Raw genomic sequence first — 55,482 nt, 5'->3', positions numbered from 1 at the left:
GGCCCGGGTGGGCGAGTATATCCGGGCCCATTATGCCGAAAATATCAGTCTGGATGATCTGGCGGCACTGGTTGGCTATTCCCGGTCCTATCTGGTGCGGGCGTTTAAAAGGAGTTTTGGCATGACGCCTTATGCCTATCTGATCAATTGCCGGGTGCAGCGCGCACGCCATGCGCTTAGGCGCGGGGAGAAAATCGTTGATGTCGCACTTGAAACCGGCTTTGCCGATCAGGCGCATTTCCAGCGCATTTTCAAGCGTCTGATGGCGGCAACGCCACGGCAATATGCCCGGGCCCAGGTGGCGTGATTTGGGGCTATGGATGCACGTCGTCGCGGGCATGACGAGGAAGGCTTAGCTATGTCGTCATTCCCGCGCAGGCGGGAATCCCTCGCCGCAAGTTAGGCAGCCGCATTCATCCGAAAACAAGATAAGCGGCACTGGCGATCAGCAACACCGCTATCGCCCGGTTGAACGCGCGGATGCGCGATGGTTCACCCAGAAAGCGCGACAGGAACGCGCCCGCATAGGCCCAGCACGCGACCGAGGCAAAGCAGATGACAAAGTAGATGGCGGTGAATTCCCAGATCAGGGTTGGCGCGCCGGAGGCGGCATAGGCGCCCATCCCGGCGATGGATGCGAGCCAGGCCTTGGGATTGAGCCATTGCATGACAGCCCCGGTGATGGCCTTTGGCCCGGTTTGGGCATCGCCTTTGCCAAGCTCACCATTCGACTTTGCCAGTTTCCAGGCCATGAACAGCAAGAACGCCACCCCGGCCCACTGAATGACAGTGGTCAGTTGCGGGAAGGCTTCCAGCATTTCATGCAGACCAAGCCCGATCAAAAGCAACATCAGGCAAAAACCGGCCGTTGCGCCAAAGACAAGGCGAAGGGATGGGCGAAAGCCATATTGCACGCCCGAACTCAGCACCAGAATATTGACCGGTCCCGGCGTGATCGAGGCCGCAAGCGCAAAGGCGGCCATGGAAAGATAGAGGCTGATTGTGGCGGTGAAGCCGGACATCTTGGTGTTCCTCGCAGGGTAGTGTTTTTTGTTGTTGATCAACATGCGCTGTCTCGCGGCACGTTTATTGAACAAAATTGACCTGCGCGAAGGTGATTGCGGCTTTGGGCATAAAAAACGCAACCGGATGTGGAGCCGGTTGCGTTGCGTGCTGTCGATATCCGTGTTCCGGTTGCTGCGCCGGAACCGGTTTCAGATCAGTTTGTCGTCAGATCCATCAGAAGCGATGCACAGCGCTGAGCGATCTCGTTGTTGGGTTCGTCACTGCCCGGCATGGTTGCCCAGCCTTTTGCAATCACGAAATCGTCGCGCTTGTAAGAGCTTTCAGCCTTGAGGGCCGTAAGTTCCGCCGTCTGATTGTTGGGCGAAAGCATTTTGAACTGGGCGACACATACCGGTGCCATTGCCGAGATCGTTGCTTCCTTGCCACTTGCATCGGCCATTTCCTGCGCAGTGCCACCAGATACCACCGAGCCTGTGCTAAAACCGACAATGGTGATCAGTGCGGCGCCGATAATGCCGCCCCAAATTCCGGGCTTTGTCCATGCAGGGATTTCGATAGCCATAAATAAAATTCCTTTTAATCAGGCCGTGAAAAGTATTTTTCGCGGCTCTGTTAGATCAAAGGAAAACATTGATGATGTAATATTACAATTGATTTATTTTTAAATATTTAAATCAAAGGTGAATTTTCTGAAGGGGAGCGGTTTTATTTTTCGATATTTTGAAGAATTATTTCGTGCTTCAACCGGAAAACATGTTCGATAAACCAGTTGCCCCACCGGCAATCATGGCATAGCGCGCCGCCTTGCCAATGGTCACCAGAATGATGAAGGGCAGAAGGCGCACCCGCATGACCCCGGCAAACAGCGTGAGCGGATCACCAATAATCGGAAGCCATGAAAGCAGTAATGACCACAGCCCGTATTTGCTAAACCAGCGCGATGCACGATCCAGTGCCTCGGCGGAGACGGGGAACCAGCGCTTGTGCTTCAAATGCTCGGCATAAAGGCCAAGCCACCAGTTGATGAGCGATCCAAAAACATTGCCCACAGTGGCGACCAGCACCAACAACCATATGGCATGATCGCCAGACGCAATGAGCGCGGCCAACGCCGCCTCGGACGTGCCGGGCAGGATGGTTGCGGATGTCAGGGCCGATAAGAACAGGCCTGCGAGCAGGGTGGATGTTGTGATCATGCGGTTTCGATAGACCGGAATGAGCGGGCCGTCCAGCATGTTTCAATCACAAACCGCGTCCCCCGCCGTCAGAAAAGGGCAGGCTCACAACGGATGCTTCATCATGGCAGATAGCACAAAAATCAAAAGTTCGATTGAGACCGTGGGAAAACTGATCAAGACAGTAATTGCCGACCTTCAGGCGCATCCTGATTACTCCGGATCGAGCCAGTTAAAGGCAATGGCCAGTCAGTTACGCACATTTTCCCAGCACGTCTTGAACAATGAGACCAACGGGACAGCGCAAACCTATCAGGAATTGCGGGCCGAAGCATCGCAGCGGATTGTTCCTGAAGTTCATAAACTGATGGATGCCAATATTGAGATGGCAGGCCTTGGACAGCTCAATACTGCCAGAAAAGTTCAGCCATCCGTCCTGCAATCACAGAACAAGACGCTGCAAACTTTACTCAATGCTCTTGAAATGATGATTGCCCTGATTGGTGTGCCGCCATCTGCCTCTCAATCCACTGGCACTGGTGCCCAGCCGTCTGGCACAGAGGCAGCGGGGAAACCCGAACCAGCAATTCCTTCTATGGATGTTATGGCGCCAGCGCCTCCTGATCAGAGATTTACGGGCACAGTGTCTTTCGATGGTGTCAAGCCGTTCAAGGAAATCGAACAAAGTGTTTCCTCATCGCTCATGAGTCATCAGTAAGGGCAATCGGAAGGGGTAGAAAATGTGGAATATAGATCTGACGAACTTGCTGACTGCGACGATTACCAATGTGAATCGCGCCAACGTCATCAAATTCAACAACAGCTGGGTCCATGCAGGAACCAACAATAATGTACATGACTTTGTGATGGTCTATCGCGCCATGGTGTATCATCCATTTGCCAATCCAGCACCAGTATTGCCCGGGCAAGCTGGAACGCCGTGGGCCGCCGGATGGCGGGGGGCAACAGGAAACGCCACAGTCGAAGCAACCGTACCGAACGTTCGTACCAATCGATACTTCGACGGTGTTGGTGTGGCGCATATTCAAATTGATACCACTCAAAACGTCCCGCAAAACGCAATCGCTGTGGTTAATGATACCATTCTTGAAGATACTGACGGGTTTGAAGATCCTCGTATTTTCAGTGCTTATGGGCAGTATTACCTGCATTCGCATCGCTATCAGCCCGACCCCACACGCGCAGCGCCAGCACCGGCAGATCCGGTTTATGATGATCAAGGAAACGTTGTTCAGGCTGTGGCAGGTAACACGTTATGTGTAAAGGTGAACGAGTTAACCATTGATTTGGTCAATCATCAGCATGCTCTGGGTCCTGGGCGTTTTTATGGTTTGAATGTTTCGACCCAGATGGAGAAAAATTATGGCTTCTTCGAAAAGAATAACTATCTGTGTGCGGTTTATGGATTGACCCAGCGAGGAAATCCACTGACCGTTTTTCAAACACAACAAAATGGAAATAGCGGAAACGCGTTGTTTGCGACAGCCGTCAACGGAGATCTACGCTGCAACAGTACGCAGCCAAATTCGGGTGGCATGGTTTTGGATGTCGAAAATTACATAAATGATATGCACCCGGGTGCAATGCCCCTTGTGATGTTTTCCAGCAGCGGACCCTTGATTCCCAATCCGGCAAACAACAACACAAGGATCGGGGTCGGGCATGTCAAGATTCTTCATCCGATTTTGTATAAGTACGCCTCTTTCCTGGCGGATCTGATCTTGCATATTGCAAGCCCTGGGCAAGCAAATATTCCCAATCCACCCGCGAACCGTTCCGCTGCAATTACCGCCTATAGAAATAACAATGGATTTGCTGATTCGGTGGATCAGTATTTCGCCGCCCATCTTGGATGTGGTGATAATTTGTTTGCGCAAAGTTACAACAATCCTGCGACGCAAGCGGATCGCACGGCAGTACTAAATGCTCTGCAGCGGCGGTTGCTGCGAAGCTCGCTTGCTGATGTGGTGCTTACAGCTTGGAACGACGCGAATGGCATTGTAATGCCGTGGGGGAATAACCGTTTTGCCTGGGCAACTGGTATTTTGGCCAATCCTGCTGGAAATGCTCTCATTCTCCATCCGATGGCTTTCTATTTCAGCTTCTTTTACGAACTGGATATGAATAACGATAGCTTGGTTCGGCTTTCGAATGCTTGGCTGGTTCATGATCAGGCAAATCCTGCATATTTGCAATTTGCTGAAAATGTTGCTCCACTTGGAGGTGACCTGATTATGGGGTTTGGTGAAAATGACAACCGGGTAAAGTTTTGGCGGTTGTCCGGGAATGAGTATAATCAAAAGATGATTCATGTGCCCCAGAACTTTAATCGTGCTGACTTCCAGTTTCTCCGTCAAGGTATTCAACAGACTGTTTTATAAAAAACAGCCCAGTTTGGCCGTTGGCGAATGGAAACGAAAAAGGCCCGGTGCGGGGGACACCGGGCCTGGAATTGCTGGTCAGCAGTTTGGGGGGAGCTGACCAGCAGGGGGGAGACGAAAATTAGGCGATGGTCGTGGTCACATCGACATTGCCGCGAATTGCGTTGGAATAGGGGCAAATGGTGTGCGCTGTTTCGACAAGCTTCTCTGCATCGGCCTTGTCGAGACCCGGCAGCGATACGGTGAGTTCGACGGCGATACCAAAGCCGCCTGCTTCCCGCGGACCGATACCGACTTCAGCCGAAACCCCGACGGCATTTGGCACCTTGATCTTGGTCTGGCCGCTGGCAGCCTTCATGGCGCCGATAAAGCAGGCCGAGTAGCCCATGGCAAAAAGCTGTTCCGGGTTATGACCGTCACCGCCAGCACCGCCGAGTTCCTTTGGCGTGGACAGCTTGACATCAAGCGATCCATCGTCAGTCGAGGCGCGGCCATCGCGGCCACCGGTTGCAGAAGCGAGTGCGGTGTATTTGACATCAACAGACATGGTTTTCATCCTTTGTTTGAACATTGGTTCGGTTGGTGATTACCCGGCTGTTAGGTTCATATGTCGCCGGGGGCGGGCAGGTGCAACCGCACCTACCCGAAAGAGTGTTAAAGTTTGGGGACAATTCCCTTGTATTCGTCGTGTTATTCGCCGTGCAGGGCGGTGCGGAGATACTGACCGGCCTGGGCAATTGCGCCTTTGGCAGCCGGGGTATCGGCAAGGGCATTGAGCATGACAAAGTCATGGATCGTGCCGTTGTAACGCGTGACGGTGACATCAACGCCAGCCTGGCTCAGTTTGCGGGCATATGCTTCGCCTTCATCCCGCAGCACGTCGTTTTCCGCAGTAATCACAAGTGCCGGGGCCTGACCGGCAAGCTGATCGGCACTTGCATGGATAGGTGTGATTTTCGGGTCAGTACGATCAACGCCTTCGGGCAGGTACTGGTTCCAGAACCATTCCATCGCAGGCTCGGTCAACCACGGACCATTCGCAAATTCGGTATAGGATCCGTTGTCAAAATCAGCATCCGTCACCGGATAGAACAGAACCTGTGCGGTGATTTCCGGGCCACCGCGTTCCTGCGCCAGAAGCGAAACCACAGCGGTCATGTTGCCTCCGACACTGTCGCCGGCAATCGCCAGACGGGTCGGATCGATATTGAGCTGTTCACCATGTTCAGCAACATATTTGGTAACAGCGTAATCCTGCTCAATCGCGATCGGATAGCGCGCCTCGGGGGAGCGTTCGTAATCCACAAACACCAGGGCGGCATTGGCACGAGCGGCGAGTTCACGGACCAGGCGATCATGGGTGCCGGTATCGCCCATCACCCAGCCTGCGCCATGGAAATAAACGATCACAGGAAGGCGATCAGTATTGCCCGCCGGGCGGATGATGCGGACCTTGGTGGCACCCGTCGGGCCAACACCAAACACCGTGTCGGTGATATCAACGGCCGGTTTGGCAACATCACCGGACTGCGCACCCGCCAGAACGTTACGGGCCTCAGCCGGGGTCAGGGTGTAGATCGCCGGGCCGCCGGACGCAGAAAGGACATCAATGAATTCCTGGGTAGTGTTTTCAAGAACCGGCTCTGCGAAGGACGCGGTGCTGGTCAGAGAGGTCGACAGTGCCAGTGCGCCAGAGAAGACAGCAGCAACAACTTTTGAATTGAATGGGCTCATGGGTCTGATCCTTTAACTGGGCCGTCCGAGATTTTTGATGGGCGGCGGTGTGTTTCGATGAATTATGTATCGCACACAATTAAATCGCGTGCGATATAAAAATAAGAAACCCAGCCATGCAATAAAATCGCTTGTTATTTAATCGTGTGCGATTTAATTTACTTGGCTTTGAAAATTTCAGGCCCAGGATTTTTTGAGAAGACGGACGTCGCCGGTGGGTATGCAAATCGCAGAATTCTGCGCAATACGATGCCTTGGTGCCCCACAATAAAGGACCAGACCAATGGACAACTCATCCAAAGATGATTTGCTTCAGCTCGAGAAGTTTCTGTGCTTTTCGATCTATTCAGCCGGTCATGCCTTTAACCGGGTCTATAAGCCGCTGCTGGATAATCTGGGGCTGACCTATCCGCAATATCTGGTGATGGTGACCCTGTGGCAGGAAGATAACCAGTCCGTGCGGAGCATTGGCTCAAAGCTCTATCTGGAATCAAGTACGCTAACACCGTTGCTCAAACGCCTTGAAGCCAACGGACTGGTTAGCCGCAAGCGCGATCCGGAGGACGAGCGATCCGTGCGCGTCAGCCTGACGGACGCCGGTAAGGACCTGCGGAACAAGGCAGAAGAAGTTCCGCCCTGCATTCTTGAGGCCACAGGACTTGATATCGAGACCGCCAAACGCCTGAATCGCGATTTGCGGACCATGCGCGATCAGATGGAGGCTGGCGGTCAGAAGGTTTGATCGCGGTTAGTTCGCCTGCTGTTTCCGATCCCGGTGATAGGTCAGGGCCCAGCCAAGGGCGGTCTTGATCGCCGGTTCAGGCAGGGGGCGATCCAGCGGCAGGATAATCGCGCGACTGCCCTCGGTCGTCAGATCAGCCGAAAGCAGGCTGCGCGTCCGATCAATCAGGTCGGTCTTGCAATCAAAATAGATCATGACCTGATCAGGTGTTTTGGCTTTCCAGTCGGCACGAATGGTGATGCCCGATCCGGATTTGGGCCGCCATGCCGGTTCGCCCCACTTCAGGCTTTCGGTGATCGGGCCAACGCCGTCAATTTCGCCCGCAAGTTCAAAGACCCAGCCCCGGATCGACATCAATGCCCGCCGGGCTGCTGCCGGGCAGGCATTGAATTTTGCCGCAACATCCGGGCTTGCGAAATCGCCAGACCCCATCACATGCCCGCAGCGCTTAGATTGCCAAGGGATTGGATCAGCAACCATAAACCACAAATAACAAGTGTTGCATGCTGCATCACCATAGCCGGTACGATGAACCGTGTGGACTGGCCAAGGGTGCCAATCGCATGCAAAAGACGGCTTGCGATCAAAATGGCGGCCACAATCCAGATAATACCGGACGTTGCAAGGATCGCCTCGATGGCAAGAACCAGCAGAATGCACAGCGGGGCATTTTCAACAAAATTGCCATGTGCGCGAATGCGCCGGCGCAAGGTGGTGTCATCGCCATCGCCGATCAGTACTTTGAGTTTTGCGCGCCTCAGAGAGACATTCAAGCTCAGCACAGTCAGCATGAGGACGAATATAGCAGTCATGAAGATGGTTACAGGCAAGGGCAACATCGCAATATTCCCGGCTTGTGAAGGGGATAGTGAAAGTGTTTTCGAATTCAATCACTGAACGCAGTTTGGATCAAACAAAAGGACGACACCAATCATGGTGCCGTCCGATTTGTCATGTGCCGAAAGGTAAGATTACGCCCTAGATATTACGCAGTCGATCAAGGAAGTTTTTGACCTGTGCGTCAAGATTGCGGGCTTCTTCGGCCAGTTGGGTCGCCCCGGCTTGCACGTTCGAGGCCGCTTCGCCGGTTTCCCGGGATGTGTTGCGCACAATCCCGATAGAAGATGACACCTCGTTGGTGCCGGCCGCCGCCTGTTGAACGTTACTTGAAATTTCGGCGGTGGCAGCCCCTTGTTCCTCGACCGCAGATGCGATGGCGGTGGCGATTTCATTGATGTTGGCAATGGTTTCGGTCACTCGTCCAATCGCCCCGACCGTATTTTGCGTCTCGGACTGGATGGAGCCAATCTGTTGGGCAATGTCTTCGGTCGCCTTGGCGGTCTGGTTGGCCAGGTTTTTGACTTCCTGTGCCACAACGGCAAAGCCTTTGCCTGCCTCTCCCGCACGGGCCGCCTCGATGGTGGCATTGAGGGCCAGAAGGTTGGTCTGGGCGGCAATGTCATTGATCAGGTTAACCACTTCGCCGATGCGATCGGCCGCTTCGGCCAGGCCGGTGACCATGGCGTTGGCACGTGAAGCTTCTTCGACAGCGGTGTTGGAGATGTCAGATGACTTCGCCACCTGGGAGCTGATTTCCTGAATGGAGGCAGACAGTTCCTCGGTCGCAGACGCCACAGTCTGGACGTTGGCACTTGCCTCGTCCGCGGCGGCGGCAACAACAACGGCCTGTTCGGAACTTTCATCAGCAGCACGCCGCATTTGCCGGGACACTTGTTCCATGTTTCCGGCCTTGTCAGACACATTGACAACGATCGAGCCGACCGATTTTTCGAATTCGTCTGCCATCTGCAAGCGCGTGCGATTGCGTTCATCGCTGGCACGCTGTTCGGCTTGAAGCTTTTCACGTTCGGCCATCTGCATGCGTGCGGAGGCCTCCTTGAAGGCTTCGAGGGCCTTGGCGATTGCGCCGATTTCGTCATCACGTTTGAGATAGGGCACCGTAATGTCAAACTCACCCTTCTGAAGGTGATCAATCACACTGGTCACCCGCGTCATCGGTCGCGCGACCAGGGTTCTGGTCGACAAAAGAACCACGGCAATGACGACCAAAAGCAGGATGACGCCCCCAATCAGGGTGATATTGCGCAGATTGTCTGCCGGGGCATAGACTGTTGCCAGCGGCACATTGACCACAACACCCCACTTGTTGGGGTATCCGGCAATCTCGACCGGGACAATCATGTGCATGGTCGTGTCATCATCAACCCGCGCCGGTTCGCCCGATTGCATGGTTTCGAGGATGGCTGCCTGGATCGGGTTGTTGTTATCAAGTGTGGTGCCGCGAATGTCCGGGTCTTCATGGGCAACCCAGGTGCCTTGGGCGGAGACGAGATTAACCGTGCCGGTCCCAAACGGTGTCAGTTCGGCAAAGCGTTCTGACAGGGCATTGAGTTCAAGATCAACGCCCAGCACACCCAGGAATTCGCCGTTCGGGTTCTGCACCGGATAGACAAAGGAGGTCAGAACAACATCACGGCCCTGAATGTCATAGGTGATCGCATCCGTGACATAGGGTTGGTTGGTGTCACGCGGGGCGGTGTAATATTCATTGATCTCCGGATTATCGAGGCCGGTCAGGTGATAGGGCGTAATGCCGTCGCCAAAATTATAATAATATGTGACGTATTTGCCGCTGCCATCGCCGAATGGCTCGCCCTCGTTTACGTAATCGGCATCCTTGCCATCAAGGGCATCGGGCTCGAACCCGGACCAGGCACCGGCAAGTGTCGGATTGTCGATCAGGGTACGACTGAGAATTTCGTTATATGCCGCGCGATCAACACCGCCTTTTTCGCGGATCGCCCGAAAGGCCCCGGCCAGGTTTTTGGCAACCAGCATCCCGCCATTCAGAACGCTACCAGCCTGCTCTGCGTGATGGTTTGCAACGCCACGTGCCTCGCCGACGGTCAGTTCTTCGGTGGTTTGGCTTGTTTGAACGGTTTGAAGAGATATGCCTGCAATCAGGCAGAGCGCAATGGTTGCTGCACTGACAAGGGTCAGCTTCGCGCCAAGGGACAGGGACGAAAACTTCATACAATCATCCTTCCGACCTATTCTTTCGTTTGAAAGATCGCAATTGAATAATACGACAGCCAAGTCAATGGCTTGCGCATGTATAAAGGCACGAAATGTCTGTCGCTTATTCTAAGGTATAATGTGCGAAAAGGGAAGATGTCTGGGTATGTAACTTTTGTTATTAAATTTGTTTGGTTTTTCCAATGGTTGCCGTAAAAACGTCTTCGGCAGGGACAGGTTTGCCAAGCAGGAAGCCCTGAAGTTTGATGCCCGGTACGTCGCGCAGGAAGTCATACTGCGCCCTGGTTTCAACGCCTTCTGCCGTGACTGACAGACCAAGGGCCTCTGCCATTGCCAGAATGGCATTGATCAGGGCAACATCATTGCTGTTGCCCGGCAGTCCGTTGACGAAAGCACGGTCGATCTTGATGCGGCTGATCGGCAGGCTTTTGATCGATCGCAGGCATGAATAGCCGGTGCCAAAATCGTCAATCGCCAGCGAAATCCCGACAGCGCGCAAATCATGCAGGGTCTGGATCATGCTGATTTCGTCCTGGATCATGCTTTCGGTGACTTCGATTTCAAGATCCTCGGCCGGGAGGCCGGAAATCGCCAGTTGATCGGCAATGCTGTCAGCAAAACCGGGCTGTTGCATCTGGCGGACCGATACATTGACGGCCATGCGGAGTTTCTGGCCATATTGATCTTGCCAGCGGCGGGCCTGAGTGCAGGCTTCGCGAATCACCCAACTGCCAATTTCAAGAATGAGGCCGCTTTTCTCGGCCGTCGGGATGATTTCATGGGGGCCAACAAGCCCGTGGGTCGGATGATTCCAGCGCAGCAACGCCTCGACACCAGCCATTTCGCCGGTTTTGCCATCAAACTGCGGCTGGTAGTACAGAACCAGTTCCCCGTTCTCAAGCCCACGGCGCAATTCAAGTGAGCGGGTCATATAATGCGCGGCATTGGCCGTCATTTCCGCTTCATAAAGCGCAAAGGTCCTGCGCCCGCGATCCTTGGCGGCATACATTGCTGTATCGGCAAGGCGGATCAGATCGTGAGACGAATGGCCATGCACCGGATAGAGCGAAATGCCCACACTCGCACCGATATTCATTTCATGACCGCGAATATAAAACGGGCGTTGCAGTTCCTGAATGATCTTTTGCGCCAGATTGGTTGCCGCGGTTTCATTGGGGATGTTTTCCCGAATGATCAGGAATTCGTCGCCGCCCAGTCGGGATATGGTGTCAGTGCGCTCGGTAATACCCTTGATCCGGGTTGCGGCAATCAGAATGACCTGATCGCCGGCGGCATGGCCAAGTGTATCGTTGATCGTCTTGAAATCATCAATATCAAGAAACATGCAGGCGACCATCATGCCGCTGGGTTCGCAACGTTCGATCGCGCGATTCAGGCGGTCTGTCGCAAGAAGCCGGTTGGGCAGGCTGGTCAATCCGTCATATTGGGCAAGGTAATGCAATTCCTGTTCGGCCTGCCGGATTGCAGTCCGGTCAGAGACAATCATCACATAGTGGGTCAGTTCGTGCTCTTCGTTTTCGACGGCAATGTTCTGTAGGGACAGCGATATCGGGCCACGATTGGCGTTGTGGGTGTCAAGGTCGCGATGCCATTGGCGGCGGGCACCCAGCCCGGAAAACAATTCCTGAAAGAATTCGGCGGGATGTTCATTGGCAGAAAGGAAATAGGGCGGCTTTTGCAGCGTGTTTTCCTCGGTCTCGCCCGTGATCCGGTAATAGGCGTTGTTGGCATTGGTAACATTGAGGTCTGGGTCAAGAATAAGAATGCCATCCTGGGTGGTTTCAAACACCGTCATGGCTTCGCGGAGCTTGTCCTGCGTCAGACGTTGATCGGTGACGTCCTGCATCATGCCGATGATGCGTTGTGACCCTTTGCGGTCATCGCCAAAGGATTTGCCGCGCGCGCGCAGCCAGCGATAGTTCTGATCCTTGTCCAGGCTTCGGAAAACAACGTCATAGAACTCGCCGTGGGAAACCGCATAGGCAAATGCCTTGCGCACCATATCGCGATCTTCTGATGCAACCCGTTCAAGAAAGGCATCCCAGCTTTCAGTGACGGTTTCTACGTTCTGATCAAGGTCGGGATTGCCAAGCCCGGTACAGTGCATCTGCCGGGTCAGGACATCAATTTCCCAACAGCTCATCTGCGCTGCGTTCATCGCAAGCGACAACCGGTGCTGACTTTCCGACAGGGCAAGTTCGGCTGCGCGGCGTTCTAGTGCCATCTGGATCGTTGCGTGCAATTCGCGGTCGGAAAACGGTTTGATCAGATAGCCGTAGGGACGGGTAATCTTTGCGCGTGCCAAGGTCGCATCTTCGGAGTGGGCCGAAAGATAGATGACCGGGATCATCAGGTGGGAGGGAATGCCGGCCGCTGTTTCAATGCCATCAATGTCGCCTTCGATACGAATATCCATCAGGATGATGTCAGGCGGATCGTCATGGATGGCGGCAAGTGCATCGCTGCCGCGCGTATGCGCGCTGGTGCGTTCATAGCCAAGCTTTTCAAGCTGCTTGCGCAAATGAAGGGCGATAACACGTTCGTCCTCGACAATCATGATATGGACCGAATGGGGCATCCCGATCACGTTCCTATTCTGAATGTGATGATGAAGGTTGTTTCACCAGCCGTAACAACTTCAAGCGTTCCACCAATCTGATCGGTCAGCAATTCAATCAGTTGCAAGCCAAGACCTTCGCTTTTGCCCGGGGTAAAGCCATCAGGCATGCCGCATCCGTTATCGGAGACGCGCAGGGTCACGACACCCTCATCATTCTTTTGGGTCGATACCCTGATCTGGCCTTGTGCGCGGTCGGGGAAGCCGTGTTTAAGCGCATTGGTGATCAGCTCGTTGGCAATCAGTCCGCATGGAACTGCCTGATCAATGGCCAACTCGACATGGGCCAGATCGCTTTTGACCTGTACCCGACTGATATCGACATTGAATGTCGCCAGAAGCGACGAAATCAGGCTTTCGCAGAAATCGGCGAAATTAACCTTGGCGATGTCTTCGCTTTGATACAGTGACTGGTGAATTTGCGCCATGGACCGGACGCGATTGCAGCTGTCAATCAGGGCTTCGCGCGCCTGTATGTCGATGACCGAGGATGTCTGCATATCGAGCAGGCTGTGAATGATCTGCAGATTGTTTTTCACCCGGTGATGGACTTCGGAAAGCAGCGTTTCCTTCTCACGCAGGGATCGTGCGATCTGTTCTTCGCGATGTTTGCGTTCGGAAATGTCGGAAATGGCCGCAAGAATTTGATGCTTTTCGCCATCAGAGATCGGGTTCAGGCCAATTTCAACGGGGAACTCGCTGCCATCCTTGCGCAAGGCATAAAGATCGCGGCCAGCCCCCATCGGGCGGGGATTGGGCTGCTCCGAATAGGAGCGCCGCAAACGCGGGTGTCCGGTACGGAAACGTTCGGGGACCAGCATTTCAATCGGCTGGCCCAGCAATTCGTCGCGCGCATAGCCGAAAATGATTTCGGTCTGGGCGTTCACCATTTCCATCGTGCCATCCGCACTGATGAGGATCATGGCATTTGGCGCGTATTCAACAACGCGTTCAAATCTTTGATCCGGGCTTTTCGCCGGAAAGGCGTTCTCGGTGGTATGTCCACCGGTTTCTCCAAACGACATCAACACACTCCGGGTTTCGTGCCTGTTTCGTCGATCAGGTTTGCCTTCGCTTGTGAGTGATCAATCGTATTGAATTCAACTAATAATATATCGCATCGCAAATAGCTGGATTTGCGATAAAAGATGATCAAAGTTTAAGCGCGCGTCCCCATATTCGGATATCTGCACGGGATTGGCTAAATTCAACTACACTTAGGGGTAGCCATTGAGGGATAGCCATATCGAGGGCGACTGAAACAGCCACCTGTTGCTACATATGGGAAATCCCGCGCTTGAATTCCGCGATTATTTGGCAGCCATGCGCAACAGGTGCTTGATCTTGGCCCGAAGTGGGGTATAGCTTCGCGCAAACATGCGATCAGCGTGATACGGATATTCCCCGAGAATTCAACGATCCAACTGACAAACAAGGTTTCAAAAATGACAGCCGATCTTCGAGATGCCGCACTTAACAGCAACGTCTGGGCCTTTCAGGAAGCCAGCAAGCTGGTCAAGCGGTATAAACAGAAGGCGCCTGAAAAGGGGTATGTCCTTTTTGAAACCGGTTATGGTCCGTCGGGGCTGCCGCATATCGGCACTTTTGGCGAAGTCGCGCGTACGACCTATGTCCGTCGCGCCTTTGAAACCATGTGCGATATCCCGACCAAACTTTTCTGCTTTTCAGATGACATGGATGGGCTTCGCAAGGTGCCAGACAACATCCCGAACAAGGATATGGTTGCCCAGCATCTTGGCAAGGCACTGACCAGCGTTCCCGATCCGTTTGGCACGCATGAAAGCTTTGCCCATCACAACAATGCCAAGCTGCGTGAATTCCTTGACGGGTTCGGGTTCGAGTATGAATTCAAATCTTCGACCGAATGTTACCGCTCTGGCATGTTTGACGCAGCACTGCTGCGTTTGCTGGAGCGTTATGACGCGATCCAGAAAATCATGCTGCCGACCCTTGGTGAAGAACGCCGTGCGACTTACAGTCCGTTCATGCCGGTTGAGCCGGGCACCAACAAGGTGCTGATGGCGAAAGTCACCGAGCTTAAGCCTGAGAGCGGCAGCATCGTTTACGAACATCCGGAAACCGGCGATCTGGTCGAAACGCTGGTCACCGGCGGCAATTGCAAACTGCAATGGAAGCCCGATTGGGCGATGCGCTGGTATGCGCTGGGCGTTGATTATGAAATGGCCGGTAAAGACCTTATTCCGTCGGTCGAGCTTGGCAACAAGATCGTCAAGGCGCTTGGTGGCACCCCGCCGGAAGGCTTTAACTACGAGCTGTTCCTGGATGAGAACGCCCAGAAGATTTCCAAATCCAAGGGCAATGGTCTTTCGATGGAAGACTGGCTGAAATATGCACCGGAAGACAGCCTGTCGCTGTTCATGTTCCAGAAGCCGAAAACCGCAAAGCGTCTGTATTTTGATGTCATCCCGAAAACCGTGGATGAATATCTGACCTTTGCCGAAAAGCTTAAAACCGAAACCGATCCGGAAAAGATCCTGCAGAACCCGGCCTGGCACATTCATGCCGGAACCGCACCGGATCGCGACATTCCGTTGTCGTTCGGCATTCTTCTGAACCTTGTTTCGGTCTGCAATACCGATGATCGCGACCTGTTGTGGAAGTTCATTTCGCGTTACGCCACCGGGGCAACCCCGGAAACTTCGCCGTATCTTGATAAGCTGGTCGGTTATGCGATCAACTATTACAACGACTTCGTCAAACCGACGAAATCATACCGCGCCCCGACCGAGGCAGAGCAGGCAGCGCTTAGAGACCTGCGCGACGCTTTGTCAAAAATTGCACCGGGCACCGACGCGTCTGACATCCAGACCGAAGTTTTCACCGTGGGCAAAAACCACAATTACGAAAACCTGCGCGATTGGTTCAAGGCACTTTATGAAGTGCTGCTGGGGCAGGAACAGGGCCCGCGCATGGGCTCTTTCATCGCCCTTTACGGCCTTGATGAAAGCGTTGCCCTGATCGACCGTGCGCTGGCCGGTGAAGATCTGTCTGCCTAAGACGGCGCGATCAGATACATGTAAAAACGGCTCGCCTTTGGCGGGCCGTTTTGCTTTTTGGGTCATATCATTCAATAATTTGCCGATCAGACCGGTTATGGCGGTGCTTTGCGTCACCAGCAAGGAATTGAATGATATGGGATTTTGGCAAAAATCAATGATCGCGGTTGCATGCTCCAAACCGCTTCGCACCCTTGGCGAGGCGATTGGACGCAAGACCGGACTGGCCGCGCAGTTTGTCAGTGCGAACGACGGCACTGGCCATGTTTCGCGGGCAAATGCGCTGGCGGCACAAGGTATCCGGATTTCAAGCTTTTATCTTGGTGAATATGTCGAAGATATCACCCAGGTCCGTGAAACGGTCGATCAGCTTGGCTTTGTGATGCCAAGCCTCGATATGTCTGGACTGGATGTGCATGTGTCGATTGATCCGTCGCAGCTGGGCTATATGCAGGGCGAGGCGGTCCTGACCAAACATGTCGACGAGATCGCAAACAAGATCCGCGATATTGCAGCACAGGCAAACTCATCCCAAACCATCCGGCTTATGATCGATATGGAAGATTTCGACATGATTGATGACACGCTGGCGCTGCACCATCGGTTGGCGACGGCTGGTGTGCCGGTTGCCCAAACCCTTCAGGCCCGTTTGCATCGGACGGAATCTGATCTGAACGACATGATTGCACGCGGGGCGATGGTGCGTCTGGTCAAGGGGGCAATGGCCCCACCGGCAAGCGTATCGTTTACCGAGCGTGACCAGATTGATGCCAATTATCTGAAACTGGCCGGGCTGATGTTGTCAGATGCCGCCAAGCAAAGCGGGTTTTTCCCGGTCTTTGGCAGTCACCATCGCGAATTGGTGCTCAAGATCGCGACGCTTGCTGATGACAATGGCTGGGCGCGCGATCAGTTCGAGTTTGAGATGCTTTATGGCGTTAATCAGCCGTTGCAACGTGAACTGGTTGCGGCGGGGTATCGCCTGCGGCTGTATGCGCCGTTTGGCAAGGACTGGTGGGCCTATGCCTGGCGCCGGGTGGGGGAAAACCCGCGCAACCTGTCGCTTTTGATGAAGTCGGGACTTCATCGATAACAAAAACGAATGAGGCCAGCATGAATGTGCTGGCCTCAAAGTTTTAAATCAGCTTGGCGGCAGGTAACGCCGCAGCGGATGATCTTCAAACGGCGCCAGAAGCACATGGCGCGCACGTTGCCAACCCACCCCGAATGCCATCACCAGCCCGCCAACAATGAAGCAGACCAGAACAATGGTCATGGACGGATCAATTGCCGCGCCCTCGAACCCGGATTGCAACAGATAACCGACATAGATCAGGCCACTGATGATCGGCGACCGACGATCCAGGATCAGCGACAGCACCATGGCAATGATAATTACCGGGATCATCGCAAGGGCGGCGGCCTCGAACGTTGCGGCAATCGAATGGATGGTCAGCGGTGCGCCAAACACATAAAGCCAGAACGCACATTCCGCCCAACCATTGATCCGCTTGGGATCGCGGCTGTCGATAAAGATCGCAAGGGCCAGCAACAAGATGCCCGTGGCCGTGATCAGATAGGGGATATAAGGTTCTGCCGCCGGGCCGAAGGTCGCCATCAAGGCAGACCAGAAAACGCCAACGAGGCCAGCAGCAATCAGCGCAAACGATACCGGCAGGCGATAACGCAGGAAGAAGCCCAGCTGGAAGGCAAAGCCGATGATGGCGACAAACACCAGCACATTCATCGACCGCTGCCCGAAATCAATCACCGTATCAAGATCGGACAACTGCCCGGCAGGCCCGGCAAGCGACATGTAAATCGCCACTGCATAGATCATCAGCGTTGCGCCAAGGGCGGCCATAATCGCGATCGAGGGCAGGGACGCCTTGAGCTTGCCTGCGATATATTCCGCCAGCGCGACATAGGCGATCATGGCAAGCGGTGGCGCGATCCAGAATGCCGGGCCATTGGCAAGCAGGCCCCACAGAACGAACCAGCCGATGGTCAGTGCGCATATGCCAAGCGCGATGAAGATGTCATTCATGCCGCGAAACAGCGTGAATTTTTCTGTTTCAGGCGACTCTTGTGCTTGTTCGGAAAGGTAGCCTTCGAGCCTTGCAAAGGCCTCTTCGCTGAGCACGCCGGCCGATACCGCATTTCGGATATCGGCAAGGGTGAATTGATTATTTTTCACTGTGGCTCCGGAGTGTGTTGTTGCTCTTGTGCGGTTTTGGCGTGTGTCCGATGGATCAGTGATACACGCGATGTGCGATGCTTTCAAATTTCTCGGTATGCCTAAAGGCGGACTAAGGCATCGAAAGGGCACCTAAACTGCGCAGTTAACAGGAACATAATATTTGACAGATAAGTTAGTGAACTGACTTATCTGTTGAGGTATCCATGGCCACCAAGCTGAGTTCCGAGCAAAAGCGACAAAAGCTTGCCCGTGCGGCGATGAATGTGATCTGGCGCGATGGCTATCACGCCGCCACCATTCAGGCAGTTGCGACCGAGGCCGGATTACCTGCAGGTGGTGTGTTTTACCGCTTTCCCAAGAAACATGATCTCGCCCTGGCGGCACTGGAAACCATGGAAGGGGAGTTTGTCCCGCTTCTGGAAAGTATCTCGACGTCGCGTTCGGTCGCGGATCGGTTGGCGAAGTTCTTTGATTATCTTGATGCCATGACCCCGCGCCGGGTCAGTCATGGCTGCCCGTTGGCAAGACTGATGCTTGATATGCCCAATGATGCGGACTTTGCCTCGTCGCGCAGAACCGGCCAGGCGGTGTTTGAGGCCCTGATCAACTGGGTTGCCGATCAGCTTGAAGAAGGCGGGGTAGATCACAGAACGGCCACAAGGACCGGGCGTCAGATCATCCTGCGCTGGCAAGGTGCGATTATTCTGGCCCATAGCATGGGAGATCGGGCCATTCTTGATGATGAGATCAATGAACTGCGCGCACTGGCCAAAGATCTGCTTGGCTAAACCCCGGTTGTTTTTCCCCTAAAAGTTGATTGCCATTATTTACGCATTTTCTGATGATGCATTAGGGGTTTGGCGCATTCACCCGATGCGTGTCGCAGTTGGTCCGGCAAACATTTCAAACTAAAGGACACGGGCAATGACGAAGATGAAACTTGTGCTGGTGGCAATGATGGCAACGGTCCTGACGGCCTGTGCCACAGGTCCGCGCATCTATACCGATGCTGATCCGGCGGCCGATTTTGGACAGTATCAGACATTCGCCTTTGTCGAAGGGGCCGGCAAGAATGCCGAGGCGCAATATCAGACCCTGTCGGGCCAGCGGATAGAGGATGCGATCAACACCGCTATGGTGTCGCGCGGCTATCAGCTTGATATCCATAACCCTGACCTTTTGATCAATTTCCATCTCAAGACCGAGGAAAAGACACGCTCCTCACCGCCGGTCTATATGGGCGGCTATTATGGCTATCGCAGTGGCATGTATGTTGGTTGGCCGGGCTATGTCGAACCGGGCTATGTCGATAGCTACACCGAAGGCACGCTGAGCATTGATCTGGTTGACCGCCAGACCCGTCAGATGGTCTGGGAAGGCACAGCTGTTTCGCGGGTGACCAGTTCGCTTCGCGAAGCCCCGAATGAAACGGTGCGGGCTGCGGTGGCGTCGATCTTTGCGCAATATCCGTATGTGGCGGGCAATAGTGCGCCCCGAGCCCTGACGCAGTAAGAAGGCGTTCTGACGGAACAAAAAACGGCCCGGATATCCGGGCCGTTTGTCTGTCGATCATGTGCACAGTGCAAAGTGAAGTGTAAAGTGCGATCAGTCTTCGCTGGCGGCGACAAAGGCCGTGTAAAGGTCCTGCGCACGCCGCGTGATCGGGCCGGGCTGCAGATTGCGGTCATCCAGTTTGACGCACGGGGCGACCTTGTAATAGTTGCCGGTGCCAAAGATCTCGTCAGCGGTTTCGAGTTCTTCGTATTTGCAGGTCTTCTCCACCACATCAACGCCGTCCTCACGCAGAAGCTTGATCACGCGCTGACGGGTCAGGCCATTGAGGAACGTGCCATTGATCGCCGGGGTAAAGACCGTGCCGTCCTTGGCAAAGAACAGGTTGGCATAGGAAAACTCGGCAACATTGCCGATCGGATCAAGCATCACGCCGGTGTCAAAGCCCGAACTGGTGGCCTCGGTCACCGCGCGGCCGACATTGGGATACAGGCAGGATGCCTTGGCCTCGGTCGGCGCGCTTTCCGGAGACGGGCGGCGGAAGCTTGATTTGCGGGCACTAAAGCCGGTCTGAATGGCTTCTGGCATTTCACTGATCGAAATGCACAGCACAAACTGCGCGCTTTCCGGCGTGGGCGCGATGAAGCCTTCGCCGCCAAACACCAGCGGTTTGATGTAAAGCGCCAGTTTGGGATCGAACTTTTGAACGCCTTCCTTGACCAGTGCGACGATTTCCTCGGTGGTGATCGTCGGTTTCAGGCCCATCAGCTCGGCCGAGCGGATCACACGCGCACAATGCGGATAAAGGTCCGGCATTTTGCCATTCATGCGGCGTGCACCATCAAACACGGTCGAGGCCATCCAGAAACCATGGGTTTGCGGCCCCATGATGTTGGGGTTCCCTTCGTGCCATTGGCCCTGATACCAGGTCCAGTTTGTAACGGTGCTATCGGTGGCGGCGTGACCCATTTTTGTACTCCTGTGGGGCGGTTCATTAGCGCTGCCTAGCATAGGATTTTTGCAATCAAATGGTCAAAGAAAACATCACCGAATTAGTGCCTTTGAAATGTCATGAAACCTTGCAAGCAGTTATGGGATAGGTTTTTCTATAGATAGGTGATTTTGAGACGCTTTCCGCTTTGAAAGGAAAAGAAGATGGGTGATGACGTCAAACTTGATCTCGACGCGCGGTTCGAACATGCCCGTGACGTCATCCGCTCTGCCGGAAAGCGGGCGATGGAATATTTCGACGGCAGTGCTGGCGATCTTGAGGTCGAGGCCAAGGAAAACCCGCTCGATATGGTCAGTATTGCCGACAAGAATGTCGAGGCGATCATTCGTGATCAGATCGCCGACACCTTTCCCGAGGACGGCTTCCTTGGCGAGGAAATGGGCATCGAGAAGGGCGACAATGATTGCCTGTGGGTGATTGACCCGATTGATGGCACGGCGTGCTTTGTCAATCAGATGCCAAGCTGGTGCATTTCCATCGCCCTTGTCGTCAAGGGAAAGATCGAGATCGCCCTGATCTATCAGCCGTGTGGCAAGGAGTTGTTCAGTGCCCGTCGCGGTCAAGGTGCGCTTGCCAATGGCGAGCCGATCAAGGCCAGTGAGGCCAAAACCGTCGGTGACGGCGTGATGGGGCTTGGCATGTCCCATCGCACGACAGGTGACGCGATCATGCCCTTTATCAAGGATTTGTTGGATCGCAAGGGCATCTTTATGCGGAACGGATCGGGCGCACTTTCGATGGCCTATGCCGCAGCCGGGCGGATGATCGGCTATTACGAACCGCATATCAATCCGTGGGATTGTCTGGCCGGGATCCTTCTGATGCAGGAAGCCGGCGGTTGGGCCAATGATTATCTGGGCGCCCCCGATGCGCTTGAAAAAGGCGCGCCGATCCTGACAGCGGGCCCCAATGTCGCCGAAGAACTTAAATCCATGACCGGTATCAGCCGTTAGGCTGGCTGCGCATCAGGTTGCGGGCGTGTCGTTTCGCGCCAGGCGGGCGTCAAATTTGCGGTGAATGAGGCGGGCCAGTTCAGCGTCAATCATCGCGATATCAAGCGGCTTGGTGCAATAGGCATCAAAGCCGGTCTCGTGAAAGTTTTCGAGATTGTCGTTTGATATGTCCGCGGTCAGGGCAAGCACCGGAATGGTCGCCTTGACCGGATCGTCAAAGGCGCGGATACGCCGGGTGGCCTCGATGCCATCAAGAACCGGCATGTGAAGATCCATCAGAACCGCATCGAAATCGGCACCGGCAAGAATATCAAGCGCAATCTGCCCGTCAGCAGCCGTGCTAATCGTATGCCCCTGTGCTTCCAGCAGTTTCTGGGCAAGGATGCGGTTGATTTCGATGTCCTCAATCAAAAGCAGGTTCCATGTGCCCGGATCGGCCGCCTCGGCCTTTTCAGACCGGGCGTCGTCCGTGTTTGCGGTTTGTCCTTCCTGCTGGGCAACGTCGGTTTTGCTGCTGCGTGGCAGGGTCAGGTCAAACCAGAAATGACTGCCTTTGCCTTCCTGGCTTTCGACTTGCACCCGGCCGCCCATCGCCTGAACCATGCGCTGACAAATTGTCAGGCCAAGTCCCGTGCCACCGTAACGGCGGGTCGTGGTGGTATCGGCCTGTGTGAAGGCATCAAAGATGGCTTCGAGCTTGTTTTGTGCAATGCCGATCCCTTCATCGCGCACCGAAATGCGGAAGGAAACAGCATCTTCGGTGATATCGCGTGCCTGCACCAGAACAAGAACCTTGCCGCGTTTGGTAAACTTGATGGCATTGGAAACAAGGTTGGTCAGCACCTGTTTGAGCCGCACCGGATCGCCAATGACATGGCGCGGCAGTTCCGGATCAATATCAAGTTGAAGCGTGCTTTCCTGCGCGCGTGCCGGGACCAGCATCATCGAAACAACTTCTTCGCAGATGTGATGAAGGTCAAACGGGTTTTCTTCCAGCACAAGCTTGCCGGCCTCGATCTTGGAGATATCAAGAATGTCCCCAATCAGCGACAGGACATGGCGACCGGCCCCGCGAATGGTCGACAGGTAGCTGCGCAGCGTTTCGGTATTGGCATCTTTGTCCAGACTGTCACTGGCAAGCTGGGCATAGCCCAAAATGGATGTCATCGGGGAGCGGAATTCGTGGCTCATATGGGCGATGAATTCCGATTTGGCCCGATCAGCCTGCTGGGCCCGGTTCATGGCGTTTTCGGCAGATGCGCGGGCATCTTCAAGTTCGCGGGTTCGGGTTTTGACCAGATTGACGATGTGTTTTTCGGTGCGGTTCAGCGACCGCAGATAGATCAAAAGCAGAATGCTGACCGTGCTGCCAAACACAAAGATCGCCCATGGCTGCCAATAAAGCAGCGTGCCAAAGCCGCGTTCCGAGGGATGCAGCACAATCGTCCAGTCGCGATAGCCAAACGTGAAATTCGAAACATTCGGGTTGAACGGTTTTTCAAATTCCTCTCGAATGTGCTCGATCGCATAGTTGTCTAACCGATTGGAATAGATAAGTTTTCTGTCCGACTTCGATTTCAGGTCCGCAAGATGGATTTCAAAATCCAGCGGAATGCGTGCTATCCGTGCCGCCCGGCTGATCATGTCGGTCAGGCGCAACACCCCGATGGCGACACCAAGTGGTGGTCCGGTGCGGTCCCGACGGTTTTCAACCGCCAGAAACGCAAGCGAGGTCACGACCGCCGAATTCGCCTGAACAAGTTCGAGCGGCTCGGTCAGGGTGACATTGCCGGTCTGAAGGGCGGTTTCAAGCGCACGTCGGCGCGAAGGTTCGCTCATCATGTCAAAGCCGATGACTTTTTCATTCCCTGACCGCGGGAAGACAAAGAAGACCGGATAATAGGTGTCCTGTTCGCTTGACGTTTGCAGTTCGCCATCGACAAGGGCGCGGATGGCGAAATTGGTCACCCCGCGCAGCTCGGCGTTTTCTTCAATCAGGCCGCGCGCCCGGCGTTCAACATGCGGTGCCCATTCAAGGGCGGCAACACCGGGCCGACGGTTGACCCATGGGGCAATCATCGCATCAAAGGTATTGGCCGAAACGCTGCCATGCACATCAAAAAGGGTCCGGACCGCAACCAGCGCATCGGTGGCCCCGCCAAGTTCTTCGCGAAGGGATGCTTCAAACGCCAGGCGATACTGGTCGGTCGATGATCGGTCGGCGGCAACAAGCTGGGTATAGGTGTACCAGGATGCCAGCCCCGAGACACCAAACCCGATCACGCCAATGATGATCGACAGCGTCCGGCGCAACCGATGGACATCTTCGGATTGCCGCCCGTCAAGGGTTCGCGTCGTGATCGCGGCAATCCGTTCCATGCCCGCAGCCAGAAACAGGGTGCCGACCGAAATGGCAATGACATAGCCATAAAGGTTGCGAAGGCCTGTATTCAGTCCGACGCCGACAAAGGTTTTATTGCCAAGGGCGGCAAAGACGATGATGTCGGCAACGATGACAGCATTGATCAGAACCGCGCCCAGCAGCCCATAGCGCACCGCCCCCCAGATCACCAGCGGTACGGAGACAAAGATAAACAGATATTCGGGCTTTGAGATCAGCGGCGTTGTCTGAACGGCCGACGCCAGAACGATGGCCGCGATGACGATGAAGGCAAGCTCGCCATAGTGTTGAAGTGATCGGGATACCGGCTGCCGGTTCATCAGGCGCAAGGTCAGTGGTCCGACCACAATCGCACCGACCAGATCGCCCAGGAACCAGCCCTGCCAGATTTTGCCGAACTGATCAAAGTTGCCAATAACAATCATGCTGAGTGTGGTGCTGCCCAAAAGGGCTGCGATGGCAGGGCCACATACCGCGCCCAGCGCAAGGAAAACCAGCATGCTGCGGAATTGCGCCAGCGGATAATTCCCGGCAAGGCGCGTGATCAAAAGGGCGGGCAACACGGCGGCAAGCGTATTGCCCGCCGCAATCATCAGGGCCGCTGGCACCGACGGCGACGTCGCCAGATTAACCAAAAGGGCACCGATGAATACTGCCGGGAAATACCGCCAGCCCCAAAACACCATTGCGGCAATTGCGATGCCAGATGGCGGCCAGACAAGGGTAACACTTGTGCCAAAGAACGGAAGTTGCAGTCCGGCATAGCCCGTTGCGAAATAGGCAAGGATAACCACCAGAGAACGCACAATGTGATGGCGTTGCAGCGTCAAACGATTGTTCCCCTTCCCCTCTGGCATCAGCTCGTTCTTGTGCTAAGACCAAATGTAATGTGTCGCAGGGCGGATTTGAATAGATCAATCATCGAATGTGCGCGAAAGGCCAAAGGCTTATTCGAATGCTTATTGGCTGCACCAAAGAATACGGGCGACCCAGTCGATTTCCTCTGCCGGAATAAAACGGTCTTCGAAATCGGGATTAAGGGATTTCAACTCCACACCAAGCGCGCCGCGCCGGACCAGTTCCTTGGCCATGACTTCGCCCTCATGGGTTTTGACAACCACGCGGTCTTTGGGGCGGATGTTTGACGCCGGGCTTACGATGATCAGATCGCCATCGCGAAATACCGGCGCCATGGAAACGCCTGATATCCGCAACCCATAAGCGGTTGGGTCGTGCAGGGCGGGAAAGGTGATGTCTTCCCAAGATCCACCAACAGGATATCCGGCATCATCAAAAAAACCACGATTTCCGGCTTGCGCAAAGCCAATCACCGGAATGCGCCCGGCGCCGTTGCCATCCACCAGTTCGGAAAATTCCCGGAAACTGACATCGGTGACGGAAAGCACCTTGGAAATGCTCTCGGTCGACGGCCAGCGCGCCTTGCCCTGCGCGGTCGTGCGTTTGGACCGGTTGAATGTGGTCGGGTCAAGTTGTGCCAGACGCGCCAGTCCCGATGGCGTCAAGCCATGGTCCTCGGCGATCTGGTCAAGGGCGGCCCAAATCTGCTGATGTCTGATCATGGCGCATCCTAGCAGCAGGGATGTCCATTGCGAAAGAAGGAATTAATTCCTGAATTCTACAGGCATCAGTGTCCCAGTAACCGGTTACACGCCGTTTCCTGTCGAAAAGCATCGGTAAACGCACCACGGAAGTCGTGATGTGGAAAGTTAGCCGTAACTCACTAATCGCAAAAAACACTAGTCTGACGATGCTCTTCGACAATGTAATCCGTGCCAACTTTTCTTGCGGTCAATGTGTGAATGCAGGAATCGGCGTAGGGAACGTAGGTCGTAGTATTGGGGCCCGATATCGGTATTATGCCGCTTTCGACGATGTTCCACTGATAGGCTCTGCGGCCATCGTCAAGATCGATGATGTTTATTGGCGGGCCATAATCCAATATCGGTTCGGTAATTGATTGGCCAATATAGCCTTTCATGATTTGTCCTGTGCAACTCACAACGAACAAAACCGCGAGTAAGGCGAAATATCTCATGAATCCCCCAAAACCGTGCTTTTCAGAGCGAGTCCAGCAGTAAAAGTGTCTCACAATACCTGCTCTAAATCGAGCTTTGGTTGTGTAAGATGCTGCAAATGCATCAAAAATAAATATAGGAAATTAATCCTTTACAATGAGAACAAAAAAGGGATTATAGCTTGCATATCAACACCGGAATTGCATCTGGAAATAAGTCGGGCCTTTCGGGGACCGACTGAAAAGACGGCGAGAACCGTCGATATGCGCGGGCGGAACACCGCCCTTGGGGACATCACAAACCATTCATCGCACCGGCGTGCATCACAAATGCGCGGGCGGGAGAACTGTATCCTTTTCAAGGGTTTGGCGCGGTAAATGGCGGTTTGCAGGTCCGGTGGGGTGAACAGGCATTATCCAGCAGGAGGGCGACGTGACCGAACAAAGACTTTTTCCCAAACCACTCTCTGCGCGCGACATCACACCCTTTTCCAGTGCCCGGCAGGCATGGTTCTGGTTCGTGCGCTGCCAAACCGCCCGGATCGAAGGTGCGCGTGTGGTCGCTGATGCGGGCGAGGTCGTCCGCCCGTGTGATCCCGACGATGTCTATAACGCGGTGATGCGCCTTAAAAAGGGTGGTGTTCTGAATGACCGGCATTTGCAGGTTCTGGAATATTTTGGCCTCGTCGAACGCGAACCCGATCCGCGTGATCCGCGTGAAAAGGGCAAGGGCGATTTGTGGCAACAGGCCCTTGAGGCGCTTGAAAACGTGTTGGTCACACGCGGCATCGTCAAACGCGGCCGTGATGAAAGCTTTCACCATGAAGACGGCGTTGTTGAACTGGGTGGGGATTTGTCGCCATGCGGGATGTAACCAACGTGCTCAAACAATCCAAAGCCGCTGAAACAGCAGAGGACTCCGCCGGTCCATGGATGGATCACTGGGCCGATCAATCTGCTTCGGGGCGCGAGGTTTCGGTGCTGGTGGTCTTTGCCGATGCACCGGAAAAACGGTTGCTGCGTATTCTGAAACCGGGCTTTCGCCATTGTTTCGTGCTGGTATCTGGGGTGCGGGCCGGGGAATGGATTTGCCTTGATCCGCAAAGCCATCGGGTGCGGTGTGAAAGCTGGTGCTACTCACCGATCTTTGATCCGGCGGCCTATTATCGTGGCCTTGGCTATCACTGTATCTGGGCGTCTTATCCGGCCGCCATCACCCGTAAGGTACGGTTTGGCCCGATGAGCTGTGTCGAACTGGTCAAAAGGTTGCTGGGCATTTCAAGCCTTTGGGTCATCACCCCTTGGCAGCTTTATCGCCATCTGCAAAACGGGATGGAAACGAGTCAAATCGAGGATGTGTTTTTTTCTGAAAAATGTTCTTGATTTGTTCTTTTTAATGTGACATAAGAGACAAATCAACGCCACAGATGCGCCCGCAGGGTTCCGACCCTTGCGGGCGTTTTCGCGTTTGGGGGATCGGGAGGAAAAGCGATGGGCAGTTTGTTTTCAACACCGAAACCGGTGCGTGTTGCGCCATCGGTTGCACCACAAAGTGTAACGCAAACAGACGACGACACCAGCGCCGAAGACGCCGGACGTGCAGCCCGGACAGAGGCATTGGAACGCCGTCGTTATGGTCGTGCCAGCCTGATCGGAACAAGTTATCGCGGGCTTTTAAGTGACCGCATCGCCAAGGCCGGTGGTGGCAAAAACCTGTTGGGGGAATAGGCATGGCGAAATCGCAAAAGCATCGGCAGCAGCCCGAGCTTGAAGACAAGGCGCACGCCGAGGCCAGTGTCAGGGCCAATGTCGGGGCCAATGTCGCACAGGTGCGCGCCCGCTTTCAAAAGGCGATGGAACGTAGGCGCAATTGGCTGACCCATTGGCAGGATTGTTATGAATTTGCCCTGCCACAGCGCAATGCCGCCGCCAGTAATCAGACAAGTGGGGGCAAACGCCTTGATCGGGTGTTTGACGCCACGGCATCGGATGCGGTCGAACAGCTTGCCGCCAGCCTGATGGCCGAAATCACCCCGCCCGGTGGCGGTTGGTTTGAGCTGGAACCGGGCGGCAATGTTGCCAATGCAGATCGGCAGGCCCTGACAGAGCAGCTTGGTCGGGCTGTCAGGATTTTGCAGGGACATTTTGATCGTTCCAACTTTGCAGTGGAAATGCATCAGGCGTTTCTGGATTTGGTCACGGCTGGAACCGCGTGTTTGCGGTTGGAAAAGGCGGATTTGCAAAGCCCGTCTGCCTTGCGTTTTACCGCGGTACCCTTGCGCGATCTGGCATTCGAAGAACGATCTGATGGCAAGATGGATGCGGTGTTTCGCAAGCTGGCGCTGACCCGAGATGAAATCACCGCGACCTGGCCCGGTGCCAAGACGATGGCAGACGATGATCCGGGTGAAAAGAACGCGCCGAAACGCATCAGTGTGATTGAGGCCGTCTTGCCCGCAACCGATCGCAAAACCGGCTATGAGCTTTGCGTTTTCCGCGAAGAGGGTGATGGCCATTCAGGCGATCTGATTTATCGCGACCGGTTTGATGTGTCGCCCTATATCGCCTTTCGCTGGATGAAGGCGCCGGGCGAGATTTATGGCCGGTCGCCGGTGATGAAGGCTCTGCCCGATATCAAAACCGCCAACAAGGTGGTGGAACTGGTGCTTAAAAACGCCTCCATCGCGGTGACGGGGATTTGGCAGGCCGATGATGATGGCGTTTTGAACCCGGCCACCATCCGGCTGGTGCCGGGCAGCATCATCCCCAAGGCGGTCGGATCGTCGGGGCTTACACCGCTTGACGCGCCCGGCCGGTTTGATGTGTCGGATCTTGTGCTGTCTGATTTACGTGATCGTATCCGGCGCTGCCTTTTGGCCGACCGACTGGGGCAAACCGATCAACCTGGCATGACCGCGACCGAGGTGCTGGAACGCGCGTCCGAAAACGCCCGGCTTCTGGGCGCAACCTATGGCCGGTTGCAGGCGGAATTGCTCTATCCGCTGATCCGGCGTGCGCTTTATATCCTGACCCAAACCGGGGAGCTTCCCGATATCCCGCTGGATGGCGATGTTGTCGTGCTGCGTCACGCCGCCCCCTTGGCGCAATTGCCCAAACGGGTGCAGGCGGGACAGGCGCTGGATTGGCTGTCGCGGATTGCGGGTCTTGGGCCGGAAGCCTTGGCGGAGGTCGATCTACCGGTCATGGTCCGCTGGCTTGCCGATCAGTTTGGTGTGCCTGACCATCTGCTACGCCCCAGCCTGCCGCCCGAAATTGCGGAGGTTGTTTGATGACCGGGAATGGATGGGACTGGTTTGAGGCGGAAAACGAAAGCCTTTCAGAAAGCGGCTCTGATCACTGGCAGACCTGTTTTGCCCGTGACGCCGGGGCAAAGGTTCTGGCCGATCTCGAACGTCATTTCCTGCATACCGCGCTTGGCCCGGATGCAAGTGACAAGGCGATCTGGATGCGAGAAGGAAAACGCGCGTTGGTGTTACAGATCAGGCGACTGGCGGATTGTTCCGCTGGGGATCACGAGCACCACGCGCCAAACGCTATTTGAACCCAATTTACGGAGTTTCGCATGACAACCGAACCCGACCTTCTCGCGCCGGAAGCCGAGATTCCTGAAGTCCCGGAAGCAGCAGAAACACCCGAACTACCCGATATCGAAAGCGAAGTTCCAGAAACGGAACTTGATCCCGCAGATGTCGCCGATCTGGTGCCCGAAACACCGGATGCCTACGCTATCTCGCTTGCCGATGGTATCGGCGAGATTGATGCGGATCTGAACCAGCGCCTGCATGCGGCAGGGTTCAGCAATGCCCAGGCACAGTTGGTCTATGATCTGGCGGGCGAGGTGCTTTCACCCCTTCTGGGCGATCTTGATCAGGCGGCACAACGCGCGACCGACCGTGCGGCTCTGGTGGCCGAGTTTGGCGGCACGGAAAGCTGGAAGAAACTGGCACCGAAAATCGAAAGCTGGGGCAAGGCCAATCTGCCAGAGACCGCCTTTGAAACCTTGTGTCAAACGGCGGATGGCGTGCGTGCCATGCACCGGATGATGGCGCAAAATAACGAGGCAGCGCTGGGCAAAGTCGAGGGCGGGGGTGGGGCTGAGAACCTTCGATCTGACATCCGGCGCAAGATGAATGATCCGCGTTATTGGCGGGATCGTGAGCCAACACTTGTGGCCGAGGTACAGGCGGATTTCGCCCGACTTTCCAGTGGGTAGTCCGGCCTAGAACAGCTTGTCGGCACGGTCGATGACCGCGTTGACATAGTCCGGGATCGGGGTCAGCGGCAAAAGGAAATAGCCCGCAACCCCCAGCCCGATCAGGCTGAACACAAGCAAAACCGACTTCTTCACGGCAGATACTCTTTTTCTTTGTTTTCTTGTTTGTCTTGGACTGGACCGCGCAGAAAAGCCCGTCGGGTGCAACAGGTCGGGGCAAATCAAGCGCGTGTCCTACGGAACCTCGATGGATGAGGTTCCCTGTAACAGCGCTCTTAAAACACCAAACCTTGGCCGGAAAATGACCGGTTTTGGGGCAATTGTGGCACAGGCCCTTTTTGGCAGCGCAATTGAACTCCGGCGGCTGCCTGCAATCACGACAAAATCATATCTGAAACAAGGGGATAAAAGGCGATGACAACCACGATTGATCAAAGCTTCATCGACCATTTTCAGGCCGATGTGCATCAGGCCTATCAACGCATGGGATCAAAACTGCGCAATACGGTGCGGGTGAAAAACGCGATCAAGGGCGCGACGACGGTTTTCCAGAAAGTCGGCAAGGGCACGGCGACCACCAAGGCGCGGCACGGCAAGGTGCCGGTGATGAATGTCGATCACGAGGCGGTCCGTTGTGACCTGCGTGATTACTATGCCGGGGATTGGGTCGATGCGCTTGATGAGCTTAAAATCAACCATGACGAAAAGATGGTTCTGGCCAATGCCGGGGCCTATGCGCTTGGCCGCAAGACCGACGAGCTGATCATCAATGCGCTGGTCGGGGCCGATGATGTGGTGCCCGATAATACCGAGGGGATGACCCTTGATAAGGTAATGATGGCGTTCGAAGGCCTTGGCGACCGGGACGTGCCCGATGACGGGCAGCGTTATGCGATCGTCGGCTGGAAACAGTGGTCGGAGTTGCTTCTGATCGATGAGTTTTCGCGATCGGATTATATCGGCGATGACGATTTGCCGTGGAAGGGCACACAGGCCAAACGCTGGCTCGGCACCCTTTGGATGCCCCATTCCGGCCTACCGGTGGCAAGCGGCATCCGGTCCTGCTTCTGGTATCACCGCACCGCCATTGGTCATGCCATCGGATCAGACGTCCAGTCCGACATCACCTGGCATGGCGATCACGCCGCGCACTTCGTCAACAACTCCATGAGCCAGGGCGCGACGCTCATTGATGGCGATGGCGTGGTGTGCTTGCAGGCACAGGAATAACCCCCTGATCCGACTTTTTCCGAACCAAGGAGACCCAAAATGGCAGAAGGTTTCAAAGCCAGAAACCTCAGTGTTCTGGCCTATGCCAACGGCTTTACGCTGTGGCACTACATCACCCCCGACGTCGCGGCTGACGTCGATACCGCCGATTACTTCCTTGAGGCCCGTGACATGCTGCGCGTCGGCGATTTCATCATCGCCAACACCAACCGCGACGCGACCATGTCCGGCGGCCTTTTCGTCGTTGCAAGCTCCGGTGCAAATGGCGTTGATGTCCGCGATATGACAGCGGTTGGTACGTCAAACACCGACTGATCCGGGGCGATCCGACCCAACCCAATCCAACCCTTTTCATCCTCCCTCAACCTCGCCCGGGTGACAGATGTTGCCGGGGTTTCTTTTGACCAGAACAAGGATTGCCCATGTGTAACTGTAACAAGATTACGATCTGCACCGAATTTGATGCCGCCCAGATTGCGGGTCTTCAGGTGCCGATTGCTTCCATCCATGCCTTTGCCACCCAGACCGTGCCGGACGGCTATCTGATCTGTGATGGGTCTGCGGTCTCTCGTGAGGAATATGCCGATCTGTTTGCCGCACTCGGCATCGTTTGGGGCGAAGGTGACGGCAGTACGACCTTCAATATCCCAGATCTGCGCGGTGAGTTCCTGCGCGGCTTTGATGCCGGGCGTGGTGTGGACGACGAGCGAGTGTTTGCATCGGCGCAGCTTGATCAGATGCAACAGATCACAGGTGGTATTGGTGTTGTAAGCCGCTTCAACTCGCCCGAGGGTGTATTTAGCTACTCGCACCAGCCCGGCACCACCGACGCAACTTCCGGCATCAACGACCAGAACAGGCTGTTGTTTGACAGCGCCAATTCCCCGAATGCCCGTGTCGGCACCGAAACCCGCCCGCGCAACGTGGCGGTTACCTACGCGATCAAGGCAGCGCAACCTGCTGCGGCCTGATGCCAGCCCCTGAACCAAATCATACCTTTTCTCTCGCCCCGGCAACAACCGTTGCCGGGGTTTCTTTTACCCAACCAAGGAGACTGCCCATGCAGGGTTCAACCCCAGTGGAATGTGAAGTTCTAAACGTGATTCAGGGTGCAGGCATCTGGCCTGATTGCGACGACAAGACCCAGTTACTGCAGGCGATTCAAAAGATTGCGACGGCTTCTCTACCAATCCGTCAGTATTTCACCGAAGACGGATCATTTGTCGTGCCTGAAGGTGTCACGAAACTCCGCGTAACTGTTGCCGGTGCCGGTGGCGGTGGGGGTCTAAATGGCTACAGAATCGGTGAACAATCCGAAGACGGACAGGCGTCCAGCGTTACCTATAACCAGGAAGTAGTTATTGCTGAGGGTGGAAAAGGCGGCTGGTCAGCAAAAACAACGGCTATTTCTGCGCCACATGGTGGTGCAACCAACGGTGATGTGAACCTTGTCGGGCAAGGCTCACCGGGGGGTAACGGTACGACGTCCCAAGATGGCCTAACCGGTGGTGCAGGCGGAAATGGCGGATTGGCGATAAAGGAATTCGCCGTGCTGCCGGGGGAGACGTTGCAGGTTGTTGTCGGTGCGGGCGGCACCACAACTGCAGACCCCGCGCCGGATTACTCGGGTAACTATGGCGTTGATGGTTATGTGATCATTGAGTGGGTTTGATTGAATTATCCCCGGCAGGGCTTGCTTGCCGGGGTTCTTTTTTGGCTAATGTTGGAGAAACTTTATGCAGTGTCTTAGTCCGGTCGAAAGTGAAGTTCTCAATGTTGTTCTGGCGGCAGATATTGCACCTGACCGCATGGACGACACCCAGCTGCTTCAGGCCATCGAAACGCTGATTGCAGGTGGTGGCTCTGGCGGTGGTGGCGTTATCGCTGGCAGTGAAATCGGTTCTGTTTTGGCGTTTGCGATGCCAACCCCGCCGAATGGTTGGTTGGTGTGTGATGGTTCAGCCATTTCACGCACCGAATATGCCGATCTGTTTGCCACCATTGGCACGCTTTGGGGGCACGGTGATCAGGTTTCGACCTTCAATCTGCCGGACCTGCGCGGTGAGTTCGTGCGCGGCTTCGATGAAGGTCGTGGTGTTGACGCTGGTCGGACATTTGGTTCCCTCCAAGGGGATGAAGTTAAACAGCACAGTCATTCCAACAATGGGCAAACCGGTCCAATCAACTCTCATGGTTCGACATACCCTTATCGGGTTGCTATCGCGGGATCGGGTACATTCGCTGGAGGCAATACTGGAGATTTTGGCGGTGACGAAACCCGCCCACGCAACGTCGCGATGACTTACGCGATCAAGGCGTTTTACCCGTCGGCGTCTTAACTCTGGCAGCTGACTTTTATTGGCGGAGCCCGGTTTTCCGGGCTCCGTTTTTGTTTGGGGGAACACGATGGCGTTAAGTGATGTGGCGTTGTGTGCACGCGCATTGGTGATGATCGGGGCGGCGCCGATTTCGTCTTTTGAGGAAGACGTCGCCGAGGCCGAGATTGCCCGGATGCTGTATCCCACCGTGCGGGACGGAATGCTGGCGGGCTATCCGTGGCGGTTTGCCGGGCGAGGGGCCTGGTTGTCGCGCTTGGCCGAGGATGATGCGGCAACGTCGCCCAAGGATGGCAGTGCACTGTTTGCCTTGCCGCGCGATTTTATCCGCTTGCTGTCGCTTGAACATGACGGCGGCAAGATTGCGCAGTTCGAGTTGCGTGATCAGGCGGTTCTGGTGGCGGGGGACAGTGCGTATCTAAGCTATGTCGCGCGTTTGCCCGAGGGCAGCTTTCCGGCCTGGTTTGATCTGGCGCTGATGGCGCGGCTGGCGGCCGAATTTTGCCTGCCACTGACCGAAAGCAGCACACGTGCGGAATACCTGTTCAAGCGGGCCGAGGACCAGTTGCGCGAAGCAAGGCTTGCCGATGCGCAGCAATCGACCCCGCATGCAATTGATGATTTTTCCCTGATTTCTGCAAGGAACTGAGTCCATGGCCCGCCGCGTTCTGGAGAAAAATACCTTTTCGACGGGTGAGCTGGCCCCGGAATTGTGGGGGCGATCCGATCTGAGTGCCTATGCCAATGGTGCGGCGCGGCTGCGCAATGTGTTTATCGAGCCATCGGGCGGGGTGCGTCGGCGTCCCGGCATTCGATTGATTGATGAATTGCCGGAACCCGCGCGTCTGATCCAGTTCGAGTTCAATACCGAGCAGACCTATCTGCTGGGCTTTGGCGAGAAACGGGCGCTTGTGTTTGAAGACGGGGTCGAGACAATCTGGTTTGAAACGACGTTTGGGGTCGAACACCATGATCTTTTGAACTGGACGCAAAGTGCCGATACGCTGTTGGTCGTGCATCCCGATGCCAAACCGGTGCGGATCACGCGCACGGGCGACGGGACCTGGCAAACCAGCCTGTGGGCCTGGCGCGAAACCAATTTGAGAACCAGTCAGCCTTACTACAAGTTCGGTGATCCGGCTGCGACCCTGACCCCGTCGGGTACCAGCGGGACGGTCACGGTGACCGCCAGTATGGATGTGTTCGTGCCGGGTCATGTCGGGACGCTTTGGCGGATTCAGGGGATTGAGGGCGAAATCAAAAGCGTTGCCAATGGCCGGTCTGCCACCATCGCCCTGAAACAGGCCCTGCCCAATGCCAATGCGACGGTTGATTTTGTCGAGCAGGCCTTTTCCGATGTGCGCGGCTGGCCGCGCAGCGTGACCTTTCACCAGGACCGGATGATCATTGGCGGATCGCGGGATTTGCCCAACCGGTTGTGGATGTCGAAATCCGGTGATCTGTTTAATTTCGAGCTGGGCGAAGGGCTTGATGACGAGGCGATTGAATTTGCGCTTCTGGCCGATCAGGTCAATGCGATTACCGGCATTTTCGCCGGGCGTCATTTACAGGTCTTTACCAGCGGATCGGAATGGATGGTGACGGGTGATCCGCTGACACCGGCCAATGTGCAGGTCACGCGCCAGACCCGGATCGGCAGCCAGAGTGATCGCACCGTGCCACTGGTCAATGTCGATGGTGCCACGCTTTTTGCCGGGCGGAGCGGGCGCGAAATTCGCGAATTCCTGTTTGCCGATGCCGAGCAGGCTTATGGATCGGCCGACCTTGCCTTGCTGTCACGCCATCTGATCCATCATCCGATTGATCAGGCCTTTGATCCGGATCGACGGCTTTTGCATGTGGTGATGCGCGATGGTTCGCTTGCAACCCTGACACTGTATCGCAGTGAAGCCATCACTGCCTGGTCGGCGCAATCGGTTGCGGGCTGTGCCTTCAGGTCAATTTCGGTATCCGGCGGGGATGTCTATGTCGTGCTGGAACGCGACGGGCGCTATTTCCTGGGTGTGTTTGACCCGGCATGCGGTTTCGATCTGTATCGCCGCCAAGCGGTGGCCGAGGGCGAAGCACCGCGCCGACATTGGGGCAATCTTGATGCACTGGATGGCCTTGATGTCAGCGTTTGGCACGATGGCGTTCTTGCCGATGACATCCGGGTTGCCGGGGGCACGATCACCTTACCTGAGAGTATTGGGGCGGTGCCGGAAATCGAGGTCGGCTTGCCCTTTACCCACGAAATTTATGCCCTGCCGCCGGCCGCATCGGATGGCAGCCGCCCGCATGGCGGTAATGCCGTGCGGCTAGTCTCGGTGACCTTGCGTTTGCAGGAAACCGGGCAGCTTCGCGTCGATACCGGCCGGGGATTGCGCGATGTGGCGCTTCCGGTTTCCGCCGATGACAAAGATGCGCTCTATAGCGGGGATATTACGCTCCGCGCGCTTGGCTGGCGGCGGGGCAGCGGCGGGACAGTTAAAAGCGGATTATGGCGCATCGCCGGGGACTTGCCCCGGCCTTTTTTATTGCTCGGTGCGGCCAGTGAAATGGGGGTGAATGACTGATGGGTGGATTTACATCAATCGTGCCGATGGCGGCATCGGTGTTGCAAACCGGACAACGGATTAGCGCTGATCAGGCCAATACGCAAAGCAGGATCAATCAAGGCGAGGCCGCCCGCAAGGCCGATCTGGCTGAAATCGAAGCCCGCGAACGCGAAGACGCCGCCCAACGAGCGGAAGATCTACGTCGGCGTCAGGCCACCATCCGGGCCCGGCAGGGGGCATCGGGGCTTATGGCGGGTGGATCGGGATCAGCCAGTGCGGTGCTGGCGGGCTATGAAAAAGCCGCCCGGCAGGACGGTGATCTTGCCGCCGATGCAACGGCGCGCAGGCGTACGCGGATCAATCAACAGGCCGCCTGGCGGGAAAAGTCGCTGTTGCGATCTTCGCAGGATGACACGGTCGCAAGGCTGAATGCCTGGTTTTCCAAGCGTGACGGCTGGGGCTGAGTTTCTGGGGTGATCTTTTATAGGGGGGAGTACGCGATGGGGGCTGTTTTTGCCAATCAGGTTCGTGCCAGCATTGCCTTTGTTGGCGATGGCGCGCGTGACACATTTCCGTTTGATTTTGATGTGTTTGATGCCGGGGATATCCGGGTCGCCATCAATGGCACGGAAACCGACACCGGGTTTCACATTGCGTTAACGCCGAGCGATCAGGGCGGGGGTGGTTTGGTGCGATTTGAAACCCCGCCTGTCAATGCCACCACGATCACCATCGCCCGGCATTTGCATTTGCGCCGGCTCAGCAGCTTTGATGCCATGTCGATCCCGCGCGGTGATGCGCTGGAGCGTGATCTTGATTTCATGACTGCCGCCCTTGGCGATGTCGATCGGGCGTTAACCGGCACGTTGCGCTTTGGCGCGGGGCAAGGGGACGGGGTATCGGCGGCGCTGCCGGTTATTGAACCCGGTCGGGCGCTCATTTGGAACGACGCGGGGGATGGGCTTGCCAATGGCCCGAGTGCGGACGCAATCGCGGTGGCCAGCATCAAGGCACATCAGGCGCAGGATGCCGCCAACCGGGCCGAGGCCGCGGAAAGCCGGTCCGAAATCGCAGCCGCGTCGTTTGAACGATCCCACGCCTCGGCGATGCTTAACCTTGATTTTCGCAGTGGCGATCTGCTGGCGTGGGAGGATGAGCGCCGCATGCCGGTGATTGACGCGCCGGTCAACCGGATCATGGATATCCGCGAAACCGGATCGCTGGTCAGGCTTTCCAGTGGGGCGCAATTGACCTTGCCGGTGGCATCGCTTGCGCGCAATGGCGTTCGGTTTCGGGTGTTTAACGGCGATGGCACGATGGTCGATATTACGACCGCATCCGGCGACGTCATTCGCCCGACCAATGGCGGGGCGGAGGTAACCGTTTATCCGTTGCCGACACGCGGCGACATGGTCGATCTGGTCTGTGATGGCACGCGCTGGTTTGCTGCCCCGATCCATGAAAGCGGCCCGGTGGTGAAGCTTCTGCGAGTGGCCAGCCAATCCATTCCGGCGGGCGGGGCGTTTCTGGTTGAATGGGATCAGGTGATTGAAGACAGCCACGGGCTTTATGACAGTGCTGTGCATGGCATCACCGGCCTGCCGCCGGGCTTTTATCATGTTGATATCGGGGTGCGTTTCCCGATTACCGACCAGTCGGTCTTTACCACTTTGTCGCTCGAACGCTTTGACGGCACCGATTGGTCGAGCCACTTGCAGGCCAATGATATCACCGCCATGGGCAGCGGGGCGGCGCACAGTTTGCGCCTCAATGGCATTGCCCGGATTAATCCCTCGCCCGGCTCCGGATTGCGCCTGCGCCTGTCGCATAGTGATGCGCAAACACGCGACATTGGCGCAAGCGGCCTTTTGACCTGGTGTCACATTCATCGCATTGGCGGCTGACGCAACGCCGCCATCCATCACATGCCAAATGAACGGAGATGCATCCAATGGGATTGCGTTATCAGCCGCTTGCGGCCTGCATGAACGTGTCGCGCGCCAGTACCAAGCTTGTTCGTGGCCCAAATGGCCTGCTTGAAACCCGCGCGATTGATGAACCGGCCTATGATCATGATCGGCTAGGCCGTCGCCTGGGCCTTCTGATCGAGGGGGCGGCGACCAACCTGCTGCGCTACTCACCTGCCTTTGACAATGCGCTTTGGGAAAAGAACAGCGGTGTGGTGGTAGGTGCCAGCACAATCGCCGCCCCGGATGGCAGCCAAACCGCGATGCAGCTTGATCTGCCGGGCAGTGCGGCGGGTGCGGATGGCCTGTATCAGAATGTCGGCGGGCTTGTGGCCAGTGAAACCTATAGCTTTGCCGTCTGGATGCGTGCGGTTTCGGGCACGGCTGACATCACGCTTGGCGGGATTGACGGGCCGTCCGCGCATGGCTTTACGCTTGATGAAAACTGGCAGCGGGTGTGGATCGCCGAACCGGCATCCGGTGCGACCCGCTATCCGAAAATCAGCACTGCCATAACTGCGCTTCCGGCCTCCATCCTGATCTGGAATGCCCAGCTTGAAGCGGGGCCTGCGCCGACCAGTGATATCATCAGCAACGGCATTCCGGCCGCACGAACGTGCGATGATGTGCGGCTTGATCCGGGCGACTGGTTCGCGCAAGGCCGGGGCACATTGGCGTTTGATATCCATACCGCGTCCGATTGGGATGGCATCTGGCGGATCGTGCAGCTTTATTCCAGCAGCCTTAATGATGATCACCTTGATCTTGGCTATGACAGCGATGCCAATCAGCTCCGCATTTCGCTGCGCTCGGCTGGTGTGCCGGTCGTCACCCAGTCGCTTTATGGCACACTTTCTAAGGATAGCCGTCATCGCATTGCGCTGGCGTGGGATGATGATGTGATTTCGGTGGGGCTGGATGGTGTGGTGCTGTCCTCGCCGGACGGCTTTGCCATGCCGCGCAATTTTTCCAATATCGTGCTGGGTTCCTTTGGCGGAACCGACAAGGCACTGAACGGCCATGTCCGCAATCTCGCCTATTGGCCGGAAAAGCTTTCCAATGCGCGGTTGTCAGAGCTTTCAACTGTCTGAGGATGGGCGATGCGTGAGACGGAAAACACCGATCCAATCGCCACCTTGCGAGCGGAACTGCTGCGCGATTTGCCCGATCACATCAAACGGGTGCGTAATGCCTATCGTCGGGCGGCACAGCAGGCAGCGCTTCTGCGCGAAGCCAAGGATTTCAATGCGCATCAGGCGGCGTGCAAAACCGCCCTTGGGCATCTTGATGGTTTGATCAAACTGCTGCGTTGGGCGTCTGAGGGGCAGGGTGCCGGGGAAGACGACGGCGCGGACAATGCAATGAACACCAGCGATTTGATCGCCAAAGCGAAGGAGGCGCTTGAAGGTGCCAGCTGAGGGATTGGCGTAAAGCATTGTGATCTTTGTGTGATGGTATCACATCCGTGATTGTCGAGACGTCCTTGAAAGCTGCCGGCATAGGTCGCGCAGCGATAAATGCCTAACTTTAGAAAGGACAGACCATGAAAAATGCGATGATTGTTTTTGCCAGCCTGATGTTTATGGCAAGCCCTGCATTTGCCAATGGTGGTGACGAGGAATCGACAAGTTCGAGCTCGGAAGACAGCCTGATTGAACAGGTGCAGGGCGCGACCCAAAGGCAGAAATGCTGGTCTGCTAAAAATTGCACAGGCAAGGTTCTGAGTAACCGTGATGCCCATAACTGCAAGGACAAATCCAAGGGCAAGTCCTGGGAAAGCAAATTTGGGGTTTGTACAAACCTCTGACCCGCAATTCTCATCGTGATGTGAAGGGCATTCGGCGGCATGCGTCGCCGAATGCCTTTTTGTATTCAAGATAAAGAAATCTGATCATTTCGAGGATCGAGCAAATGGCAAGCTTCGCCGAATTCGTTTGGATCTGGGATCAGATTTTGGGGCTCAGCCTGCCGGCCCATCACCGCAAGATGGCCGATTGGCTTGAGGACTGCTGGCAGTCGGGCAAGCGGGAAATGCTTTTGATGGCGTTTCGCAATTCCGGCAAGTCGACACTGGTCGGGTTGTTTTGTGCCTGGCTACTTTATCGCGATGCCGACTTGCGCATTCTGGTTCTGGCCGCCGATCTTGATCTGGCGAAAAAGATGGTGCGCAACGTCAAGCGCGTGATTGAACGCCATCCGCTGATGGGGGCCCTGTTGCCCGAAAAGCTGATCGATTGGGGCAGTGAGCGGTTTACCGTGGCGCGAACGGCTGTGTTGCGTGATCCGTCGATGCAGGCCGTCGGCATTGGCGGCAACATTACCGGATCGCGTGCTGATCTGGTGATTTGCGATGATGTCGAGGTGCCGAAAAACAGCGACACCGCCCATAAACGTGCCGAGCTGCGCGAAAAGCTTGGCGAGATTGCCTATGTGCTGGGGCCAAGCGGTGCGCAGCTTTATGTCGGCACCCCGCACAGCTATTACTCGATCTATGCCGATGAAGCGCGAACTGAAATCGGGGAAGTCGCCCCGTTCCTTGCCGGTTTTTCACGCTTTGAGCTTCCCATCGTCAATAAGGACGGGACATCAAACTGGCCGGAACGGTTTGACGCAGCCGCGATTGATGCCATGCGGGCCCGCACGCCAGAGCGCAAGTTTCAAAGCCAGATGATGCTTGAAATGATGGCCCCGGTGGCAGGCATCCTCGATCCGGCGTCACTTCGGTTTTACGACGACGTGGCCGAGATCACCCATGGCAATGGCCGCATGAGCCTTCGGATTGGCGGGCGCACCATGGTGGCGAGTGCCTGTCATTTTGATCCGAGTTTCGGGTCGCTTCGGGGCGACGGGGCGGTGGTGGCCTGTGTTTATATCTGCGATCAGGGGGAATATTGGCTGCAGGATATCGCGTGGTTGCGGGCGTCTAATCCGAGTGCACCGGCGGCAAACGGCGATATGCCCTGGCGCGATGAGGCCAGCCAGCTTTGTGCGCAGGTCGCAGAATTTATGGCGCGCCATCACTTGCCGTCGGTCCGGGTCGAGACCAATGGCATTGGCCGGTTCCTGCCCAATATCCTTCGGCGTGAACTGAAATCAATCGGATGGGCGGCAAGCGTCGTAGAACATCATGAGGTTACCAACAAGGCCACCCGGATCGAGGATGCGTTTGGCGCGGTGATGGGGGCAGGATTGCTGCATGTCCATCGCGCTGTTTGCCAGACACCGTTTCTGCGCCAGATGCGCGATTGGCATCCCGATAACAGCAATGCCAACAAAAGTGCCGATGACGGGCTTGATGCGGTGGCGGGCTGTATTTTGCATGATCCGGTGCGTTTGCCACGGGTCGATATGCCGGTCAAACGCGCTGACTGGCGGGCACAAAGCGGGATTTTCCGGGCCGATAGCCATTTCAACCCGTGAGAACGGGTCTTCAATCCGTGAGGGAATAAAAAACTTTCTCACAATGCCAAATGGTTAGCGCAGGTCTGTATCACATTTGTGAAATATTCATGGAAAATTCAGCTTTGGTCCCTACGTTTATTATATGAAAGAATAGTAAGGAATTTTTTATCCTATACTAAAGTGAGTTTTCGAAGCCAGAAAAAGACGGGTCCCGGCCCATGAAGCCGGCACAAGGAAGCGGCCAAAGATCATTTGTTGATTGATTTTGCAGTACAGGAAAACAAGACGTCCATGTGGGCGCACCTGACTGCCAGGAGGCCTGACCATGTTGAAAACACTGAGCTTGATTGCTGTGGTGGCAGGTGCCGTTGCAGTAACACATACCCCAGCCTCGGCATCCCCCGTCTGCGGGGATCGATCCAAGGTGATCGACAGCCTGAGCGCAAAATATTCCGAAGAACCGGTCGCGGTCGGCGTGACGTCCAATGGTGGCGTGATCGAGGTGCTCAAAGCGCCCGATGGCCAGACCTGGACCATCCTGTTTACCTATCCGTCCGGCCCAAGCTGCCTTGTCGCCTCTGGCGAGGCCTGGCAGGACCTGGAAGAAAAGCTCAAGGGACCAGCCGCCTAGAGGGCATGATTTGACTGCCTCCTGTGCTGTGGTCTTTGGCCGGGCATGAAACGCGCAAACCCCATCTGCGCGCCGCCTGTTGCCAGCAACTGTTTTATGCCGACCATCTAAGCCAAGGGAGATACCCTGGCCGTGATGACGTCCTTGAACTCACCCGCAAGCCTTCTGGTTTGCGGGTTTTTCTTTGCGGTATAATCCTGAGTGTAATCTTCTATCATACTGAAAAATATTGGAAAATTATGCTTTACCTTAACTTAAGTTCAGGTTTTAGGGTGCCCGGCTCTGGTCGCCGGATCTCGGGCGACATGATGTAAGCAAAGGCATGTTATGCAGAAAGTGATTTCAGGAATTCTCGAAAGCCGGTGGTTCTGGTTTTTAGCAAGGTTGTGTCTGGTGGTGATGTTTCTTGCCTCCGGCCTGGCGAAGCTGATCGATTTTGACGGAGGCATGGCAGAAATGCAGGCCGCCAGGCTTGCGCCAGCAGCACTTTTCAACGTCCTTGTAATCATCACGCTTTTGGCGGGTGCTGTTCTGATCCTGATCGACCGGGCTGTCTGGCTGGCCGCCGGGATTCTGGGCGGTTTCCTGTTCTTGACCATCCTGATTGTCCATACATTCTGGAACAAGACCGGGGCAGAGGCACAGATTTCCATGTTCTTTGCCCTTGAACATATTGTGGTGATTGGCGGCCTGATGGCTGCGGCGATCACCAGTCATCTTCGACGCAAGATTGCAGGGCTTTCAGCTTGATCCGTCATTGACGGCATATCCCGATTTTATGGACCCGCAGACCTTCCGGTTTGGGGGTTTTTCTTTGACCTGATGACGAGGCCCCGATGAACGATCTGAACCAGCCTGTGGATGTGATCTGGTGGATCACGGCTGTTGAAATTCCTGCTGTCGCCAGCTTGTTCTGGCTGCAATGGCGGATGCGATCCGAACTGCTTGGCCGTATGGAACAGATGCGCACGCGCGAGGAGACAGACACGTCTGATCTGCGCGATGCACTGGCGGCGTTCAAGCTTGATGTCGCACGCAACTATGTCTCCATCCCCTATCTCAAGGATGTCGAAAAGCGCCTGACCGGCCATTTGCTCCGGATTGAGGCCAAGCTCGACATGCCTGCACCCCCGAGCAAAAAGGACCTGATTCATGACTGATACATTGATCCGACCCGATACATTGCCGATCACTGATCCGGGGACGTTGCCCGAGGTCGAAGTCCTTGCCCGAACGCTATATGGCGAGGCGCGCGGCGAAGAGCTTGCCGGGATTGAGGCGGTGGCATCCGTGATTCTCAATCGCGTGGCGTTTGCGCAATCTCGCGGGCGGTATTGGTGGGGCAATGACATCAAATCGGTGTGCCTGAAACCGGCACAGTTTTCCTGCTGGAACAAGGCGGACCCAAATCGCAAGAAGCTTCTGGCGCTTAGCCCGCGCGACCCGGCCTACCGTCTGTGCAAACGCATCGCCAAACGCGCGGTGGCGGGGGAGCTTCCCGATCAGACCGAGGGTGCCACCCACTATCACACCCATGCGGTGGATCCGTTCTGGGCACGCGGCCATGTGCCGGTAGCCGAAATTGGCAATCATCTGTTCTACAAAAACATCGGCTAGTCCGATGGCCGCTATTGCCGCCAAGACGGACTGCAAAGAACCATTGGCTGCGCTTCCGGTGCTCACGTACTCAAACGTACGCTGCGCGCCGGTTCTCGCCAATGCTCCTTTTCGTCACGCCTTACCGACAATCCCGACCATCGGCGGGATGCCCCGAATTTGATGGAGGTGCAAAATGATCCCAGCATTGCTTGCCCAGATCGGCCTGCCGCTTTTGATGAAGGCGGTGGGGGCGGGGCTTGATCATATCGACAACCCGATTGCCAAAACGGCGGCCGAGGGCCTTAAACAGGTGGAAAAAGCCGTCACCAAGGGCGACGTCACCCCGGAGCAAATCACTGCGGCCAACCGCCACACCGAACGTATGGCCGAAATCGAACTGGCGCGCGATACCGAAACGCTTAAATCGGTCAATCGCACCATCCGTGCGGAGGTTGCCAGCGAAGATGCGTTTGTTAGGCGCTGGCGCCCGAGCTTCGGCTACGCCGTCGCACTCACCTGGATCATGACCATGGGCGCGATTGCAGCGGCCATCATCCTGACCCCGCTTCAGGCCCCGGCGATCATCGCAGCGCTGGTCAATACCAGCCCGATCTGGGGCATTGCGTTGGGTGTTCTGGGCGTGAGTGTGGTTAAGCGGAGTGCGGATAAGAAATTACCGTGATTTCGAATGTTTCGTTTGTTTCGAATATTGCGAATAGAAGGGCGGGTGTGTATAAGTAAGAAAGCTACAAGAAAATTTGTAGAAATTTGTAGAAAAATTGCAGGCTGGCGCCGGAAAGTGAAATGGAGATTGCACTATGTCCGCAATTCGCAAAGACGATTTTGGCGGTAGATTGCCCACGCAAATTGAAAGCGCTACTGCCGATCAGCTCCGCCAGATTATTGCGTCGCAGACCAAGGATGGTGAGGATACCAAGCTGACCGTCATGCCCGGTGATGGGAAACCGGAAACGATTACTCTAAGCCCGGCTTTGACGGAAAGCCTGATGGCGTTGCTGCGTCTGGTATCCAGCCGTCAGGGATTTCAGATGATCCCGCTTTCGGCAGATTTGACGACGCAACAGGCGGCAGATTTGCTCAATGTCTCCCGGCCCTATCTGATCAAGCTGCTTGAAGCCGGCGACATCCCGTATGCCACAGTCGGACGGCATCGTCGGATCAAGGCCGAGGATTTGTTTGCCTATAAAACAGCCCGGGATGCAGAGCGTCGCGAAGCCTTGTCAGAACTGGCAAAAATGGACGCAGAGCTTCTTTTGAAAGGGTACTAGGCGCAGATGACCTGTCGGAGCAAAGAAGGGGACTTCCTCTTTTCTCATGCGATCATCTTAACGCCACTCCAAGCCCTCGCAATCATCGCAGTGCTCGTCAATACTAGCCCGATCTGCGGCATTGCATTGGGGGTGAAGGAGTGTCGTTACGCGGAGTGCGGATAATGGACTTCGTGTTGACCCGGAATCGGGTTGTATTAGGCGGCATCTGCTGGTTGTTTTTTTAGTATACGTTAACACTAAAGGTTTCTAATGTTCTTCCTCATATGAGCGATAGATGGTGGAAGCTAATGATACCTGAGCACAAATTTGGCGGGAAGCACACTGAGCTCAAGCTCAAAATTGTGAAGAGTTATCTGGATTCTTACCTGATCACTATGCGCAAGTCGCAGTTCAAGAACATCTATATCGATGCGTTTGCTGGAACCGGGAGTAGAACTCAGCTTCAGGGGGATGTGCCTCTTTTTGCTGGAGAGCAACCACAATCAATTGATGTTCCAGGTTCAGTCAGGCTTGTGCTCGATATCGAAGATGGTTTTGACGAGCACATATTTATAGATAAGAACCCGAAGCATGTTCAGGCATTGAACGAACTCGTAAAAGACTATCCGAAGAAGGTAGCTAAATGTATCGAGGGAGATGCAAACGCGATAGTTACATCTATTTGTCGGAAAACTAATTGGAAAAAGTCAGGAGGGCCTTGGGGAACTCGCGCTGTTCTATTTCTTGACCCGTATGGTATGGAAGTTGAGTGGGAAACCTTGCAAGCAATTGCAGCAACTCAAGCAATAGATCTTTGGTTCTTGTTCCCAATTTCTGGGCTGTATCGACAAGCTGCTAAAAATTGGTCCAGTGTTGATGACTCAAAGATAAGTGCTTTGAATAAATGTTTGGGAACCGATGAGTGGCGGAGTGTTTTCTATCAACCGAAAACTCAGTTTGGCTTGTTTGATCAAACCGAGGAGTTGGTCAGGGAAAAGGATGTTCAGGCACTGGAAGAGTACGTGAAAGAACGCCTAAAGACCGTTTTTACAGCTTGGGTTTCTGATCCAATCCAGCTCTATGGGCCGACAGGTGCTCAGTTGTATTCTCTCTTTTTCACACTATCTAACCCAAGCCCAAAGGCTCATGCCGTTGCAAGCGGTATCGTTAAACACCTAAAAAAGACGATGAGATAGCGTTTTCTGGCATCTGATCCCATGTTTGGCCCCGATAAACGCGACCGTTGGCTTTCTTTGATCTCTTCTTGTTATCGGACCCCCATGTGCCCCATTGTTTGAAGAAGAATGCCGTATCATAAATCGCGCATTGATCATGAATTTCATCAATCCATGCTTCTTTGATTGGGCGCGCATTCGGTCCACTTTCGCCGCCTACAATAGCCCAATGAATGTCGGACAAGTCGGTAGGACCGACGGAGCCAATAAGTGGTTCAAATGAAATGAAGCGAATTGCGGCTGGGACTTTGCGCAGATAATCAATACGTTCAACTACGTCACGGCTCTCAACGCTCGTTCCGAGCCAAACATTTGGCAAGACGGGATAGTCTTTTCCGCTCAGTACTCCGAGCATGCGGTCAGGGCGCTTCGTTAGAATTTGATAGTTGTGTTGCGGTGTTTGCCGCATGACTTGCCAAACGGCATGAATAAAGCTTTCCTGCACGTCTGCATGGAACAAATCACTCATCGAGTTGACGAATATTTTTCGCGGCTTTTTCCAGTTTAAAGGCGCTTCAAGAGCTTGTTCGTCCTCGCGGATTTTTCCGGTCCAAACAGCCTTGCCATTCACTGTTTTAGTTAAGCCGTTGTATTTATCGACACCCATCGCTTCCAAGCGTTTTGCCATGCGCATAGCATAGCAATTTTTGCAACCGCTTGACTGAATGCTGCACCCTGCAACCGGATTCCAAGTTGCGTCGGTCCATTCGATTTCCGTCTCGGCCATGACTCAACTCCTGCGGGATGGTTTCAAGCTTTGTTCGCGCTTAATGCAATGTGCAGGTTACGCCATAGTATTTGAATCTTTGTTAAGATCGGTGACGAGCTAGCTTGCGAGGCGTTTTACGCCTGTTGGCTCGTTTGGTCTAGTTGGCATGATCCATGGCGATCACCCCAGTTTTCTGATCCAAGCCTCACATCGGTTCGAGACATCGTCAACAATCAGGTCCAGCCTTGGGCTGTCGGCCTCGGTCCCTCGGAAATCATCGCGCAAGGGGCCGATGGCGTCTTGCAGTTTGGTGGCCAGGGTGAGAAGGGTTTTGCGGAGCGCTGTGGGGGAGCTTCCGATCATGTGGGCCAGGGCTTCCCAGTGTGACCAGTCCAGTTCGGTCGGGTCAAAGCATCCGCCGATGGATTGCGCAAGGCGGGGGCGCTGGCTTTTGAAGCAATCGCGGAAGGCGGCCCCGTTATTGACGTCATAAAGCGGGCTGATGGCGGTTTGAACAGTCGTTGGTTCACTGTTGGCGGGACGTTGGCGATAGATCAGTGAATAGTTCTTGGCATGCGCATCCGGGTTGCCGATCAGGAAATTGAAAATCACAAATCCCAGCAGTTTCGGGATGTCGCGTGCCGGAATGCTGCTGGCCTGTTTGGTGAGCGCAAACATCGCCGCAAGGTCCGGCCCGCCCTGCTTTTCATATTTGACATCGGGGTTAACGCCAAGCGCCTGACAGAAATCTTCCTGATGCAGGCGGGTGACGCGGACGCCGGCTGACGTTTGGGCATAGGCGCGATCAAAGCGGGTGACAAACAGGACCGGGCGGTTATCAAAGATACGAATTTTGGTGTGCGCGGCATCCAGCCCGATGGTGCGCGCAAGCTTCATGCAGAAATGCTCGGTCCGGGTAGAGTCCGGTAGACGTTCGATATCGATTTTAAGGATATGGGTGCTGGGATAGCCGCCAATCGGCAAGGCAATCTCGCCGGTATCGGGATCGATATAAACCGCGGCCTTGTCATTGACCCCGGCCAGCGACAGGACCACTTCATCCTCATCAACAAACAGTGGTCTTTGCGGCAGATCGGCAATGCGTTTGGCGAGATCATCGGATGTGATCGGGGTGAGGTGCGGTTGATGGTCTTCCGAGGAAAACGAGGGGGCGTCTGGCACCAGCATCAAGGCCCCGGCGCAATCGCGCCCGATATGTTCAAGAATGCCGAATTCATCTGTCGGGGCAACGTCAAACAATGCACCGATCTGGCGGCGGACATCCTTTTTATCGGGCAAAAGGCCGTCAAAAAATGGTTCGATTGATTGATGGTCAAACGTGCCGGGCTGTAGCGGGATGCTTTGCGAAACCGGATAGGCCGCCGGATTTGAAAGCCAGCCTTTGTCGTATTCAAAGGACATATAGCCGCGCGCATCAGAGCGCAAAACGCCAACCTGATCCCGGCCGTTGGCAAGCACCAGAAGGGTTTTGGTCATGCCCGGTCTCCGTTGCTTTGGCCGGGATCGGTTTCAGTCGGTATATCCGACCAATCAAGCATCACCTGACCGCCAAGGGCGCGGATGATATCCAGGATGTTGGCAAAACTCGGATTGTCGGCCTTGCCGGTCTCAAGCTGGCTGAGGAACTTGATGCTCAAGCCGGTGGCGAGCGACAGGTCGGTCTGCGACAGGCCAAGCGCCTTGCGCGCCTTGCGGATTTCCGGGCCAAGCTGATCCAAGTGAGTGATAAGCACAGCATCCTCCAAATTTACCTTTGGGTAAATATAGGTGATTGCTGTGCGGAAATCAATACATGTTTACCTACGGGTAAAATATCCCAGTTTTGGTCTGTTGTGGGTTTTAAATATACCTTTGGGTAAAATTGTAAAGCTTGCACCCACAACATGGCACAAGCTTTACAGGCAGGGTGTTTGGTGGGCTTGATCCTAGATCCTAGATCGTGATCTCAAGGCTTTTCATCACCTTGCCTTTGCCGCCGGCCATCAGGCCGGTGATGCGGCCGTCTTTGAGGTTTAGCGTGACCTTGATCTGGCTGGGGGAGGGTTCGGCCATGAATGCGCCTTGGGCGATCAGGAACGTGTCCTTTTTGATTGCGAGCACATCATGGAGCACGCAGGCCAGCGGGCCGGCGGCCATGCCGGTGGCGGCTTCTTCTTCGATGCCATAGCGCGGGGCGAACATGCGGGTGGTGGCGTCAATCCCGGCATCACCTGCGTCACCGGTGTCGGTGGTGAAGATGTAATAGCCGATCAGATCCAGCTTCTCGCTGATCGCGTTGATGGCGTCCTGATCGGGTGTGATGTTTTGAAGTGTGGCTTGGTCCTTGACCGCGACGACGATGAAGTTATTGCCAGTATTGACCAGAACCGGGCGGGCACGGACATCGAGATCATCCTCAGAGATTGACAGTGAATTCAGGACATCCTCAAGCGTGACACCGTGATCAACCCAGTCGGTTGCCGGGGTGTAGGTCGGGGCCAGTTGCTCCATATAGGCCATGCCGTTTTCCAGGATGATCTTGCGCGGGCCATCGACGGTTTCCTTGGAGGTCTCGCCATCGGCAAAGCGGCCAATTTCGGCGAGATAGGAAAAGGTGGCGATGGTCGCATGCCCGCAATGGGCGATACGCTTGTTGGGCGTAAAGAAATCAAGTTTGATGCCACAGGTCTCGGATTTCGAGACAAAGGCGGTTTCCGACAGGCCGACTTTCTGCGCGATCAAAAGCTTTTGCGCCTCGCTATATTGGTCGGCATCAAGCACGACACCGGCCGGGTTGCCACCCGTTCCGTTTTTCACAAACGCATTGACGATCTGGACCGGGACGGTATGGGTTTTTTCTTGAGATGTACTCATATCTGTATTCCTGCTAAAATCTGTGTTTCAGCGAATATAATCCGTATATCAGGGATTCTGGACTCATATATAGATGAAGAAATCTCATGAAATGTCGCGGGCGGATCTGATGGCGCGGGTGATCCCGCTGGCCCCGGTTCTGGCCGCCATTGCGCGTGAAAACAGTTTCAGCAAGGCGGCCGAAAAGCTTGGTGTGCATCAATCGGCCATCAGTCACCGCATCACCCAGCTTGAAGAGGCGCTTGGCTTTGCGTTGTTTGAGCGCACCACGCGCCAGATCACGCCGACCGAATATGGCCGGGTGCTGTGTGCGGCGGCGCTTGAAACGGTGGGTGTCTGGGACGGGGCGTTTGACCGGCTGGAAAAATTCCGGACAGAAGGCACGGTGCGCCTGTCGGTGGCATCAGCATTGGCGATGAAATGGGTGTTGCCCAATCTGGCGAGTGCCCAGCAGGCGGGGCTTGAGATTGCCTTGGATGTCAATGACCGGCCGGTGGATTTCGCAAAGGGCACGATGGATGCCGCCATTCGCTTTGGTGCCGGGCCCTATCCCGGTTTGCATTCCAGCTTGCTTAAAAAGGCAGCGATCGTACCGGTCGCCCGTCCGGGCTATGTCGGCGGGGGCAGGGGGCTTCAAGACATTCTTGGCGATCCTGACGTTGCCTTGCTTAAGGATGCGGTGGGGGAGCGCGATGGCACGGATTTCAGCTGGGGCTATTACTGCGCGAAGGCCGGTTTAAGCCTTGATGCGGATCGCAAGGCATTGGCCTTTGATCGTGCCGATCTGGTGTTGCAGGCGGCAATCAACGGCATGGGCATCGGGCTTGGCCGAACCCTTCTGATTGAAGGCGATATCGCGCAAGGGTTTCTTGCACCGGTTGGTCCTGCGGTTCCCATGAAATCGGCCTATTGGCTGGTCTGCAGTCCGGAATTTTCCAAGACGGAACGCCATGCGAAGCTTTTGGGCTGGCTTAGGGATCAGATGAAATAGGCTTGCCGTTTTGGTTGCGTCTGCCTAAATTCCCGCCATGACAAATACAACTGATGACATGATCTATCGCGTATTGGGTTCGGATGAATGGGCAGAAGCGCTCAGTGCCGGACAATATGACGGTGCGCCGCATGATATTGCCGATGGCTTTATCCATTTCTCGACCCAGGATACGCTGGCCGCAACGCTTGCGCTGCATTATGCCGGGCGCGATCACTTGAAACTTTTGCGCGTGCCGGTCGCGCCGATTGCGGCCAAGATCAAGTGGGAACCGGCGCGTGGTGGCACCCTGTTCCCGCATTTGTATGATGTTCTGTCGGTGGAACATGTGACCAAGGTTGATGAAATCCGCCTTGATGAAAACGGTGTTCACATCCTGCCCAAAGATTTGCGCTAAGCCCCGCGCGGTTTCCACAGATATAACCGCCCGCCGCCTTTCTTGGTGCCGGTATCGATCACGCCGGGAAGTTTTCCGGCGCGCACGGCATTCAGGAACGCGTGGCCGAGTTTGACCTTGTCGCCGATATAAAGCGCATCCCAGCCCTGCCCATAGATTTCATGGAAATGAAACGGGCCGGGGGTGCGGGCGGCAAGGGTGCTTTTCAGTTTATCGAGATCAAGCTGTGTCATCTGACCATCCAAGCATAGTGGCCGGTGCCATGCATTGTTCTGGCGCAAATTGGTTGGAAACAACCCGGCACGTCAGACGTTTCTTGGCTATGCATATTATTCATATCCATCGCGAAAAGTGCGTCGCATGACCAAACCCAAAAATGCATCGGTAGAGGATATCGTAGCGCGTATCGGTGATCGCGCAGCCAAAGACAACCGCGTTTCGGTCGGCGATATTGTCGCCGAGCTTGGACAACGCAGTCAGGGGCCGTTCCTGTTGGTGCCGGCTCTGATTGGTGTGTCGCCGATTGGCGGCATTCCGTTTGCGCCGACCTTTCTGGCCGCACTCGTTGCCGTGTTTTCCCTGCAAATCATCATCGGACGCACGCATTTATGGCTGCCCGATTTTCTGGCAGAGCGCGAGATTTCTGGCGATAAAGTCCGCACAGGGCTGGAAAAGATCGACCCGGTGGCCAAGCGCATGGATCGCTGGTTCGGCGGGCGGTTTGAAAGCCTGATCAGCGGGGTTGCCGTGCGGATCGCAGCACTTATGTGCTTGATCCTGTCGCTGTCGATGCCGATGTTTGAGCTTGTCCCCTTTGCCGCCATCGCCCCGATGAGCGCCATTGCCGCCTTTGGCTTGGCGATCCTGGTCAGCGATGGCCTTTTGATGCTGGCCGCCCTTGGCATGACCCTCGGCACCGTGATTTTGATGTTTCAGATTATCTGACGCATTCAGACCGCCGATCATTTAAAATGCCGATCTTGGTGCGTAAAGAGAGCGGAAATAACTTTCGCACCTGTTCTTTTGGCTTTAGCTTCCATCAACGTCGTTTGGACCCTAAGAGAACAAGGTTTCATGAAAGTATTACTGACGGGGGCAACCGGTTTCCTCGGCTCGCGATTGGGTGAAATTTTAACGCAGCGTTCGGATAACGAACTCACTGCTGCTGTCCGTCGCCCTGTTGAAGTGCCGGCCGGGCGCATTGTTCAAGTGCCTGAATTGGATGGCAATACTGATTGGTCTGACGCTGTTCGCGGCCAAACCGTCGTTATTCATGCCGCCGCCCGCGCACATGTGATGAAAGATACCGCGACTGATCCGCTGCGCGAATACCGGCGGGTAAATGTCGATGGGACACTTAATCTTGCGCGGCAGGCCGCAGAGGCCGGTATCAGACGATTTGTCTTCATCAGTTCGATCAAGGTGAACGGCGAGGAAACATCAAAGGGGCAGCCCTTTACAGCCGATGATGATCCAGCGCCCAAAGATGATTACGGTATCTCCAAGCGTGAAGCAGAACAGGGACTTTTCCAGCTTGCCTTCGAAGCCGGGATGGAGGTTGTGGTCATTCGCCCGCCACTGGTCTACGGGCCCGGGGTGAAAGGCAACTTCGCCAGTATGATCCGGCTTATTGACAAGGGAATACCACTGCCTTTGGGGGCAATTCATAACCGGCGGTCGCTGGTGGCACTTGATAATCTGGTCGATCTGATCGTGACTTGCATGGCCCATCCCGATGCTGCCAATCAGGTTTTTTTGGCGGGCGATGGGCAGGATATTTCGACGACGCAGCTTTTGCGCGGGGTCGCGACAGCCATGCGCAAGCCTGTTTGGTTGATACCCGTGCCGGAATTCTGTTTGATGTTCGGGGCCAAGATACTAGGCAAAAAGGCAATGGCGCAGCGTCTTCTGGGGTCGCTGCAGGTTGATATCACCAAAGCAGAAAGGCTTTTGGGGTGGAAGCCCCCGTTGTCGGTTGAAGACGGCTTTCGCCGTTGTTTCAAACAGGACTAAAAGAACAACAGCCCGCCGATGGTTCGGCGGGCTACTTTTTTTGTGTTTGTGATCGGTGTTAACTTACGCGAGTTCTGCCAGGGCAGAGGCGTTGAAGTCTTCCAACTGATCATAGGCGCCGTTTTTGACCTTGTTGGCCCACTGCGCGTCGCTCAGAAGCGCGCGGCCAACCGCGATCAGGTCAAACTCGCCCTTTTCCATGCGATTGATCAGCTCATCCAGGCTGGCCTTTTGCGATGCTTCGCCGGTGAACGCGCCGATGAAGTCGGATGACAGGCCGACAGAGCCGACCGAAATGGTGGCCGCCCCGGTCAGTTTTTTCGCCCAACCGGCAAAGTTCAGGCCCTTTTCGCCATCAATTTCGGGGAATTCCGGTTCCCAGAAACGACGCTGCGATGCGTGGATGATATCCACTCCGGCCTCAACCAGCGGGGCCAGCCAATCGGTCATTTCATCAGGCGTATAAGCAAGGCGGGCGGTAAAGTCCTGCTGTTTCCATTGGCTGACACGCAGGATGATCGGGAAGTCCGGGCCGACGGCCGCGCGCATGGCGGTCACCACTTCGCGGGCAAAGGTCGAACGTTCCTTGATCGTCTTGCCGCCAAAGCGATCGGTGCGCAGGTTGGTGCCGGGCCAGAAGAACTGATCGATCAGATAGCCGTGCGCGCCATGAATTTCAAAGGTATCAAACCCAGCATTCTTGGCATCCAGGGCGGCCTTGGCAAAGGCGGCAATCGTGTCGGCAATATCAGATTCCGACATGGTGTTGCCGCGCGGATCATCCGGGCCGACCAGACCGGACGGGCTTTCGACCGGTGCGTCCGGTTCCCAGCCATCAGGCGTTCTGGTTGATCCGGTATGCCAGATCTGCGGACCCATTTTGCCACCGGCTGCATGCACGGCATCGGCAACGGCCTTCCAGCCCTTCATGGCAGCCTCGCCATGGAAAAGCGGAATGTGCGGAAGATTACGTGATGCCGGCCGATCGACCACAGTCCCCTCGGACAGGATCAAACCAACGCCGCCTTCGGCGCGCTTGCTGTAATAATCGGCATTGGCCGCACCCGGAATGCCGTCAGGGGCCTTGTTGCGGGTCATCGGGGCCATGACGATACGGTTGGCAAGCTTAAGCGTTTTCAGCTTGAAAGGTGTGAAGAGAATGTCGGGTTTTGACATTGGATATCCTTTGATCGGAATTTCTGTTTTGGTCGCTCCTAGATATTCCGGAAATGGCGGCTGTCAATCTGTGGCCAGGCGATAAAAACATCGGTACATGTTTTTATGCAGTACAGCGCCTGAGATCGTTGATCGAGCGGTCATAAGAAAATAACCGGCCGCATGGTGCCACTTGATGCCATTGATCCTTGCTCAAAAGCCCTTGGCCGCGTAAGAAAAGGACATGTCCTTTCAAACACGGAGCGTCTCGCGTGGGGTGGTATAAGTCACTGGTTTTGCCGATTGTCCGCTGGATTGATGCCGAGACCGCCCATGGTCTTGCGATCTGGGCACTGAAAAACAATCTGGTGCCGCGCGCCGATGATGCGACCGACGCGACCCCGATGCTGGAAACCGAAGTGTTCGGGCGCAAATTTGCCAACCCGGTCGGGCTTGCCGCCGGTTTCGATAAAAACGGCGAAGTCCCCAACCAGATGCTGTCACATGGCTTTGGTTTTGTTGAAATCGGCTCTGTCACGCCTTTGCCGCAACCGGGCAATCCGAAACCGCGTCTTTTCCGGCTTTATTCCGACCGGGCGGTGATCAACCGTATGGGGTTCAATAACGACGGGGCCGAATTGGTGGCCGCACGCCTGCGCAAACGTGCGCGGCGTGGCGTTTTGGGGGCCAACCTTGGCAAGAACAAATATTCCGAAGACGCGGCCGATGATTACGCCAAGGGGGTCGAAGCACTTGGTCCCTATGCCGATTATCTGGTGGTCAATGTTTCCTCGCCCAATACACCGGGTCTGCGCGCGCTTCAGGGGCGTGCCCCGCTTGAAAAGCTGCTTAAGGCCGTGATCAAGGCGCGCAATAGCTTTGCCAAGGGTGTGCCGGTCTTGCTCAAGGTCGCACCGGACCTGACCGAAGAAGACAAATCCGACATTGCCGCCGT

At 55.4% G+C, this 55,482-nt stretch carries 62 protein-coding genes (2 of these 62 running past the window's edge); 40 read left to right on the top strand and 22 right to left on the bottom strand.

What is annotated here, in order from left to right; genetic code table 11:
* Positions 1-307, top strand: partial view of an AraC family transcriptional regulator gene (locus tag DY252_RS16605; RefSeq protein ID WP_064788477.1) — the 3' end only. The gene continues 551 nt to the left of window position 1, outside the view; 307 of the gene's 858 nt are visible here — the last part of the coding sequence; the start codon falls outside the window, past its left edge; its stop codon occupies positions 305-307.
* Between the two features lie 106 nt (positions 308-413).
* Here the strand turns inward: DY252_RS16605 and DY252_RS16600 are convergent, their stop codons facing one another.
* From DY252_RS16600 to DY252_RS16590, 3 genes are all read right to left on the bottom strand, one after another.
* Entirely contained in the window at positions 414-1,022 is a 609-nt protein-coding gene (locus DY252_RS16600; RefSeq protein WP_197482570.1) for a LysE family translocator, read from the bottom strand.
* 197 nt (positions 1,023-1,219) lie between these two features.
* Positions 1,220-1,588: a hypothetical protein gene (locus tag DY252_RS16595; protein ID WP_064788476.1), complete on the bottom strand. Its 369-nt coding sequence runs from the start codon at positions 1,586-1,588 to the stop codon at positions 1,220-1,222.
* A gap of 178 nt (positions 1,589-1,766) precedes the next feature.
* Complete coding sequence (locus DY252_RS16590) at positions 1,767-2,261, bottom strand: YqaA family protein (RefSeq protein ID WP_318532852.1); 495 nt, start codon at positions 2,259-2,261, stop codon at positions 1,767-1,769.
* A gap of 64 nt (positions 2,262-2,325) precedes the next feature.
* Here DY252_RS16590 and DY252_RS16585 point away from each other — a divergent pair, with 64 nt between their 5' ends.
* Positions 2,326-2,919, top strand: a complete 594-nt coding sequence (locus DY252_RS16585; RefSeq protein WP_129542751.1) for a hypothetical protein — start codon at positions 2,326-2,328, stop codon at positions 2,917-2,919.
* A gap of 22 nt (positions 2,920-2,941) precedes the next feature.
* Complete coding sequence (locus tag DY252_RS16580; protein ID WP_064788474.1) at positions 2,942-4,603, top strand: hypothetical protein; 1,662 nt, start codon at positions 2,942-2,944, stop codon at positions 4,601-4,603.
* 121 nt (positions 4,604-4,724) lie between these two features.
* On the opposite strand, the gene DY252_RS16575 is transcribed toward DY252_RS16580, so the two are convergent.
* Together DY252_RS16575 and DY252_RS16570 are read right to left on the bottom strand one after the other, a co-directional pair.
* Entirely contained in the window at positions 4,725-5,150 is a 426-nt protein-coding gene (locus DY252_RS16575; protein ID WP_064788620.1) for an organic hydroperoxide resistance protein, read from the bottom strand.
* A 143-nt stretch (positions 5,151-5,293) separates the two neighbouring features.
* Positions 5,294-6,337 (bottom strand): alpha/beta hydrolase, encoded by a 1,044-nt coding sequence (locus tag DY252_RS16570; protein ID WP_197482569.1) that lies wholly within the window; start codon positions 6,335-6,337, stop codon positions 5,294-5,296.
* A 283-nt stretch (positions 6,338-6,620) separates the two neighbouring features.
* Between DY252_RS16570 and DY252_RS16565 the strand changes: the two genes are divergently transcribed.
* On the top strand, positions 6,621-7,079 hold the full coding sequence (locus DY252_RS16565) for a MarR family winged helix-turn-helix transcriptional regulator (protein WP_064788473.1): 459 nt from the start codon (positions 6,621-6,623) through the stop codon (positions 7,077-7,079).
* Positions 7,080-7,085: 6 nt separating this feature from the next.
* On the opposite strand, the gene DY252_RS16560 is transcribed toward DY252_RS16565, so the two are convergent.
* From DY252_RS16560 to DY252_RS16540, 5 genes are all read right to left on the bottom strand, one after another.
* Positions 7,086-7,511: a DUF1801 domain-containing protein gene (locus DY252_RS16560; protein ID WP_064788472.1), complete on the bottom strand. Its 426-nt coding sequence runs from the start codon at positions 7,509-7,511 to the stop codon at positions 7,086-7,088.
* A complete protein-coding gene (locus DY252_RS16555) occupies positions 7,511-7,891 on the bottom strand; it encodes an MAPEG family protein (RefSeq protein WP_245960855.1) in 381 nt (126 codons plus the stop codon). The genes DY252_RS16560 and DY252_RS16555 overlap by 1 nt, the downstream gene beginning before the upstream one ends.
* Before the next feature lie 166 nt (positions 7,892-8,057).
* A complete protein-coding gene (locus DY252_RS16550; RefSeq protein WP_064788470.1) occupies positions 8,058-10,133 on the bottom strand; it encodes a methyl-accepting chemotaxis protein in 2,076 nt (691 codons plus the stop codon).
* Positions 10,134-10,296: 163 nt separating this feature from the next.
* The gene (locus tag DY252_RS16545; protein WP_064788618.1) at positions 10,297-12,735 is read right to left on the bottom strand and encodes a two-component system response regulator; all 2,439 of its coding nucleotides are present in this window, start codon (positions 12,733-12,735) and stop codon (positions 10,297-10,299) included.
* A gap of 5 nt (positions 12,736-12,740) precedes the next feature.
* Entirely contained in the window at positions 12,741-13,799 is a 1,059-nt protein-coding gene (locus DY252_RS16540; protein WP_064788469.1) for a sensor histidine kinase, read from the bottom strand.
* A gap of 420 nt (positions 13,800-14,219) precedes the next feature.
* Here DY252_RS16540 and DY252_RS16535 point away from each other — a divergent pair, with 420 nt between their 5' ends.
* Positions 14,220-15,812 (top strand): lysine--tRNA ligase, encoded by a 1,593-nt coding sequence (locus DY252_RS16535; protein WP_064788468.1) that lies wholly within the window; start codon positions 14,220-14,222, stop codon positions 15,810-15,812.
* 136 nt (positions 15,813-15,948) lie between these two features.
* Positions 15,949-16,905, top strand: coding sequence for a proline dehydrogenase family protein (locus DY252_RS16530; RefSeq protein ID WP_064788617.1), 957 nt, complete (start codon positions 15,949-15,951; stop codon positions 16,903-16,905).
* Positions 16,906-16,953: 48 nt separating this feature from the next.
* On the opposite strand, the gene DY252_RS16525 is transcribed toward DY252_RS16530, so the two are convergent.
* Positions 16,954-18,009 carry a hypothetical protein gene (locus DY252_RS16525; protein WP_064788467.1) on the bottom strand — a complete coding sequence of 352 codons (1,056 nt, stop codon included), beginning with the start codon at positions 18,007-18,009 and terminating at the stop codon, positions 16,954-16,956.
* Between the two features lie 206 nt (positions 18,010-18,215).
* Between DY252_RS16525 and DY252_RS16520 the strand changes: the two genes are divergently transcribed.
* Complete coding sequence (locus DY252_RS16520; protein ID WP_064788466.1) at positions 18,216-18,800, top strand: TetR/AcrR family transcriptional regulator; 585 nt, start codon at positions 18,216-18,218, stop codon at positions 18,798-18,800.
* Between the two features lie 136 nt (positions 18,801-18,936).
* Positions 18,937-19,524 (top strand): DUF4136 domain-containing protein, encoded by a 588-nt coding sequence (locus DY252_RS16515; protein ID WP_064788465.1) that lies wholly within the window; start codon positions 18,937-18,939, stop codon positions 19,522-19,524.
* Between the two features lie 93 nt (positions 19,525-19,617).
* Here the strand turns inward: DY252_RS16515 and DY252_RS16510 are convergent, their stop codons facing one another.
* Positions 19,618-20,493: a branched-chain amino acid aminotransferase gene (locus tag DY252_RS16510; RefSeq protein WP_064788464.1), complete on the bottom strand. Its 876-nt coding sequence runs from the start codon at positions 20,491-20,493 to the stop codon at positions 19,618-19,620.
* 186 nt (positions 20,494-20,679) lie between these two features.
* Here DY252_RS16510 and DY252_RS16505 point away from each other — a divergent pair, with 186 nt between their 5' ends.
* The gene (locus tag DY252_RS16505; RefSeq protein WP_064788463.1) at positions 20,680-21,489 is read left to right on the top strand and encodes an inositol monophosphatase family protein; all 810 of its coding nucleotides are present in this window, start codon (positions 20,680-20,682) and stop codon (positions 21,487-21,489) included.
* 12 nt (positions 21,490-21,501) lie between these two features.
* Here the strand turns inward: DY252_RS16505 and DY252_RS16500 are convergent, their stop codons facing one another.
* The 3 genes from DY252_RS16500 to DY252_RS16490 form a co-directional block, all read right to left on the bottom strand.
* On the bottom strand, positions 21,502-24,747 hold the full coding sequence (locus DY252_RS16500; protein WP_064788462.1) for a CHASE domain-containing protein: 3,246 nt from the start codon (positions 24,745-24,747) through the stop codon (positions 21,502-21,504).
* A 102-nt stretch (positions 24,748-24,849) separates the two neighbouring features.
* Entirely contained in the window at positions 24,850-25,470 is a 621-nt protein-coding gene (locus DY252_RS16495) for a S24 family peptidase (RefSeq protein WP_064788461.1), read from the bottom strand.
* Between the two features lie 161 nt (positions 25,471-25,631).
* Positions 25,632-25,889, bottom strand: a complete 258-nt coding sequence (locus tag DY252_RS16490; protein WP_064788616.1) for a hypothetical protein — start codon at positions 25,887-25,889, stop codon at positions 25,632-25,634.
* A 469-nt stretch (positions 25,890-26,358) separates the two neighbouring features.
* Between DY252_RS16490 and DY252_RS16485 the strand changes: the two genes are divergently transcribed.
* The 6 genes from DY252_RS16485 to DY252_RS16460 all read left to right on the top strand — a co-directional run bounded on the left by DY252_RS16485 (position 26,359) and on the right by DY252_RS16460 (position 30,159).
* Positions 26,359-26,799 carry a hypothetical protein gene (locus DY252_RS16485; protein WP_064788460.1) on the top strand — a complete coding sequence of 147 codons (441 nt, stop codon included), beginning with the start codon at positions 26,359-26,361 and terminating at the stop codon, positions 26,797-26,799.
* The gene (locus DY252_RS16480; RefSeq protein ID WP_082923425.1) at positions 26,787-27,308 is read left to right on the top strand and encodes a hypothetical protein; all 522 of its coding nucleotides are present in this window, start codon (positions 26,787-26,789) and stop codon (positions 27,306-27,308) included. The genes DY252_RS16485 and DY252_RS16480 overlap by 13 nt, the downstream gene beginning before the upstream one ends.
* A gap of 108 nt (positions 27,309-27,416) precedes the next feature.
* Positions 27,417-27,653: a hypothetical protein gene (locus tag DY252_RS16475; protein ID WP_064788459.1), complete on the top strand. Its 237-nt coding sequence runs from the start codon at positions 27,417-27,419 to the stop codon at positions 27,651-27,653.
* Between the two features lie 2 nt (positions 27,654-27,655).
* Positions 27,656-29,215, top strand: coding sequence for a portal protein (locus tag DY252_RS16470; protein WP_231959683.1), 1,560 nt, complete (start codon positions 27,656-27,658; stop codon positions 29,213-29,215).
* The gene (locus tag DY252_RS16465; protein ID WP_064788458.1) at positions 29,215-29,487 is read left to right on the top strand and encodes a Bbp19 family protein; all 273 of its coding nucleotides are present in this window, start codon (positions 29,215-29,217) and stop codon (positions 29,485-29,487) included. The genes DY252_RS16470 and DY252_RS16465 overlap by 1 nt, the downstream gene beginning before the upstream one ends.
* 21 nt (positions 29,488-29,508) lie before the next feature.
* Positions 29,509-30,159: a capsid assembly protein gene (locus DY252_RS16460; RefSeq protein WP_064788457.1), complete on the top strand. Its 651-nt coding sequence runs from the start codon at positions 29,509-29,511 to the stop codon at positions 30,157-30,159.
* A 6-nt stretch (positions 30,160-30,165) separates the two neighbouring features.
* Here the strand turns inward: DY252_RS16460 and DY252_RS22700 are convergent, their stop codons facing one another.
* Positions 30,166-30,294 (bottom strand): hypothetical protein, encoded by a 129-nt coding sequence (locus DY252_RS22700; protein ID WP_269451512.1) that lies wholly within the window; start codon positions 30,292-30,294, stop codon positions 30,166-30,168.
* Positions 30,295-30,573: 279 nt separating this feature from the next.
* On the opposite strand from DY252_RS22700, the gene DY252_RS16455 reads away from it, so the two are divergent.
* The 20 genes from DY252_RS16455 to DY252_RS16355 all read left to right on the top strand — a co-directional run bounded on the left by DY252_RS16455 (position 30,574) and on the right by DY252_RS16355 (position 46,349).
* Positions 30,574-31,389, top strand: coding sequence for a phage capsid protein (locus tag DY252_RS16455; RefSeq protein ID WP_064788456.1), 816 nt, complete (start codon positions 30,574-30,576; stop codon positions 31,387-31,389).
* A gap of 39 nt (positions 31,390-31,428) precedes the next feature.
* The gene (locus DY252_RS16450; RefSeq protein WP_064788455.1) at positions 31,429-31,704 is read left to right on the top strand and encodes a hypothetical protein; all 276 of its coding nucleotides are present in this window, start codon (positions 31,429-31,431) and stop codon (positions 31,702-31,704) included.
* A gap of 107 nt (positions 31,705-31,811) precedes the next feature.
* Positions 31,812-32,360 carry a phage tail protein gene (locus tag DY252_RS16445; protein WP_064788454.1) on the top strand — a complete coding sequence of 183 codons (549 nt, stop codon included), beginning with the start codon at positions 31,812-31,814 and terminating at the stop codon, positions 32,358-32,360.
* A gap of 89 nt (positions 32,361-32,449) precedes the next feature.
* The gene (locus DY252_RS16440; RefSeq protein ID WP_064788453.1) at positions 32,450-33,061 is read left to right on the top strand and encodes a hypothetical protein; all 612 of its coding nucleotides are present in this window, start codon (positions 32,450-32,452) and stop codon (positions 33,059-33,061) included.
* A gap of 64 nt (positions 33,062-33,125) precedes the next feature.
* Entirely contained in the window at positions 33,126-33,728 is a 603-nt protein-coding gene (locus DY252_RS16435) for a phage tail protein (protein WP_064788452.1), read from the top strand.
* 67 nt (positions 33,729-33,795) lie between these two features.
* Entirely contained in the window at positions 33,796-34,374 is a 579-nt protein-coding gene (locus DY252_RS16430) for a phage connector family protein (protein WP_064788451.1), read from the top strand.
* A gap of 4 nt (positions 34,375-34,378) precedes the next feature.
* A complete protein-coding gene (locus DY252_RS16425; protein ID WP_064788450.1) occupies positions 34,379-36,301 on the top strand; it encodes a phage tail protein in 1,923 nt (640 codons plus the stop codon).
* The gene (locus tag DY252_RS16420; protein ID WP_064788449.1) at positions 36,301-36,747 is read left to right on the top strand and encodes a hypothetical protein; all 447 of its coding nucleotides are present in this window, start codon (positions 36,301-36,303) and stop codon (positions 36,745-36,747) included. The genes DY252_RS16425 and DY252_RS16420 overlap by 1 nt, the downstream gene beginning before the upstream one ends.
* A gap of 36 nt (positions 36,748-36,783) precedes the next feature.
* Positions 36,784-38,187 carry a hypothetical protein gene (locus DY252_RS16415; RefSeq protein ID WP_064788448.1) on the top strand — a complete coding sequence of 468 codons (1,404 nt, stop codon included), beginning with the start codon at positions 36,784-36,786 and terminating at the stop codon, positions 38,185-38,187.
* 47 nt (positions 38,188-38,234) lie between these two features.
* The gene (locus DY252_RS16410) at positions 38,235-39,341 is read left to right on the top strand and encodes a phage head spike fiber domain-containing protein (RefSeq protein ID WP_064788447.1); all 1,107 of its coding nucleotides are present in this window, start codon (positions 38,235-38,237) and stop codon (positions 39,339-39,341) included.
* Between the two features lie 9 nt (positions 39,342-39,350).
* Positions 39,351-39,668, top strand: a complete 318-nt coding sequence (locus DY252_RS16405; protein WP_064788446.1) for a hypothetical protein — start codon at positions 39,351-39,353, stop codon at positions 39,666-39,668.
* Between the two features lie 125 nt (positions 39,669-39,793).
* Positions 39,794-40,057 carry a hypothetical protein gene (locus tag DY252_RS16400; protein WP_064788445.1) on the top strand — a complete coding sequence of 88 codons (264 nt, stop codon included), beginning with the start codon at positions 39,794-39,796 and terminating at the stop codon, positions 40,055-40,057.
* 104 nt (positions 40,058-40,161) lie between these two features.
* Positions 40,162-41,670, top strand: coding sequence for a phage terminase large subunit (gene terL / locus DY252_RS16395; protein ID WP_064788444.1), 1,509 nt, complete (start codon positions 40,162-40,164; stop codon positions 41,668-41,670).
* 307 nt (positions 41,671-41,977) lie between these two features.
* Positions 41,978-42,283, top strand: coding sequence for a hypothetical protein (locus tag DY252_RS16390; RefSeq protein WP_008890208.1), 306 nt, complete (start codon positions 41,978-41,980; stop codon positions 42,281-42,283).
* A gap of 327 nt (positions 42,284-42,610) precedes the next feature.
* Positions 42,611-43,033: a DoxX family protein gene (locus DY252_RS16385; RefSeq protein ID WP_064788443.1), complete on the top strand. Its 423-nt coding sequence runs from the start codon at positions 42,611-42,613 to the stop codon at positions 43,031-43,033.
* A gap of 86 nt (positions 43,034-43,119) precedes the next feature.
* Positions 43,120-43,443: a hypothetical protein gene (locus DY252_RS16380; protein WP_064788442.1), complete on the top strand. Its 324-nt coding sequence runs from the start codon at positions 43,120-43,122 to the stop codon at positions 43,441-43,443.
* Positions 43,436-43,900 carry a cell wall hydrolase gene (locus DY252_RS16375; RefSeq protein ID WP_064788441.1) on the top strand — a complete coding sequence of 155 codons (465 nt, stop codon included), beginning with the start codon at positions 43,436-43,438 and terminating at the stop codon, positions 43,898-43,900. The genes DY252_RS16380 and DY252_RS16375 overlap by 8 nt, the downstream gene beginning before the upstream one ends.
* 175 nt (positions 43,901-44,075) lie before the next feature.
* Positions 44,076-44,564, top strand: a complete 489-nt coding sequence (locus DY252_RS16370; protein WP_064788440.1) for a 3TM-type holin — start codon at positions 44,076-44,078, stop codon at positions 44,562-44,564.
* Positions 44,565-44,700: 136 nt separating this feature from the next.
* Positions 44,701-45,171 carry a helix-turn-helix domain-containing protein gene (locus DY252_RS16365; protein ID WP_064788439.1) on the top strand — a complete coding sequence of 157 codons (471 nt, stop codon included), beginning with the start codon at positions 44,701-44,703 and terminating at the stop codon, positions 45,169-45,171.
* Positions 45,172-45,437: 266 nt separating this feature from the next.
* The gene (locus DY252_RS16355; RefSeq protein ID WP_082923424.1) at positions 45,438-46,349 is read left to right on the top strand and encodes a three-Cys-motif partner protein TcmP; all 912 of its coding nucleotides are present in this window, start codon (positions 45,438-45,440) and stop codon (positions 46,347-46,349) included.
* On the opposite strand, the gene DY252_RS16350 is transcribed toward DY252_RS16355, so the two are convergent.
* From DY252_RS16350 to DY252_RS16335, 4 genes are all read right to left on the bottom strand, one after another.
* A complete protein-coding gene (locus tag DY252_RS16350) occupies positions 46,321-47,115 on the bottom strand; it encodes a DUF5131 family protein (RefSeq protein WP_064788437.1) in 795 nt (264 codons plus the stop codon). The genes DY252_RS16355 and DY252_RS16350 overlap by 29 nt on opposite strands.
* Positions 47,116-47,277: 162 nt before the next feature.
* Positions 47,278-48,594: a type II toxin-antitoxin system HipA family toxin gene (locus DY252_RS16345; RefSeq protein ID WP_064788436.1), complete on the bottom strand. Its 1,317-nt coding sequence runs from the start codon at positions 48,592-48,594 to the stop codon at positions 47,278-47,280.
* Positions 48,591-48,851, bottom strand: coding sequence for a helix-turn-helix domain-containing protein (locus tag DY252_RS16340; protein WP_197482568.1), 261 nt, complete (start codon positions 48,849-48,851; stop codon positions 48,591-48,593). The genes DY252_RS16345 and DY252_RS16340 overlap by 4 nt, the downstream gene beginning before the upstream one ends.
* Before the next feature lie 199 nt (positions 48,852-49,050).
* Positions 49,051-49,971, bottom strand: a complete 921-nt coding sequence (locus tag DY252_RS16335) for a PhzF family phenazine biosynthesis protein (RefSeq protein ID WP_064788434.1) — start codon at positions 49,969-49,971, stop codon at positions 49,051-49,053.
* A gap of 73 nt (positions 49,972-50,044) precedes the next feature.
* Between DY252_RS16335 and DY252_RS16330 the strand changes: the two genes are divergently transcribed.
* Positions 50,045-50,962, top strand: a complete 918-nt coding sequence (locus DY252_RS16330; protein WP_197482567.1) for a LysR family transcriptional regulator — start codon at positions 50,045-50,047, stop codon at positions 50,960-50,962.
* Between the two features lie 37 nt (positions 50,963-50,999).
* Positions 51,000-51,359 (top strand): DUF952 domain-containing protein, encoded by a 360-nt coding sequence (locus DY252_RS16325; RefSeq protein WP_064788432.1) that lies wholly within the window; start codon positions 51,000-51,002, stop codon positions 51,357-51,359.
* Here DY252_RS16325 and DY252_RS16320 read toward each other — a convergent pair.
* Positions 51,356-51,592, bottom strand: coding sequence for a DUF1413 domain-containing protein (locus DY252_RS16320; RefSeq protein ID WP_064788431.1), 237 nt, complete (start codon positions 51,590-51,592; stop codon positions 51,356-51,358). The two genes, DY252_RS16325 and DY252_RS16320, sit on opposite strands and share 4 nt — an antisense overlap.
* Before the next feature lie 127 nt (positions 51,593-51,719).
* Here DY252_RS16320 and DY252_RS16315 point away from each other — a divergent pair, with 127 nt between their 5' ends.
* Positions 51,720-52,304, top strand: a complete 585-nt coding sequence (locus DY252_RS16315) for an exopolysaccharide biosynthesis protein (RefSeq protein ID WP_064788613.1) — start codon at positions 51,720-51,722, stop codon at positions 52,302-52,304.
* 129 nt (positions 52,305-52,433) lie between these two features.
* Complete coding sequence (locus DY252_RS16310) at positions 52,434-53,372, top strand: UDP-glucose 4-epimerase family protein (RefSeq protein ID WP_064788430.1); 939 nt, start codon at positions 52,434-52,436, stop codon at positions 53,370-53,372.
* 63 nt (positions 53,373-53,435) lie between these two features.
* On the opposite strand, the gene DY252_RS16305 is transcribed toward DY252_RS16310, so the two are convergent.
* Positions 53,436-54,548: an NADH:flavin oxidoreductase gene (locus DY252_RS16305; protein ID WP_064788429.1), complete on the bottom strand. Its 1,113-nt coding sequence runs from the start codon at positions 54,546-54,548 to the stop codon at positions 53,436-53,438.
* Positions 54,549-54,799: 251 nt separating this feature from the next.
* Here DY252_RS16305 and DY252_RS16300 point away from each other — a divergent pair, with 251 nt between their 5' ends.
* Positions 54,800-55,482 carry the 5' portion of a quinone-dependent dihydroorotate dehydrogenase gene (locus DY252_RS16300; RefSeq protein WP_064788428.1) on the top strand. It continues 448 nt past the right edge of the window, so 683 of the gene's 1,131 nt are visible here — the first part of the coding sequence; the start codon lies at positions 54,800-54,802; its stop codon lies off the right edge, out of view.

The sequence above is a fragment of the Thalassospira indica genome, from assembly GCF_003403095.1.
GTDB classification, from domain to species: Bacteria; Pseudomonadota; Alphaproteobacteria; order Rhodospirillales; family Thalassospiraceae; genus Thalassospira; species Thalassospira indica.
This window is presented reverse-complemented; position numbering and strand designations above follow the sequence as displayed.

Excerpts from the sequence above, each read along its gene's own strand:
- DY252_RS16600 (WP_197482570.1), bottom strand. The coding sequence starts at position 1,022 with ATGTCCGGCTTCACCGCCACAATCAGCCTCTATCTTTCCATGGCCGCC.
- DY252_RS16595 (WP_064788476.1), bottom strand. The coding sequence starts at position 1,588 with ATGGCTATCGAAATCCCTGCATGGACAAAGCCCGGAATTTGGGGCGGC.
- DY252_RS16590 (WP_318532852.1), bottom strand. The coding sequence starts at position 2,261 with ATGCTGGACGGCCCGCTCATTCCGGTCTATCGAAACCGCATGATCACA.
- DY252_RS16585 (WP_129542751.1), top strand. The coding sequence starts at position 2,326 with ATGGCAGATAGCACAAAAATCAAAAGTTCGATTGAGACCGTGGGAAAA.
- DY252_RS16580 (WP_064788474.1), top strand. The coding sequence starts at position 2,942 with ATGTGGAATATAGATCTGACGAACTTGCTGACTGCGACGATTACCAAT.
- DY252_RS16575 (WP_064788620.1), bottom strand. The coding sequence starts at position 5,150 with ATGTCTGTTGATGTCAAATACACCGCACTCGCTTCTGCAACCGGTGGC.
- DY252_RS16570 (WP_197482569.1), bottom strand. The coding sequence starts at position 6,337 with ATGAGCCCATTCAATTCAAAAGTTGTTGCTGCTGTCTTCTCTGGCGCA.
- DY252_RS16565 (WP_064788473.1), top strand. The coding sequence starts at position 6,621 with ATGGACAACTCATCCAAAGATGATTTGCTTCAGCTCGAGAAGTTTCTG.
- DY252_RS16560 (WP_064788472.1), bottom strand. The coding sequence starts at position 7,511 with ATGGGGTCTGGCGATTTCGCAAGCCCGGATGTTGCGGCAAAATTCAAT.
- DY252_RS16555 (WP_245960855.1), bottom strand. The coding sequence starts at position 7,891 with ATGACTGCTATATTCGTCCTCATGCTGACTGTGCTGAGCTTGAATGTC.
- DY252_RS16550 (WP_064788470.1), bottom strand. The coding sequence starts at position 10,133 with ATGAAGTTTTCGTCCCTGTCCCTTGGCGCGAAGCTGACCCTTGTCAGT.
- DY252_RS16545 (WP_064788618.1), bottom strand. The coding sequence starts at position 12,735 with ATGCCCCATTCGGTCCATATCATGATTGTCGAGGACGAACGTGTTATC.
- DY252_RS16540 (WP_064788469.1), bottom strand. The coding sequence starts at position 13,799 with ATGTCGTTTGGAGAAACCGGTGGACATACCACCGAGAACGCCTTTCCG.
- DY252_RS16535 (WP_064788468.1), top strand. The coding sequence starts at position 14,220 with ATGACAGCCGATCTTCGAGATGCCGCACTTAACAGCAACGTCTGGGCC.
- DY252_RS16530 (WP_064788617.1), top strand. The coding sequence starts at position 15,949 with ATGGGATTTTGGCAAAAATCAATGATCGCGGTTGCATGCTCCAAACCG.
- DY252_RS16520 (WP_064788466.1), top strand. The coding sequence starts at position 18,216 with ATGGCCACCAAGCTGAGTTCCGAGCAAAAGCGACAAAAGCTTGCCCGT.
- DY252_RS16515 (WP_064788465.1), top strand. The coding sequence starts at position 18,937 with ATGACGAAGATGAAACTTGTGCTGGTGGCAATGATGGCAACGGTCCTG.
- DY252_RS16510 (WP_064788464.1), bottom strand. The coding sequence starts at position 20,493 with ATGGGTCACGCCGCCACCGATAGCACCGTTACAAACTGGACCTGGTAT.
- DY252_RS16505 (WP_064788463.1), top strand. The coding sequence starts at position 20,680 with ATGGGTGATGACGTCAAACTTGATCTCGACGCGCGGTTCGAACATGCC.
- DY252_RS16500 (WP_064788462.1), bottom strand. The coding sequence starts at position 24,747 with ATGCCAGAGGGGAAGGGGAACAATCGTTTGACGCTGCAACGCCATCAC.
- DY252_RS16495 (WP_064788461.1), bottom strand. The coding sequence starts at position 25,470 with ATGATCAGACATCAGCAGATTTGGGCCGCCCTTGACCAGATCGCCGAG.
- DY252_RS16490 (WP_064788616.1), bottom strand. The coding sequence starts at position 25,889 with ATGAAAGGCTATATTGGCCAATCAATTACCGAACCGATATTGGATTAT.
- DY252_RS16480 (WP_082923425.1), top strand. The coding sequence starts at position 26,787 with ATGCGGGATGTAACCAACGTGCTCAAACAATCCAAAGCCGCTGAAACA.
- DY252_RS16475 (WP_064788459.1), top strand. The coding sequence starts at position 27,417 with ATGGGCAGTTTGTTTTCAACACCGAAACCGGTGCGTGTTGCGCCATCG.
- DY252_RS16470 (WP_231959683.1), top strand. The coding sequence starts at position 27,656 with ATGGCGAAATCGCAAAAGCATCGGCAGCAGCCCGAGCTTGAAGACAAG.
- DY252_RS16465 (WP_064788458.1), top strand. The coding sequence starts at position 29,215 with ATGACCGGGAATGGATGGGACTGGTTTGAGGCGGAAAACGAAAGCCTT.
- DY252_RS16460 (WP_064788457.1), top strand. The coding sequence starts at position 29,509 with ATGACAACCGAACCCGACCTTCTCGCGCCGGAAGCCGAGATTCCTGAA.
- DY252_RS16455 (WP_064788456.1), top strand. The coding sequence starts at position 30,574 with ATGACAACCACGATTGATCAAAGCTTCATCGACCATTTTCAGGCCGAT.
- DY252_RS16450 (WP_064788455.1), top strand. The coding sequence starts at position 31,429 with ATGGCAGAAGGTTTCAAAGCCAGAAACCTCAGTGTTCTGGCCTATGCC.
- DY252_RS16445 (WP_064788454.1), top strand. The coding sequence starts at position 31,812 with ATGTGTAACTGTAACAAGATTACGATCTGCACCGAATTTGATGCCGCC.
- DY252_RS16440 (WP_064788453.1), top strand. The coding sequence starts at position 32,450 with ATGCAGGGTTCAACCCCAGTGGAATGTGAAGTTCTAAACGTGATTCAG.
- DY252_RS16435 (WP_064788452.1), top strand. The coding sequence starts at position 33,126 with ATGCAGTGTCTTAGTCCGGTCGAAAGTGAAGTTCTCAATGTTGTTCTG.
- DY252_RS16430 (WP_064788451.1), top strand. The coding sequence starts at position 33,796 with ATGGCGTTAAGTGATGTGGCGTTGTGTGCACGCGCATTGGTGATGATC.
- DY252_RS16425 (WP_064788450.1), top strand. The coding sequence starts at position 34,379 with ATGGCCCGCCGCGTTCTGGAGAAAAATACCTTTTCGACGGGTGAGCTG.
- DY252_RS16420 (WP_064788449.1), top strand. The coding sequence starts at position 36,301 with ATGGGTGGATTTACATCAATCGTGCCGATGGCGGCATCGGTGTTGCAA.
- DY252_RS16415 (WP_064788448.1), top strand. The coding sequence starts at position 36,784 with ATGGGGGCTGTTTTTGCCAATCAGGTTCGTGCCAGCATTGCCTTTGTT.
- DY252_RS16410 (WP_064788447.1), top strand. The coding sequence starts at position 38,235 with ATGGGATTGCGTTATCAGCCGCTTGCGGCCTGCATGAACGTGTCGCGC.
- DY252_RS16405 (WP_064788446.1), top strand. The coding sequence starts at position 39,351 with ATGCGTGAGACGGAAAACACCGATCCAATCGCCACCTTGCGAGCGGAA.
- DY252_RS16400 (WP_064788445.1), top strand. The coding sequence starts at position 39,794 with ATGAAAAATGCGATGATTGTTTTTGCCAGCCTGATGTTTATGGCAAGC.
- terL (WP_064788444.1), top strand. The coding sequence starts at position 40,162 with ATGGCAAGCTTCGCCGAATTCGTTTGGATCTGGGATCAGATTTTGGGG.
- DY252_RS16390 (WP_008890208.1), top strand. The coding sequence starts at position 41,978 with ATGTTGAAAACACTGAGCTTGATTGCTGTGGTGGCAGGTGCCGTTGCA.
- DY252_RS16385 (WP_064788443.1), top strand. The coding sequence starts at position 42,611 with ATGCAGAAAGTGATTTCAGGAATTCTCGAAAGCCGGTGGTTCTGGTTT.
- DY252_RS16380 (WP_064788442.1), top strand. The coding sequence starts at position 43,120 with ATGAACGATCTGAACCAGCCTGTGGATGTGATCTGGTGGATCACGGCT.
- DY252_RS16375 (WP_064788441.1), top strand. The coding sequence starts at position 43,436 with ATGACTGATACATTGATCCGACCCGATACATTGCCGATCACTGATCCG.
- DY252_RS16370 (WP_064788440.1), top strand. The coding sequence starts at position 44,076 with ATGATCCCAGCATTGCTTGCCCAGATCGGCCTGCCGCTTTTGATGAAG.
- DY252_RS16365 (WP_064788439.1), top strand. The coding sequence starts at position 44,701 with ATGTCCGCAATTCGCAAAGACGATTTTGGCGGTAGATTGCCCACGCAA.
- DY252_RS16355 (WP_082923424.1), top strand. The coding sequence starts at position 45,438 with ATGAGCGATAGATGGTGGAAGCTAATGATACCTGAGCACAAATTTGGC.
- DY252_RS16350 (WP_064788437.1), bottom strand. The coding sequence starts at position 47,115 with ATGGCCGAGACGGAAATCGAATGGACCGACGCAACTTGGAATCCGGTT.
- DY252_RS16345 (WP_064788436.1), bottom strand. The coding sequence starts at position 48,594 with ATGACCAAAACCCTTCTGGTGCTTGCCAACGGCCGGGATCAGGTTGGC.
- DY252_RS16335 (WP_064788434.1), bottom strand. The coding sequence starts at position 49,971 with ATGAGTACATCTCAAGAAAAAACCCATACCGTCCCGGTCCAGATCGTC.
- DY252_RS16330 (WP_197482567.1), top strand. The coding sequence starts at position 50,045 with ATGAAGAAATCTCATGAAATGTCGCGGGCGGATCTGATGGCGCGGGTG.
- DY252_RS16325 (WP_064788432.1), top strand. The coding sequence starts at position 51,000 with ATGACAAATACAACTGATGACATGATCTATCGCGTATTGGGTTCGGAT.
- DY252_RS16320 (WP_064788431.1), bottom strand. The coding sequence starts at position 51,592 with ATGACACAGCTTGATCTCGATAAACTGAAAAGCACCCTTGCCGCCCGC.
- DY252_RS16315 (WP_064788613.1), top strand. The coding sequence starts at position 51,720 with ATGACCAAACCCAAAAATGCATCGGTAGAGGATATCGTAGCGCGTATC.
- DY252_RS16310 (WP_064788430.1), top strand. The coding sequence starts at position 52,434 with ATGAAAGTATTACTGACGGGGGCAACCGGTTTCCTCGGCTCGCGATTG.
- DY252_RS16305 (WP_064788429.1), bottom strand. The coding sequence starts at position 54,548 with ATGTCAAAACCCGACATTCTCTTCACACCTTTCAAGCTGAAAACGCTT.